At 62.6% G+C, this 46565-nt stretch carries 36 protein-coding genes; 11 read left to right on the plus strand and 25 right to left on the minus strand.

All coding sequences use genetic code 11. The annotated features are described in order from the left end of the window. On the minus strand, window positions 1-185 hold a 185-nt coding region (locus ACOVRJ_RS08400; protein ID WP_422043423.1), incomplete at its 3' end, for a hypothetical protein. 27 nt (window positions 186-212) lie between these two features. Between ACOVRJ_RS08400 and hemE the strand changes: the two genes are divergently transcribed. Together hemE and ACOVRJ_RS08410 are read left to right on the plus strand one after the other, a co-directional pair. Further along, window positions 213-1304 carry a uroporphyrinogen decarboxylase gene (gene hemE / locus ACOVRJ_RS08405; RefSeq protein ID WP_422043424.1) on the plus strand — a complete coding sequence of 364 codons (1092 nt, stop codon included), beginning with the start codon at window positions 213-215 and terminating at the stop codon, window positions 1302-1304. Window positions 1305-1663: 359 nt separating this feature from the next. Next, window positions 1664-3760: a primosomal protein N' gene (locus ACOVRJ_RS08410; protein ID WP_422043425.1), complete on the plus strand. Its 2097-nt coding sequence runs from the start codon at window positions 1664-1666 to the stop codon at window positions 3758-3760. A gap of 27 nt (window positions 3761-3787) precedes the next feature. Here the strand turns inward: ACOVRJ_RS08410 and ACOVRJ_RS08415 are convergent, their stop codons facing one another. Both ACOVRJ_RS08415 and ACOVRJ_RS08420 read right to left on the minus strand, forming a co-directional pair. After that, window positions 3788-4519: an Hpt domain-containing protein gene (locus tag ACOVRJ_RS08415; protein WP_422043426.1), complete on the minus strand. Its 732-nt coding sequence runs from the start codon at window positions 4517-4519 to the stop codon at window positions 3788-3790. Between the two features lie 10 nt (window positions 4520-4529). Next, window positions 4530-5153, minus strand: coding sequence for a response regulator (locus tag ACOVRJ_RS08420; RefSeq protein ID WP_422043427.1), 624 nt, complete (start codon window positions 5151-5153; stop codon window positions 4530-4532). 124 nt (window positions 5154-5277) lie between these two features. Here ACOVRJ_RS08420 and ACOVRJ_RS08425 point away from each other — a divergent pair, with 124 nt between their 5' ends. From ACOVRJ_RS08425 to ACOVRJ_RS08435, 3 genes are read left to right on the plus strand one after another with little or no spacing between them, the layout of a single operon-like run. Then, window positions 5278-5649, plus strand: a complete 372-nt coding sequence (locus ACOVRJ_RS08425; protein ID WP_422043428.1) for a response regulator transcription factor — start codon at window positions 5278-5280, stop codon at window positions 5647-5649. 14 nt (window positions 5650-5663) lie between these two features. Continuing rightward, window positions 5664-6428, plus strand: coding sequence for an HD-GYP domain-containing protein (locus ACOVRJ_RS08430; protein WP_422043429.1), 765 nt, complete (start codon window positions 5664-5666; stop codon window positions 6426-6428). Window positions 6429-6465: 37 nt separating this feature from the next. Next, window positions 6466-8265, plus strand: coding sequence for a PAS domain-containing sensor histidine kinase (locus ACOVRJ_RS08435; protein ID WP_422043430.1), 1800 nt, complete (start codon window positions 6466-6468; stop codon window positions 8263-8265). A 16-nt stretch (window positions 8266-8281) separates the two neighbouring features. Here the strand turns inward: ACOVRJ_RS08435 and ACOVRJ_RS08440 are convergent, their stop codons facing one another. Together ACOVRJ_RS08440 and ACOVRJ_RS08445 are read right to left on the minus strand one after the other, a co-directional pair. Then, on the minus strand, window positions 8282-10744 hold the full coding sequence (locus tag ACOVRJ_RS08440; RefSeq protein ID WP_422043431.1) for an alpha/beta hydrolase family protein: 2463 nt from the start codon (window positions 10742-10744) through the stop codon (window positions 8282-8284). A gap of 39 nt (window positions 10745-10783) precedes the next feature. Beyond that, complete coding sequence (locus tag ACOVRJ_RS08445; RefSeq protein WP_422043432.1) at window positions 10784-11764, minus strand: AEC family transporter; 981 nt, start codon at window positions 11762-11764, stop codon at window positions 10784-10786. A 177-nt stretch (window positions 11765-11941) separates the two neighbouring features. Between ACOVRJ_RS08445 and ACOVRJ_RS08450 the strand changes: the two genes are divergently transcribed. After that, window positions 11942-13264 (plus strand): hypothetical protein, encoded by a 1323-nt coding sequence (locus ACOVRJ_RS08450; RefSeq protein WP_422043433.1) that lies wholly within the window; start codon window positions 11942-11944, stop codon window positions 13262-13264. Between the two features lie 29 nt (window positions 13265-13293). Here ACOVRJ_RS08450 and ACOVRJ_RS08455 read toward each other — a convergent pair whose 3' ends face one another. From ACOVRJ_RS08455 to ACOVRJ_RS08465, 3 genes are all read right to left on the minus strand, one after another. Beyond that, window positions 13294-14847 (minus strand): alkaline phosphatase D family protein, encoded by a 1554-nt coding sequence (locus ACOVRJ_RS08455; RefSeq protein WP_422043434.1) that lies wholly within the window; start codon window positions 14845-14847, stop codon window positions 13294-13296. Beyond that, window positions 14840-18664, minus strand: coding sequence for an acyltransferase family protein (locus ACOVRJ_RS08460; protein WP_422043435.1), 3825 nt, complete (start codon window positions 18662-18664; stop codon window positions 14840-14842). Before ACOVRJ_RS08460 ends, ACOVRJ_RS08455 begins: the two co-directional genes overlap by 8 nt. A 71-nt stretch (window positions 18665-18735) precedes the next feature. Then, a complete protein-coding gene (locus tag ACOVRJ_RS08465) occupies window positions 18736-19509 on the minus strand; it encodes a substrate-binding periplasmic protein (RefSeq protein ID WP_422043436.1) in 774 nt (257 codons plus the stop codon). 76 nt (window positions 19510-19585) lie between these two features. On the opposite strand from ACOVRJ_RS08465, the gene ACOVRJ_RS08470 reads away from it, so the two are divergent. Together ACOVRJ_RS08470 and ACOVRJ_RS08475 are read left to right on the plus strand one after the other, a co-directional pair. Beyond that, window positions 19586-21664: an ATP-dependent helicase gene (locus tag ACOVRJ_RS08470; protein WP_422043437.1), complete on the plus strand. Its 2079-nt coding sequence runs from the start codon at window positions 19586-19588 to the stop codon at window positions 21662-21664. A gap of 117 nt (window positions 21665-21781) precedes the next feature. Beyond that, window positions 21782-22180 carry an FKBP-type peptidyl-prolyl cis-trans isomerase gene (locus ACOVRJ_RS08475; RefSeq protein WP_422043457.1) on the plus strand — a complete coding sequence of 133 codons (399 nt, stop codon included), beginning with the start codon at window positions 21782-21784 and terminating at the stop codon, window positions 22178-22180. Here the strand turns inward: ACOVRJ_RS08475 and ACOVRJ_RS08480 are convergent. The 4 genes from ACOVRJ_RS08480 to ACOVRJ_RS08495 form a co-directional block, all read right to left on the minus strand. After that, entirely contained in the window at window positions 22167-23681 is a 1515-nt protein-coding gene (locus ACOVRJ_RS08480; protein WP_422043438.1) for a PepSY domain-containing protein, read from the minus strand. The two genes, ACOVRJ_RS08475 and ACOVRJ_RS08480, sit on opposite strands and share 14 nt — an antisense overlap. A 2-nt stretch (window positions 23682-23683) precedes the next feature. Further along, entirely contained in the window at window positions 23684-25843 is a 2160-nt protein-coding gene (locus ACOVRJ_RS08485; RefSeq protein WP_422043439.1) for a TonB-dependent receptor, read from the minus strand. Between the two features lie 112 nt (window positions 25844-25955). Then, on the minus strand, window positions 25956-26174 hold the full coding sequence (locus ACOVRJ_RS08490) for a hypothetical protein (protein ID WP_422043440.1): 219 nt from the start codon (window positions 26172-26174) through the stop codon (window positions 25956-25958). 254 nt (window positions 26175-26428) lie between these two features. Continuing rightward, entirely contained in the window at window positions 26429-26806 is a 378-nt protein-coding gene (locus ACOVRJ_RS08495) for a DUF2946 domain-containing protein (RefSeq protein WP_422043441.1), read from the minus strand. 306 nt (window positions 26807-27112) lie between these two features. Here ACOVRJ_RS08495 and ACOVRJ_RS08500 point away from each other — a divergent pair, with 306 nt between their 5' ends. Beyond that, window positions 27113-27661, plus strand: coding sequence for a heme NO-binding domain-containing protein (locus ACOVRJ_RS08500; protein WP_422043442.1), 549 nt, complete (start codon window positions 27113-27115; stop codon window positions 27659-27661). A 5-nt stretch (window positions 27662-27666) separates the two neighbouring features. After that, entirely contained in the window at window positions 27667-29160 is a 1494-nt protein-coding gene (locus ACOVRJ_RS08505) for an ATP-binding protein (RefSeq protein WP_422043458.1), read from the plus strand. A 48-nt stretch (window positions 29161-29208) separates the two neighbouring features. On the opposite strand, the gene ACOVRJ_RS08510 is transcribed toward ACOVRJ_RS08505, so the two are convergent. The 6 genes from ACOVRJ_RS08510 to ACOVRJ_RS08535 all read right to left on the minus strand — a co-directional run bounded on the left by ACOVRJ_RS08510 (window position 29209) and on the right by ACOVRJ_RS08535 (window position 34037). Beyond that, window positions 29209-30069 (minus strand): LytR/AlgR family response regulator transcription factor, encoded by an 861-nt coding sequence (locus tag ACOVRJ_RS08510; protein WP_422043443.1) that lies wholly within the window; start codon window positions 30067-30069, stop codon window positions 29209-29211. 18 nt (window positions 30070-30087) lie between these two features. Then, window positions 30088-30534, minus strand: a complete 447-nt coding sequence (locus ACOVRJ_RS08515; RefSeq protein WP_422043444.1) for a hypothetical protein — start codon at window positions 30532-30534, stop codon at window positions 30088-30090. Next, entirely contained in the window at window positions 30531-31997 is a 1467-nt protein-coding gene (locus ACOVRJ_RS08520; RefSeq protein ID WP_422043445.1) for a sensor histidine kinase, read from the minus strand. Before ACOVRJ_RS08520 ends, ACOVRJ_RS08515 begins: the two co-directional genes overlap by 4 nt. Window positions 31998-32188: 191 nt before the next feature. Continuing rightward, window positions 32189-32767, minus strand: a complete 579-nt coding sequence (locus ACOVRJ_RS08525) for a YceI family protein (protein WP_422043446.1) — start codon at window positions 32765-32767, stop codon at window positions 32189-32191. An 83-nt stretch (window positions 32768-32850) separates the two neighbouring features. Further along, window positions 32851-33468 carry a YceI family protein gene (locus tag ACOVRJ_RS08530; RefSeq protein WP_422043447.1) on the minus strand — a complete coding sequence of 206 codons (618 nt, stop codon included), beginning with the start codon at window positions 33466-33468 and terminating at the stop codon, window positions 32851-32853. After that, window positions 33465-34037, minus strand: a complete 573-nt coding sequence (locus tag ACOVRJ_RS08535; RefSeq protein ID WP_422043448.1) for a cytochrome b — start codon at window positions 34035-34037, stop codon at window positions 33465-33467. Before ACOVRJ_RS08535 ends, ACOVRJ_RS08530 begins: the two co-directional genes overlap by 4 nt. A gap of 169 nt (window positions 34038-34206) precedes the next feature. On the opposite strand from ACOVRJ_RS08535, the gene ACOVRJ_RS08540 reads away from it, so the two are divergent. After that, window positions 34207-34854: an HD domain-containing protein gene (locus ACOVRJ_RS08540; protein WP_422043449.1), complete on the plus strand. Its 648-nt coding sequence runs from the start codon at window positions 34207-34209 to the stop codon at window positions 34852-34854. A gap of 238 nt (window positions 34855-35092) precedes the next feature. Here ACOVRJ_RS08540 and ACOVRJ_RS08545 read toward each other — a convergent pair whose 3' ends face one another. From ACOVRJ_RS08545 to ACOVRJ_RS08575, 7 genes are all read right to left on the minus strand, one after another. Then, the gene (locus ACOVRJ_RS08545) at window positions 35093-36136 is read right to left on the minus strand and encodes a TAXI family TRAP transporter solute-binding subunit (protein WP_422043450.1); all 1044 of its coding nucleotides are present in this window, start codon (window positions 36134-36136) and stop codon (window positions 35093-35095) included. Next, window positions 36137-37003, minus strand: coding sequence for a double zinc ribbon domain-containing protein (locus ACOVRJ_RS08550; RefSeq protein WP_422043451.1), 867 nt, complete (start codon window positions 37001-37003; stop codon window positions 36137-36139). A gap of 186 nt (window positions 37004-37189) precedes the next feature. Beyond that, window positions 37190-39904 carry a M16 family metallopeptidase gene (locus ACOVRJ_RS08555; RefSeq protein ID WP_422043452.1) on the minus strand — a complete coding sequence of 905 codons (2715 nt, stop codon included), beginning with the start codon at window positions 39902-39904 and terminating at the stop codon, window positions 37190-37192. A 131-nt stretch (window positions 39905-40035) separates the two neighbouring features. Continuing rightward, window positions 40036-40728, minus strand: a complete 693-nt coding sequence (locus ACOVRJ_RS08560; RefSeq protein WP_422043453.1) for a hypothetical protein — start codon at window positions 40726-40728, stop codon at window positions 40036-40038. Window positions 40729-40895: 167 nt separating this feature from the next. Continuing rightward, window positions 40896-42059: a response regulator gene (locus ACOVRJ_RS08565; protein WP_422043454.1), complete on the minus strand. Its 1164-nt coding sequence runs from the start codon at window positions 42057-42059 to the stop codon at window positions 40896-40898. Between the two features lie 12 nt (window positions 42060-42071). Further along, window positions 42072-45977: a response regulator gene (locus ACOVRJ_RS08570; protein WP_422043455.1), complete on the minus strand. Its 3906-nt coding sequence runs from the start codon at window positions 45975-45977 to the stop codon at window positions 42072-42074. Between the two features lie 209 nt (window positions 45978-46186). After that, window positions 46187-46565, minus strand: a 379-nt coding sequence (locus ACOVRJ_RS08575) for a DUF6537 domain-containing protein (protein WP_422043456.1), incomplete at its 5' end; no start/stop codon positions are given.

Genomic DNA, 46565 nt, shown 5'->3' on the forward strand with positions numbered 1-46565 from the left:
TGGTTGTAGCCGCAGCCGGAGAGCGTTAGCGTGGCCGTCAAAACAGTGGCTGCCAGGGCGCCGCGCTTCAGAATCGATGACATGTGAAAACCTCCTGAGAATTTTGGGAGCAGACGGAATATGAGGCCCGGCTGATCGGAATCAAGTCCGCGCGGAGTATCGCAGCGCCGCTCGCGGCCTGTCATGCACTTTCGGCGTCGATAATCACGTCCATGAACGCTCCACTCCAAAACGACACCTTTCTGCGCGCCTGCCTGCGCCAGCCCACTGACTACACCCCCGTCTGGCTGATGCGCCAAGCCGGCCGCTACCTGCCCGAGTACCGCGACACCCGCGCCAAGGCCGGCAGTTTCATGGGCCTGGCCACCAACCGCGACTACGCCACCGAGGTGACGCTGCAGCCGCTGGAGCGCTACAAGCTCGACGCCGCCATTTTGTTCAGCGATATCTTGACCGTGCCCGACGCCATGGGTTTGGGCTTGTCCTTCCAGATCGGCGAAGGCCCGAAGTTCGCCAAGGTCGTGCGCGACGAGGCCGCCGTCAATGAACTGGCCGTGCCAGACATGGACAAGCTGCGTTATGTTTTCGACGCCGTCAGCTCCATCCGCAAGGCCCTGAACGGCCGCGTGCCGCTGATCGGTTTTTCCGGCAGCCCCTGGACTCTGGCCTGCTATATGGTCGAGGGCGGCGGCTCGGACGACTACCGTCAGGTCAAGAGCCTGATGTATGCGCGTCCCGATCTGATGCACCGTATCTTGCAAATCAATGCAGATTCAGTGGCCCAGTACCTGAACGCCCAGATCGAAGCCGGCGCTCAGGCCGTGATGTTGTTCGACAGCTGGGGTGGCGTGCTGGCCGACGGCATGTTCCAACGCTTCAGCCTTGACTACTCGCGCCGCGTGCTGGCCCAGGTCAAGACCGAGCATGAAGGTCAGCGCATCCCGCGCATCCTGTTCACCAAGGGCGGCGCGCTCTGGCTGGATGAGATTGCCGATGCCGGTGCCGATGTGGTGGGCCTGGACTGGACGGCCAACCTCGGCCGCGCTCGCGCCCAGGTCGGCAGCCGCGTGGCCCTGCAAGGCAATCTGGACCCGAATGTGCTGTTCGCGCCGCCGGACGCCATCCGCGAGCAGGTGCGCTCGGTGTTGGACAGCTTTGGCAATCCGCAGCGCGCCGACGGCGGCTGGGACGGCCATGTGTTCAATTTGGGACATGGCATCAGCCAATTCACCCCGCCCGAGCATGTGACGGCCTTGGTGGACGAAGTGCACGCCCATTCGCGGCGACTGCGCGCCGGGCTTTGAAGTCAAGTGCTGGGCCGGGGCGCTTAGAGAAAAGCCGGCAAAACGTGAAGTAAGCACTTAGGGTAGAGACTTATCCCCAGAAACTTGGCAGCGAGACTGGGGCTATTTACATATTGCAGCGCATGTTCTCGTTTTCCCGATTGCGGGCTAAGTGCTTGATTTATATGAAGGCTCCCTCAGTGGTCAGCAAATCGTCGTGGATCAGCGTCTTGGGCGACAGCGGCACACCCGCCACACTCTTAGAACTTTCCCCACAAAGTTATCCACAGAATTTGTGAGCAAGTTTGAGAGTCCTTTCAAATCATGCACTTAAGCGTTAAAGCTCATTTGATACCTGATCTGAACAGCCGGTGGCAGGCATGAATGAGCCTACGCCGCCCAGCGCGGCGCTGCGAATTCGCGTGGCTGTGGATGCCCCGCAGCACAGCGGCATCAGCGGGCCTTTGGACTATTTGAGTGAGCAGGCGCTGCCGCCCGGCAGCTTGGTGCGGGTGCCGCTGGGGCGGCGTGAGTTGATGGGTATCGTCTGGCCGGGTGAGTCGGATCAAGACAGTGACCTTGCCGCCTTGCGCCCCATTCTGGGCAGCCTGGACGGTATTCCTCCCCTGAGCCCGGCCTGGTGCAGCTTGCTCGAATTTGCGGCCAGCTATTACCAGCGCAGCATTGGCGAGCTGGCGCTGTCGGTCTTGCCGCCGCAGCTGCGCGAGCTGGACGCCGCGCAGCTGAAGATGCGGCTGAAAAAGCTGGACAAATGGGCGGCCGAGCAAGCCAAGGCCGCAACAGCCGACGCCAGCAGCGCGCCCGTCAAACCCGAACTCAGCCCCGCCCAGGCCGAGGTCTTGGGCCAGTTGGACGCCTTGCTGGGCCGTGCCGAGGCGCCGCCGCCCTTGCTGCTGTACGGCGTGACCGGCAGCGGCAAGACCGAGGTTTATCTGCGCGCCGCTGAGCATGCGCTCAGCCAGGGCAAGCAGGTCTTGGTGCTGGTGCCCGAAATCAACCTGACCCCGCAGCTGGAAGCCCGCTTTGCCGAGCGCTTTGTCGGCCGCGCGATTGTGTCGCTGCACAGCGGCCTGACCCCGGCGCAGCGCCTGCGTCATTGGTTGGCCGCCCATGCGGGCCAAGCGGAGTTGGTGCTGGGCACGCGGCTGGCGGTGTTTGCTTCGATGCCGCGCTTGGGCCTGATCGTGGTCGATGAAGAACATGACCCCTCCTACAAACAGCAAGATGGCGCGCGTTATTCGGCCCGTGATCTGGCGGTCTACCGGGCGCATCAGCTGAAGATCCCGGTGATTCTTGGCTCGGCCACGCCATCCCTGGAAAGCTGGCAAAGAGCCAATGAGGGCCGCTACAAGCGCTTGGCTCTGCCGGAGCGCATCGGCGGCGGCGCCATGCCGCGCGTGCGCTTGTTCGACATGAAGACCTTGCCGCTCACCAAGGGCGTGACCACGGCCCTGACCATGCCGCTGCTGGAGGCCTTGCGCAAACGGCTGGAGCGCGGCGAGCAAAGCCTGATCTTCCTGAACCGGCGCGGCTATGCGCCGGTCTTGCACTGCGCTGAATGCAATTGGAAAAGCGATTGCCCGCATTGCAGTGCCTGGCGTGTTTTCCACAAGGGCGACCGCACGCTGCGCTGCCACCACTGCGGCTTTACCCAGCGGGTGCCCAGCGAATGCCCCACCTGCGGCAACCAAGACATTGCGCCGCTGGGGCGCGGCACCGAACGCCTGGAAGAGCAGTTGCAAGAACAACTGCCGGGCGCCCGCGTGCTGCGCATCGATGCCGATTCGACCAAGCTCAAGGGTGAGCTGGAAGCGCAGCTGCAAGCGGTGCACAGCGGCGAGGTGGACATCGTCGTCGGCACGCAAATGATCACCAAGGGCCACGACTTCCGCCGCATCACCCTGGTGGCGGCGGTCAACCCAGACGGCGCCTTGTTCAGCAGCGACTTCCGTGCGCCCGAGCGGCTTTTCGCGCTCTTGATGCAAGCCGGCGGCCGCGCCGGGCGCGACGCCGAACAGGCCGCCCGCAGCGAAATGTGGGTGCAGACCTGGCACCCCGAGCATGCGCTCTACAAAGCGCTGGCCCTGCATGACTTTGAGGCCTTTGCCAAAAGCCAGTTGGCCGAGCGCGAGTCGGCCGGCCTGCCACCGTTTGCGCATCTGGCCTTGCTGCGCGCGGAAGGGCGCACGGCCGAAGCGGCCAAGGGCTTTCTGGAGGCCGCCTCGCGCTGGGCGCGCAGCCTGCCCGAGGCCGATCAGGTGCTGGTCTACCCCAGCATCCCGATGAGTGTGGCTCGGGTGGCTAACGTCGAACGCATGCAGATGCTGGTCGAGGCCAGCAGCCGCGGCGCTTTGCAGCGACTTCTGTGGCATTGGCTGCCCGAGCTGCATGCGTTGAAGCGCGAGCACAAGGGTCTGCTGCGCTGGGCGGTGGATGTGGACCCGCTGGCGATTTAGCGACAGTGGCCTGCAAGTGCTGTCCAGCTAAGAGGGGGAGTTCGGCCCTTCTTGAGGCCAGGCGACGATGGCGCAGCCGAGCAAGTGGGCGCGCAGTTCGGCCCAGGCCGAGGTAGCCTCCCCGGGCCAGGGCTGACCTTGTTCCAGGCCTTGCGCCAGCAGCAGTTCCAAGTCCGCGGCCTTCTCGCCGGCGGCCCAGAAGCCCAGAATCAGCAGGACGCTTTTCAGGCTGTGTGCCAAGTGGTGCAGCGCCGGCCCGTCCTGTCGCTCGCAAGCCTGGTCCCCTGTGACCAAGTCGGCTGGAAACTGCGCCTGACAGGACTGAAGAAACGATTGGTAAAGCGCGGTGTTGCCGCCGAAATGATGGGCCAGAGCCTGTCGCTGCCCGGCATCGGTCAATACCTCCTGCACGCAAGCCTGTAACTGCGCCGGCGAACAAGACTTGCGCATGAAACGCCACGAGGCCCATCCCGCCATTGTTTGCGCCAGCATCTCTGGCTCAGCTTCGCTGCAGACCAGCAGCCCCGCGCTGGCGCCCGGTTGGGGCTGGGCTTGCAGTGCCTTCAATAACTCGTGATTGCAGCTGATGGGGGAGCCCAGGTCCGTGATCAGCAGATTCACCGGGGCTTCGGTGAGCAAAGCGAGGGCGCTGCGCACCGAGTGGCAGATCTGCAAGTCCAAAGGCCGGCTGGCCAAGGCCTGGGTCACGAACTGTTGCCAAGCCAGGTTGTCGTCCAGCAGGAGCAGTCGTGGTCTCATGATGCAGGCCTCAGCGCTTGTCGGCCAGTTCCCTGAGCAGGGGCGGCAAGTCCATCACCAGGCGTGGCTTGTGCACCACCGTGACGCCGCCCAAGGCGAAGGCGTAGGGCGCACGCTGTGCTTCGTCCAGCGAGGTCAACACGATCAAACGGCTGCGGGCGAACTGAGGCTGGGAGCGCAAGCTGGTGATCAGCGTCGGGCCATCAATGCCGGGCAACAAGATGTCGACGATCAAGAGCTCGGGTTGCAATTGACCAAACATGGCCAGGCCGACGATCCCGTCGCTGGCGATATGCAGTTCCAAGTTGGGGAATTGCTGCTCAATCAGCATGGCCACCAGTTTTTGAAAGTGCACGGAATCCTCGATCAGCAGCACGCGCTGCTTGGCTGATCTGGTTTCCGGGGTTTGCGGTTCCGGCGGGTTGGATTCGTTGAGCGGCATGGCGGCGCTGCCGGCGCGCCGCTCAAGCCAGGCTTCGACCGATTGTTTGTCGATGCGCCGATGTCCGCCCGGCGTCTTCCATGCGGAGAGCTCCCCCCGATCCACCATCAGTTGGATGGAGCGCACGGCCATGCCCAGGCGTCGCGCCACCTCCAAGGTGCTGTAGTCGTCTTGATGCTGCGGGTCTTTCATCGAATCCTGGCGGAGGTCTTGTGCGGTTTTGCCGATTATCACCGCTGTACTTCATCGAAAGCGTCACTTCAAACTGATGAAAATGATATCTTTGCTACACATTCAGTCTTTGCAGGAGATGATGATGAAAAAGATCTTGCTGGTCGACGACCATGCCGACATCCGGCGTCTCATCCGGATGACCTTGGAGTTTGAGGATTACGAGATCCACGAGGCGGCCGATGGCGAGTCGGCCTTGCGCATCGCTCGCGAGGTGAGGCCGGACTTCTTGTTGACCGATGTGATGATGCCGGGCGCGGTGGACGGGCTGGAGCTGTGCCGGCGCATCAAGGCCGACCCGGAGCTGCGCAGCATTCATGTGATGGTGGTCAGCGCGCGCGGCCAAGCGCGCGATCGTGAGGCGGGTCATCTTGCCGGCGCCGACACCTACCTGGTCAAGCCTTTCAGTCCGCTGCAATTGATCGACAGCTTGTCTCAGCTGTGGCTGGCCGAGTGAGGGTTGGAGGCATCATGTTCAGCGACACCCTTCCCGCCGCCAGCGGCAGCAAAGTTTTCGATGAAGCCGCCACCGCCCAGATGGAGTGCATCATTGCCGATCTGGGACGTCTGTATCAGGAGCGCAACCAGGCCTTGAGAGAGGTGGCTCGTGCGCACCACGATGCGCTGCTGCGCCTGTCGATGGCGGCCGAGTTTCGAGACGATGACACCGGTGTTCACATCATGCGTATCGGCTTCATGGCGGAGGCCGTGGCCTTGTTGGCCGGTCAGTCGCGCAGCTATGCGCAGATGTTGCGCCGCGCTGCGCCGATGCATGACATTGGCAAGATCGGGGTGCCCGATGCGGTGCTGAAGAAGCCCGGAGCCTACACGCCGCAGGAGCGCCAGGTGATGAACCAGCACCCCTTGATCGGGGCGCAGATTCTGGGGCGCTCGCGGGTCCCTTTGTTCAAGATGGCCGCTGAGGTGGCCATGACCCACCATGAACGCTGGGATGGCAGCGGATATCCGGTGGGTTTGGCGGGCGAGGCGATTCCCTTGTGCGGCCGCATTGTCGGCGTGGTCGACTACTTCGATGCCTTGACCATGGACCGTTGCTACCGGCCGGCGCTCGCCGACGACGTCGCGCTGCAGATGCTGAAGGACCAGCGGGGGCTGGCCTTCGATCCCATGCTGGTCGACCTGATGGTCGAGCATGTGGATGCGCTGATCGACTTGCGCGAGCGCATCAACCGCGAGCCGCCGAGCTTTGAGTCGCTGGTCGACGCCACAGATTGACCCAGTTTCGAGCATCGATTCAACAGGGCTTGATGACATGAAGACCGCCATTCCCGCTGACACCTTGTGGCCGGTTGACCCGGCTGCGCAGGGCCTTTTTCGCCCCGCGGTTTGGGCGGCGGCCTTGCTTGTGGGTGGGCTTGCCTTGCTCTTGCTGTTGGCGCCGCAAACCATCTTGACGCTGCTTCCAGACCTGAGTCTGGCGACGACCAGACCTTGGGCGCAAGGCGGTCTCTTGATGTCCTGGTTGACACTGGTGACCTTGGCCCACCGCCCGGATCAGCGCGTCCAACAAGCCTTGGATGCCGCTCACCGGCGTTTGGCCCAACGAGAGCAAGAACAGCGCGCCCTGCTGCGCAGTTTGCATGCGCTGGTTTTTCGGGTCGACGCGGCGGGCGTGCTGATCGATGTCAATGCCCGGTGGTCACGCCTTAGCTCGCAACAACTGGACCACTTCGTGGGCAAGCGTTTGGTGGATCTAGTGGCCTCAGGAGATCAGGCTCAGGTGCAGGCCTTGCTGAGCCCCGAGCCCGTTGGTGACGTTAGCGGCGCCTTGGGCTTGGAGCGAAAGATGGAGGTGTCCTTGAAAGCCGCCGACGGTCGCCTGTATCGCTACGAATTGGCGCTGCTGCCTGTCTATGAAGCTGGAACCTTGTCGGGCTTTGCGGGCAGCGCCGTCGATGTCAGCGAGCGTTTTGAAGCGCAGCGGCAGTTGCAGCAGCAGTTGGCCTTCTCGGCCTTGCTGCAGGAAATCAGTCCGCTGCCCGTCTCGATGTTCGATGCCCAGCGGCGCTACGTCACCGTCAATCACGCCTGGGAAGAATTCATGGGGCTCAGGCTCTCGCAGGTGGCAGGCTGCCGAGTCGGCCTGACCTTGCCGAAAGAGGAACAAACTTTGCATGCCGAGCAAGACGCGCATCTGCTGCGTCATGGCGGCCGCCTCAGCTATGAAACGCAGTTGCTGCGCCATGATGGGGTGCGCCGCGACATGCTGATCACCAAGGTGTTGGTACCCGATCAGGCCGGCGGCGCGGCGGGCATCTTGTGCACCTTGATGGATGTCACCGATTTCCGCGCGGCCGAGCGGGCGACGCGGCTGGCTCGCGATGAAGCCCAGGAGGCCTCACGCGCCAAGTCCGAGTTCATTGCCAATATCAGCCATGAGTTGCGCACCCCCTTGCAGGCGATTCTGGGCTTCTCCGAACTGGGCCTGGTGCGTGCGCGCGCCGACCCCAAGTTGGCCGGCATGTTTGGCGATGTTCATGCCGCCGGACAACGCATGTTGGCCTTGGTCAACGATTTGCTGGACGTGTCCAAGATCGAGAGCTCGGTCGGTACTTTCGATCTTGAGACTTGCGATCTGCGCGGCTTGGTGCAGGCGGTGCTGCAGGAGTTGGAGCCCTTGATGTCGCGCAGAAGCTTGCGCCTGTCCACGCGCATGCCGATGCAGCCGCTGTTCGCCAAGGTGGACCCCTTGCGCTTCCAGCAGGTGATCCGCAATGTGCTGGCCAATGCGATCAAGTTCTCACCAGACGCGGCGGTCATCGATGTGGTGGCAGGCGCGAACGAACCGGGCGAGATCCGCATCAGCGTCTCCGACCGGGGTCCAGGCATTCCTGCGGGCGAAACAGATCAGATCTTCGATGCCTTTGTGCAATCCAGCCAAACCAAGGATGGTTCGGGCGGCACCGGCCTGGGGCTGGCCATTTGCCGCAAGATCGTCGAGGTGCACAAGGGTCGCATCTATGCGGAGAACCGCAGCGGCGGAGGGGCGACCTTCCACCTCCTATTGCCGCAGCGCCAAGCGGGGGACACCCAGCTGAGTTCGCTGCTCTGAGTTCAGCGCAGCGAACTCAGCGGCCTGCCGCCTTGGGGTCGCCGAGGTGGTGGCGAAGCCATTGGCGCATTTCCCATTGCACATGACCGACCGATTCGCGGGCCGTGTAGCCATGAGCTTCGAGAGGCAGGGAAACATAACGCGCTGTGCCACCGGTGCCAACCAAGGCTTGGTAAAGCCGTTCGCTCTGCATGGCCGGTGTGCCGGAGCGGTTATCCGCTTCGCCATGGATCAGCAGCAGCGGCTCCTTGAGTTGATTGGCATACAAGAAGGGCGAAAGCTTGAGATACGTGTCCCGGGCATCCCAGAGGGAGCGGCGTTCGCTTTGGAAGCCGAAGGGCGTGAGCGTGCGGTTGTAAGCGCCGCTGCGGGCAATGCCAACCTTGAACAAATCGGTGTGGGCGAGCAGATTGACCGTCATGAAAGCACCGTAGCTGTGGCCGCCTATGGCCATGCGCTTGGGGTCGCTGACGCCCAGCTCTTCGGCCTTGTCGATGATGGCGCGCGCGCTCATGGTGATCTGCTCGACAAACTCGTCATTGACGGTTTTTGCATCCCCGACGATAGGCATGGTGGCGTCGTTCAGCACCACATAGCCCTCCAAGGCCAGCAGTACCGGGCTGATGCCGCTGAAATTGGCGAAGCGGTTCGGCGAGCCGCTGACCTGGCCGGCCAGGGCCGCGTCATGGAACTCCAGCGGGTAGGCCCAAACCAAGGTCGGTCGAGCCTCGCCTTCCTTGTAGTCCGGCGGCAGATACATCCAGAAGGACATCTCCACCCCGTCCCCGCGTTTGAACTGCACCAACTCGCGGCGAATCTTGCGCAGGACCGGCGGTGTTGCGGGCGGACGTGTCAGGCTCAAACCGGCACCGCCGGCGCTATTTGCAGTTGCGGCCAGCGGGTGGAGATGAAGGCTGGGCGCACTGTGGGTGCTTTCCTGCAGCGTCAGTAACTGACCATTCAGCAGGTCCACCGGCTGTTCATAGACTTTGTCACTGGACTGGAACAGGCGTTGCGCATTGCCATCCCGCAGCGAAACCCTGTCCAAGAAGGGGCGATCCCCTTTGGGGCTGGCCCCTTGCCCCAACATCAGCAGCCCGCCGCCCTGGGTTTGGGCCAGCGCTCGCCCTCGCCTTGATTCGGTCCGCATCAAAGGCGTGCCGGGGTGGCGGTAGCGCTCGCGCAGCGCATGCTCAAACAAGACACTGACATTGCCGCCGCGCAAGGTCAGCAAGTAGCTGCGGGTGATGGCGCGCAGCGGGTCTTCTTCGCTCAGCAAAGCGTGCTGGCCATCATCGAGGAAGCGCATGCCGCTGAAACGAAAGGGAATGCGCAGCAGCTCTTGCGCTTCCCCGGTGTAAGGCGGATCCAAACGCATCAGACGGTCGCGGTGCGGCGCCCGTTGGTTCGGGTTGCCACCGTCCAGGGCCTCGACCCAGAACACCGCGCCATCGCGGTTTGGGGAGGCATAGAACACGCGCGGTCCGGCCAGCACGCCGTTGATCGCCACGCCGCGCTTGAGCGGCAGGCGCGCCACCTCGCGGAGCACCGAGCCATCGGCCCGCCGCACCTCGACGACCTGGGGGAAATCGTCCCAGGTCAGGCTGTAACTGAAGGGGCGGGTGATGCGCTCGGTCAGCAATGTCTCGTCGTCACCGATGCTGGCGACGCTGAAGAACAGGGCCGGCGCGCCCAGCTTCTGTGTTCGCAGTGTTTGCAGGTTCACCCGGGTCAGTTGCGACAGGCCGTGATGGTCCAACAAATTCTCGTCGTGGGGTGAGCTGAGCAAGTCGGCGTAGGTGCGTTCCGGCGAAGCGCGGCCGCTGCTTTCTCGCACCACCGGCGAGGCCGGGACCAGCGGCTCCCGTGGCGCGCGCCCCCGCTTGTCTGGCACCGCCAGCAACACCAACTCGTGCGGACTGAGCCAGGCCATTTCCCCCTGGCTGAGCGCATTGTTCAGACGCAAGCCGCCGACGCGGCGAAGCTCCGTGCTATCGGTCGAGCCCACCCAGAGTTCATTGATCTTGTCGCCGCGCCGCTCCAGCAAGAAGCGCTGCCCATCGGGCGACCAACTGAAGCTGTGAAACCAGCCCTTGTCTTGTTGGTTGAGCCGGGCCAGGTCGAAGACGCGTTCGGGGGCTTTGGGATCCAAGAGCGGGCGCAAACGCAAGCTCTGGATCGCCGGGGTTTGGCTGGGCTGGCCGGTGGCCTCATCGAAACGAAGTCCGGCGAGCTTGCGGGTCGGGCGCGCCAGCTCGGCGAGGCTGTTGAAGCGGCGTGTTTCCACCAGCGCCAGAGTCTGCCGGTCCGGCGAGATCTGGTGTCTGGGCAAGGCTGGGGCGTCCAGCACTTCTCGCACCGTCTTGCTGGGTTCTTGGTAGACCGTGCGTTGCGGTGCCGCCTGCAGGCCAAGGCCGCAAAACGCGACAGCAAGCCCGAGCAGGGTTCGGGCGGGGCGGAGACTGAAGCGGTGAGGCACGGTGGTGGGACGAAGCAGAGGGCCGCAAAGCGTATCAGATCAGGACAGCGGGTTGGGCCCGTGTGTCGAACTCAGCCGCCAGGCCAGCAGGGAAAAACTGAGGAAGGCCAGCATGGTGGACGCAAGAATGATGCGCGCGACGCGGCCATTGTCGGCGCCATAGCGTTCCGCCAGCAGTGAGACATTGCTGGCGCTGGGCAAAGCGGCGGCCAGGGTCAGCACCGTCAACTCAAAGCTACCCAAGGGGGCGCCCAGGGCCTGCAGGGCCCAGCCGATACAGAAGACCAGTGCGGGGTGCACGATCAACTTGAGCAAAGCCACCGGCAGGTAAAGGACCACTGGCGTGCGACTGTGCGCGTGTTGCCCGGCTCGCCACAGCACGGCCCCGATGGTGAACAAGGCCACCGGCGTGGCGGCATCTCCCAGCATCTTGATCACGCTGGCCAAGGGCGCCGGCAGGCTCCACCCCAAGGCCGCCAAGCTCAATCCTGCGGCAATCGACCAAGGCAGTGGGTTGGAAAGGGCACCCCGCATGGCCTGCCACCCTGCTGCCCGAGCATTGCCGGGGCCCGCATCATGGGCGCGTGCCAAGGCGATGCACAGCGAACTGGTGAAGAACAAGTCGATCAAGATGGTGCAGATCACCGGCCCCGCCGCAGCTTCGCCCAACAAGGCGACCAATAAGGGCACGCCCATGAAGCCGGTGTTGGGGAAGGCCGCCACCAGCGCGCCAAAGGCTGCGTCTTTCAGACCCACGCGGGAAGAGCGCGTGAGGGCAATGGTCAAGGCCACCATGCCGATGGCGCCGAGCAGATAGATGCCCAGCACCAGCGGGTTCAACAGGGTCGTTAAAGGCGTGTTGAAGCCGAAGCGAAACAGCATGCAGGGCAGGGCGAAAAACAAGACAAAGCCATTCAAACCGGGGATCGCCGCCTCGGCCAACAGGCCTCGCTGGGCCGCCAGATAGCCACACAAGACCAGGGCAAAAAAGGGCAGGGTGACGGAGAAGATGGCGTGCATGACCGGCGCAGTATCTCAAGCGTCGCTTGCTGGCGCCTGAAAGCCTGCATTGCATGTGCAGGGCCGAGAATTCAAAGCCGAGCGTGAGCGATTCCGCATCACCCCTGAGTTACGGGGGCTGCCAAGAGGCGGAAAAGGCGGCGCTTCCTCTACCATCTCGGCATAAACCCTATGCGCATGCCCGAACTTGCTCTCCCCCCTCCCGCGTCCCAAGCTTTGTTGCGCGAAGGCGCAGCCCTGGGCGTCTGGCGCTTGTGCGCGGCCTTGCATGGCCGTGAAGCGACCCCCAATGGCCAGTGGTACAGCGCCAAACATGCGCTGGCCGCCGATCAGCGCTGCAATGTCTTGGTTTTGCCGCGCAGCGAGCGGGCGGCCGGCATCATGTTGCGCTTTGGCGATTTGGCGGGGGAGTTGGGCCATTTGATGCACCCGGTCATCAAGGTGCCCACCGACAGCGGCGTGACCAACGATGGTCAGCCCTACATGATTTTTGGCGCGGCGGAGGGTCAGCCCATCGTCCGCGCCTGCACTTCGCTGCCCTTGCGCGAGCGTTTGCAATTGATCGTGTCGCTTTGTGACGCCCTGCGTTATGCGCACCAGCAAGGCTGGTTGCTGGCCGAGATCGACCCCGCCCTGCTGTGGGTCAGCACCGACCGAACTCTCAGCTTGATGGGCATGGGGCTGTTGCCCATGCCAGACCCTGCCGACCCCTTTGAACGCGGCCAGGGCCTCGGCTCTGCACCTGGTTTTGCCAGCCCTGAAGCCTTGGCGGGAGACCCGCCCAGTCTGGTCAGCGAGGTCTATGGTGTCGGCGCCTTGATGTGCCTCTTGATTGATGGCCGTTTGCCCAGCCAGTTCGGCGCCGATCCGGAGGCCGCCTCTCCAGCGGCCTCCTGGCCGGGTTTGTCGGCCGTGGAGCGGTTCAGCCTGGACGCGCTCTGCGCAAAGGCGGTGGCGCCGCGTGCGGATCGTCGCCATGCCGGCGTTGAGGCCTTGGCCGAAGACCTGCGGGCTTGGCTGGCGGGAGAGAATCACTCGGCATTGGCCTTGACGCCCATGCCCAGCACCTCGACCGCAATGGCGCAGGAGTCGGAACTCCCCGTTTGGCCGCCCAAGGTGCATCCCGTTAAGCGCTTGGCGCAAACCGTGATGCTGGTGCTCGGGTTTGCCGGTCTGACTTCTGGGGCTTGGTTCGGTGTGCAGGCCTGGCAGCAGCGATCGCCAGACTCGAGCTCGGCGCAGCGCCTGGCGGGGCCAACCGAGGTCAAGGCGCCTACAGCGCCCGTCCATGAGCCTGCCAAGGTGGCAAACCGACCTAAGCTTGAGACGGCCGCCCCGATCAAACCGGCCGTAACGACATCCGCCGCCGCGGCGCCCTCCATGCCGATGCCGGCCCCGAAAGCCACAGTGGCTCAGCCAGCCAAGCCTCAGGTCACGCCCCCAGCCGCAGACCAGTCGCGCGGCCAGGAGAAGGCCGCCAGCGAGCCTGAGGTGAGGTAAGTCCCCACCACCGGGACGCGCGGCATGAACTAGGCTGCTTGCGCGCCGGGCCGACCCGCCTCGACAGCAAAACGAGCCAACACATCGACCCGGCTGGCTGCATCCCAAGGGTCGCGCACACTGTGCAAGGCGGCATCCAAGCCTTGGGGCTGCAGCTTGAAGCTCATATAGCCGCGTTGGTCGCTGCGGCCATAGCGAAAATGCGGGTTATGTCCCATCGCTCCAGCCACACGCGCTTGATCCAAGCCCTGGCTGCTGATCGATGTGCCACAGAATTCAGTAGCCAGCACCGGGCTGGCCGGATCGGCAAAGTCCAGTTTCAAGTCCGCCACGTAATGGGCATGGACATCACCCCCCAAGACCACGGCGTTTTGCACTTGCGCGGCCTGCATATCGCGCAAGAGGCGTTGGCGCGCCATGGGATAGCCGTCCCAGCCGTCCGTCCAGTAGATCGGACTCTTCTCTGAGTTGGGCTCCCAATTCATGCGAGCCATCAGCGTTTGCTGCGCCAGCAAATTCCAGGGGCGACTGCGGTCCCAACTTTGCGCGAGGCGCAGTTCTTGGGCCGCACCGAGCATGCTGCGGCGTGGATCCAAAAAGTCCGGGCATTCCTTTAACGACTGGGTGTTGGAGCCGCCGCGACCCGGCTTGGGGCAGACCTGAGGGTCGCGCCATTGACGATCATCCACGGTGATGATGCGTGCCAAGTCACCCCAATCAAAGCGATTGAAGAGCCGGAGATCGGCCCCGCGCGGGCGCATCGCCTGGGTGAAGGGCATGTGCTCCCAATAGGCCTTGGCCGCCGCGATGCGGCGTTGAGGGAAGTCCGCCTCCAGGCCTTGTGACTGATCGCCGGCCCAGTCGTTGTCGACCTCATGGTCATCCCAAATGATGATCCAGGGTGCGCGCGCATGCATCGCTTGCAGGGCGGGGTCGCTTTTGTACTGGGCATAACGCTGGCGATAGTCGGACAGGCTGCGGCACAGTCCGCCCTGGTGCACGCGCGGCGACGGCCCGCTGGCCGAGGCATTGGAGACGGCGGCGTTCTCGTAGATGTAGTCGCCCATGAAGAGCACCAGATCCAGGTCTTGCTTCGCCATATCGGCCCAGGCGGCATAACGGCCATGGTCCCAGCGTTGGCAGGAGGCGATGGCAAAGCGCAGTTGCTGCACCTTGGCGTCGCCGGCCGGCGCTGTACGGGTGCGGCCCAGCTGGCTGCGCGCACCCAAAGCAGTGAAGCGGTACCAGTACCAACGATCCGGCTTCAGGCCGCTGGGCTCGGCATGCACGCTATGGGCATCTTCAAGTAGGGCTTGCTCAGTACCGCGGGCCGCGATGCGCGTGAAGGCCTCGTCCTCGGCCATCTCCCAGTGCACCTCGGTTTGGGTAGGCAAATCAGGGCCGGTCAGGCGCGTCCACAGCACCAAGCCGTCCGCCCGCGGGCAGCCCGAGGCCAAGCCCAAGGCGAAGCGCTCGGCCGGGTCTGCCGCAAAAGCGTGGCGGATGAAAAGAGGGGCACTGCCGGCGGCCAAAACGGCTTTCAGCAGATGGCGACGCTGCGAGGTTCGCAAGTGACTAGGCATAAGAGTTGGGGGATTGGCGAAGGTGCGGAGATCGCTTTTGCAACTTGTTCTTCCATCGCAAGAATGGGCTCTCCACAAAAACTAGTGATGCGAGAGAGATCACGATGGTGAGGCTGATACTTGCGAGGAAAAAAAGTGCGGCGTGGCTGCCCGGAAGGTAATCCATTTTTTTGAAAATTTTGGCCGTGAAGCTAAGTATGGGAAGGTGGTAGATGTATATGCCATAGGAGAGCAGCCCAAGGATTCTCAGAGGCGCGGACTCAAGTATTGATTTCAGCGATTTTGCGAACGGCGCTGTGCAGATCAATAGGCTGAGCAATATGGGGATGTAAGGCAGATTGTAGTGTCCGTAGGGTATCTTTAGCCATTCATCGATAGGGGTCGACATCACTAGGAGTGTGGCGATGAGGCAAAACCAAGAAATGAGAGCTGAAAAACGCCTTACTGCAGAATTGTTTTCGGTGATCGCCAGAAAAAATCTTGCGGCCAGAATACCCAGAATAAAGTGAGGTAGATGTGCCAATAAGGAGTATTGAAGGATCGGGCTGATCGCTGCTTGCTCAGGAACAGCGTTTTGGCTTGTTGCCAGGAAATAGGTCAGCATATAGCCGAGCAGCCCAATACCAATAAACAGAGCCACGCTGATTTGGGGGCTTAGTCTTCTAAACGCAAAGAAAACCAGCGGTAGCAGCAGATAGAACTGCATTTCTACCGCGATGGTCCAAAATGGCGGGTTGATGGCAAAGATTGACCATTCGGTAAAGTTGAGTGCCATCAGTAAATGCAGGCCGAGAATGGCAATCCCTTGCTCCTTCGTCCAAAGCTGATTCAGGAGCGCAAGCGATAGCAGGCAAACATAGTAGGCAGGAAGAATTCTGGCAATTCGGTTGATGAAATAGTTCGAGACATCCGGGTGGTTTGCCCCTGTTAGCTTGGCGCGCCAGAAGGGCAGGCTGAGAAGCATGCCGCTGAGTGAAAAGAAAAGGGCAACGCCGATATTGCCGTTTTCCAAGAATCGGCTCAGATCGAAATAGCCAAACTCCGCCTTGACTTGTGCAATTTGGTTAAAGTGAACACCAAATACAAGCAAACAGGCAAGACCACGAAGCCCGTCCAAGCTCGGAATTTTTTCACTGAGTGGGACAGGCGCGTACGCTTGGGCAGGTGTGGCCGGCATGTTTGCTGGCGTGGCGGGTGATTCTGGGCTTTCAGCGGTTTTGAGGTGGCGTTTGAAACTGCTGGCGTAGAGGGCCAAAGAACTGCCCGCCAGCATGTAAGCCAAGACCAAGTCGTTTCGATTGTTGAACAAGCCCAGGGCCAGATAGGCAATCGTCGACAGTTGAAGCATCCAGGCGGCATGCGCCTGCCATTGGCCGGCCAATTTGGACTGAGTCAAACTCTGCAAGCGCAGCACACTGGCAAACAGCAGCAGGTAAAGGCCCAGGCCAATAAACCCTGCCTCGGCCACCATTTGCAAATAGCTGTTTCTTGCGCCTCCTGACTCTGCTTCGGCGCTGTAAACCTGAGACCAGTAGGGGAAGTTACCCGGCCCGACGCCGAAGAGCGGTTTGTCCTTGGCGATTTCCCATGCCGCATGCCAAAGCGCCAGGCGTCCTTGGATGGTGGACTGGTCAAGTCCAGCGGTGGCGTGGCTCGCTTGGTCATTCCACAGAACGCTGAAACGGTCCACGAAGTCATCCGCACTCGACAGGAAAAGTGCCAACACGGCCAGTAGACCAGCCAAGAAAGTGAGACGCCATTTGTGATTCTTGAGGCGCAAGACGGCTTGGATGGTGAACACGGCGATCATCACCGCTGCGGCCACGCCCGCGTTGCGATTCTGGGTCAAGCCAAAGTAGACGAGTAAGGCAAAGCCCGTGGCAGCAAAAGCGAGTTTGGCCATTGAATTGCGGGCCAACAAGGCCCCCAGCCCAGCGAGCGGAATCGCCATGACCAACAGACTGGCGGTGTAGCTCTCAAGATGAACCCCGTCCCTGCCGAGCAAAATGGCGCGGCCAAGGATGGCCAGGCAAGCCACCGCTGCCATGACAAGGACTTGACGTCTTTCTTGCATCCAATGGGCCGCCAAGGTGAAGAATACGGCGGCCTGAAAATAAGTGGATGGATCCAGGCGTGGGAAGGGCCCCCAGGGCGTGCCTTGTGAAAGTGCAATCAAGAGGCAGAGCAAGAGCCACAAGAACAGGGCCGCGGCGAGAAACTTGACGGCCAAGAGCCTGTCATAAGCTGCATCGAACGCCTGTTTGGGCGAGAGCAACCAAGCGCCAAGGCTCAGCAGAGCAATGCCGTCGCTCAGGCGAAGCTTCAGGGCAATGTCGTACTGGGTGCCGTTTGTAGAGGTGGAGTAGGTCAGCAGCAAGAATACCCAGAGCCCAAGACCTGCCTGGCGAGGTGCAGCCAAAAGCGCAAGACAGCCCAGGCACCAGTAGGCAAGCCAGGCTGGATGCGTTTGCAGTTGGTGCCCAGTCCAGGCAATGTAGGCAGTGAAGCCGACAACGCACGCGCTGAAAGCCAGTTCCAGGATTCTGTTTCCGTCATTGACTTGCGCGGGGCTGTGTTGGGCGGTGGATGCAGCGGATCCGCTTCTGCGGCCCGCCGTTGGGGCCGCTGAGCGCTCGGCCTTGCTGTACGCCAGCGCAAAGGGAAACAAGACCAGAACGATCGCCAGCGAGTTGGTATCGCCCTGTGCATGCATGACAAACACCCGCAGCAACTCCAGCAGCACCATCAGCAGCAAGACCGAGAAGAGCCAGGCTTTCGGGCTTCTCTGCACGACCTTGGAAGAAAACCCGGCCCAGATCAAAGAGCCCAAGGCAAGTGCTTGGTAGGCGGATGGCGGAATCTCTCGGGTCACCGAGTGCCACAGCAAGGCCGAGAAGGGGGTGAACGTGAACCCAGCAGCGCCGGCTTGACCGCGTGAAATGGTCAGTATCGTCAAGGTGTACATGAGCAAAGCCAGCACCAACAGCGGCCACTCTTGCTGCTTGCGACTCCAGGGCGCCACCTTGAGGCTGAGTGCCAGCCCCAGGCAAATGCCGACCATGGTTTCGCGTCGCAGTGCGCCATAGGGCACGAGGACTTCGAGAAGCAACACGACACATCCCGCAGCCAACAAGGTGAGTCCATTGCGCGGGTGCAGGCGCAAGCGCATCAGGGCCATGCCTCCGAGCAAGGCCGCCATGCAATGCTCAACCAGCCTTTGTAATTCGAAGGGGGGGGCATAGACCGCCGACTTGATGTGTTCGCGCAAAAGTCCGATGTCCAGTGTCGGCACAAAGGGAAACGACTCGTAGGTCAACCACAGCAAGAGCAGCACGATGGCAAACTTGTCTTGCCCCCCCTCTGAAGCAAGCGCAAGGCGCTGAATTTGAGGCCCGGCGAATCGATGCACCAGCATGCCGCCGAGCAGGCCCACGGTGTTCCAAATCACATCGGCCAAGGAAGCGGTGCGCTCCGGGATATCGAGTTGCAGGTATTGGAGACCGACCCCCAGGGTCATTACAGACAAAAGGCCGGACCAGGCACGCCCTTGCGCCGAGGCAAAACGTGCGCACAGACCCAGGCCCAGTGGTACGAAGAGCAAGAAGTTATCAACGGCGTCAGCCTGATTGGTAAAGGGGTTCCATTCCAGCAGCAGGTCTTGCCAGGGGCGAGCCGAGCTTTGGAAATTGAAAGGGAACAAGGACCCGTAGATGATGAACAGCGCATTGGCCCAGATGAAGATCGACCAGCCCCCTAAGTGCTTGGCGTTCATCTCGAAGTGGGCGGAGCTTGCTGTAGGAGCGGAGGCTTGATGCATATCGAGCTTTTGTGGGCAGGCCGAGGCAGGATGGTTGGCAAGAGCCGCATCACGCCGATTGGGCGGACGCTTCAGTCCGGAATCCTAACCCCCCATTGCCGCGCCAGTTCGCGCAGCACGCCGCTGCTTTGCAAGGTCCCCAAACTCCGGTCCAGTTTTTGTCGCAGTTCCTCGCCTTGCGGATTGCGGGCATAGGCGAAATAGCAGGATTGGATGGCAATGGGCGGCTGCAGGGCCTGAAACTGCTGTGCGAGGCCCATGGTTTGCAGCACCGGCGCGGTATTGCGTTCATTGCTGGCCAGCAGTTCGATGCGGCCGCGCTGCAGCATGCGCAGCCCGGTGGCGACGTCGCCCGGGTTGCTGACGAGCAGGGTGCTGCGGGCCTGCTCCATGGCGCCGCCGTAGGCCCAGCCCAGCACCAAGCCAACCGAGCGTCCGCTCAAGCGGCTCCAGTCGCCGTTCCATAGCGCAGCCTTGGCCGGGCTGGCGTAAAACACCAAGGCGTCTTCGTAAAAAGCCCGCTGCGAAAACAAGAAGCGAGCCTGTCTTTCTGGACTTCGGTAGGGACCGATCAAGATATCCGCTTGGCCCAGTTCCACCATCAGTTGCGCGCGAGCCCAGGGCAGGGCTTCAAAACGTACCGTGTGCCCTTCTTCAGCGGCAGCCCGGGTGAGCAAATCAACGGCCAGACCGTTCGCCTGGCCCTTCGCATCCCATTCAATGATGCGAGGGAACTGCGTACCGACGGCTAGCAGTTCTCTGGCCTGCGTAGCCCCGCTCAGCAGGGCGTAGAACAGGGCACAAAGCAGAAAAAGCCATTCTCTGGGCAGAGCTTTGATTCGCATGCTGAGCAGATTATGAGGCGGCAGGCTGCCAAGTTGCGTGATTGGCTATCATCGCCCGTCCTCCTGTCTCGCTGCCATGTCTGCCAAGCCCGCTACCACCCTCAATCCCGCCCAAATGCAGGCCGTTCATCATCTGGACGGCCCTTGTCTGGTGATCGCCGGGGCGGGCTCGGGCAAGACCAGCGTGATCACGCAAAAGATTGCGCGCCTGTTGCAGGCCGGCTATGCGGCCAAGAATATCGGCGCCATCACCTTCACCAACAAGGCCTCGCAGGAAATGCGCGAGCGCGCCAAGAGCCTGATCGGCCCGCGCGCGGCTAAGGACTTGGTGATTTCGACCTTTCACTCGCTGGGTGTGCGCATCCTGCGGCAAGAAGGCCCGCTGGTCGGCTTGAAAGAACAGTTCTCGATTCTCGACAGCGACGATGTGATGGGCGTGCTGCGCGATGCCGGCGGCACCGTCGATGCCAACCAGGCCAAGGCCTATCAGTGGACCATCTCGCTCTGGAAGAACCAGGGCTTGACGGCCAAGCAAGCACTGGTGATGGCCAAGGACGACCATGAGCGCGCGGCAGCCATCGTGATGGAGCGTTATCAAGAGCGCCTGGCGGCCTACCAGGCGGTGGACTTTGACGACCTCATCAGCCTGCCGCTGCGTTTGTTGACCGAAAACGCCGAGGCGCGCGGGCGCTGGCAGGACCAATTGCGTTATGTGCTGGTGGACGAGTACCAGGACACCAATGCGGTGCAGTACGACCTGCTCAAGCAACTGGTCGGCAAACGCGGCATGTTCACCGCCGTGGGTGACGATGACCAGAGCATTTACGGCTGGCGCGGCGCCACCATCGAGAACCTCAAGCGCCTGCCGGTGGACTATCCGCAGCTCAAGGTGATTCCGCTGGAGCAGAACTACCGCTCCACCGGCGCCATCTTGCGCGCCGCCAACCATGTGATCGCGGTCAACCCAAAGATTTTCGAGAAGAAGCTGTGGAGTGAGTACGGCGATGGCGACCCGGTCGCCCTGGTCGAGTCGGACGGCGAAGAGCATGAGGCGGAACGCGCGGTGGCGCGCATCCAGGCCCTGCGCGCCGAGGGCAAGGCGCAGAAGTTCGCCGACTTTGCCATCCTCTACCGCGCCAACCACCAGGCTCGTACTTTTGAAAAAGCGCTTCGTCGCGCCGAGATCCCTTACAAGGTCTCGGGCGGCCAGAGCTTCTTCGATAAGAGCGAAATCAAGGACTTGTGCGCCTGGCTGCGCCTGCTGGTCAACCAAGACGACGACCCGGCCTTCTTGCGCGCCATCACCACGCCCAAGCGCGGCATTGGTCACACCACGCTGGGCGCCTTGAGTCAGTTCGCAGGCAAGTGGAAGTGCAGCATGTTCGAGGCGCTGTTCTCCGACTCGCTGGCCACCGTGCTGAGCGCCAAGGCCATCGGCTCGCTGCATGAGTTTGGGCGTTATGTCACTGATTTGGAGTTCCGCGCCAAGCACACCGAGGGCAGCGAGCCGGCCAAGGCCTTGCTGCTGGAGTGGCTCAAAGACATCGGCTACGAAGAGCATCTGCTCGGCAGCGAAGACAACGAGAACGTGGCGATTGCGCGCTGGAACAATGTGCTGGACTTTGTCGACTGGGTCGCCAAGCGCTGCGGCGGTCAGGTCACGCAAGACGGCGGCAGCACCTTTGAGGCCGAGAAGCAAAGCGTCTTGCAGGTGGCGCAAACCATCAGCGTCATCATCTCGCTGAACGAGCGCGAAGAAGAGCAGGACCAGGTCACCCTGACCACCTTGCATGCCTCCAAGGGCCTGGAGTGGCCGCATGTGTTTCTGGCCAGCGTCAACGAGGGGCTTTTGCCCTTCAAGGCCGATGATGAAGAGATGACGGCCCAGCGCCTGGAGGAGGAGCGTCGCCTCATGTATGTGGGCATCACCCGCGCCCGCACCACGCTGGCGGTGGGCACGCTGCGCCGCCGCAAGAAGTCGCGCGAGTTGGTGATGGGCATTCCGAGTCGCTTCATCACCGAGATGCGTTTGAATGAAGGCGGAACCAAAGAAGACCCGCGCGAAAAACTCAAGCGCCTGCGCGAGTCACTGGCCGCCAAAGGGGCCGCTTCCACGGCAGCCCAGGCGGCGGATGGCAGCAAGCCCCGGCAGTGAGGAGGCCCTGCGGTTTTGCTGAGTTCTTGCGCCTGCGATGATGGCGGCTTTTCGGGAACTCACATGATGACCAAGTCTCTTCTGGCCGTTATGGCCTTGATGGTTTGCAGTGCTGCTATGGCCACGACGCCGCCCAAGCCGGCCAGCCCGCTTGCAGCCAGCGCCCCCCCGCAGCCCTTGACCACCGCCTCAGGCCTGCGCTTCGAGCCTCTGACGGTGGGCAGCGGCCCGCACCCCACGGCGACCGACAAGGTGCGTGTGCATTACGTCGGGCGATTCTTGGATGGGCGTGAGTTCGACAGCTCCATCAAGCGCGGCCAGCCGGCCGAGTTTCCCTTGAATCGCGTCATCAAATGTTGGACCGAGGGCGTGCAACTGATGAAGGTCGGCGGCAAGGCGCGCCTGCATTGCCCTTCGGCGCTGGCCTATGGTGAGCGCGGCGCGGGCGGTGGTGAGATTCCGCCGAACAGCCCCTTGGTGTTTGAGGTGGAGCTGTTGGGCATCACATCGCCTTGACGCCGGGGGCTTGTTGAGGCTTCACGGAGCGAAGGCTCTTAACGCGCAGCCGCCGCCAGCCCATCACCACACCGCTCAAACTCAGGCCTAGGCCCATCAGGCTGAAGCTCAGCATCCAGCTGTCCCAGAGCGGGCGCAGGGCCAGTAGTTGCGGCAGATCGAAGCTGTGTAAGAAGGCAAACAGCCAGCGCTCGATGCGCTGCAGCCTGTTGCTGGTTTGCAGCACAGCGCCACTGGCCGGATCCAGCACGACCCAATGCGCCTGCGGGTCATCGAAGACCAAGCGAAGGGCCGGCAAGGGGCGCTCGCGCTGGCCGGTCATGGTGTGGGCTTCACGGGCGTAGTAGTGGGCGTCGTAGGCGTGCAGCCATTGCTGTGCTTGGATGTTGGCACTGGGCAGCATGCGCGCGGCGGCCTCCACCAGCTTGGCAGGCTCTATGCCTGCAGGCAAGACTTGACCGCGCTCATCCAAAAGGCGTGTGCCGCTGGCGTTCTGAGCCCAGACATAGTTGGCGCCCGCGATTCGCCGCCATTCCAGTTGGCGCGGCGCAAAGCCCTCGGCCGCCAATTGCCGCAGCACTTGCTCGGCGGGCACCGCTGTTTGCGCCTGCAAAGGCCCGCCGGCATAGGCCAGGCGGTCAGGTTTGGGGCCTTCGGCATCAAAGACCTTCCAAGGGTTGACCGACAGCAAGCCGCTGATCATCCAAGTCAGCGCCAAGGTGCCGCCCAGCAAGCCGAGCACATGGTGCCAGCGCACCATCCACCCGCGATAAGGTGAGCGCGAGCCGCTTTTGTAGCGCCCATTGAAGCGCCAGCGCCAAATGCCGACCACCATGCCGCTCGCCCCCAGCAGCGTGCCTGCCAGCGACAGTCCGATCACGATATCGGTCCACCAGCTATTGAGTGCGCCGCCGCGGAACATATAGAGCCAGTGCAGCCAAGCGCCCAGCCAGCCCCAGCTGCGTTCGGTGAAGCTGGCGTCGCGCACCACTTCGCCGGTAGCGCTGCTGAGGTAGAGCCAGCGCTGTTCGGCGTCGTCAACTGCGACGCGGTGAAGGGGGCGGTGTGCATCCAGCGCGCGCGAGTGCGTCCAGGCGTCTTCATGGACGGGGCCGAGGCTTACGGCGTTTGCGCCAGCGGCAAAGTGGCGAGCCGCCACCACCGCATCGGCTTCGCTGAGCGCCTCCACAGGTAGGCCGCTGAGTGCGTCCACCGTCACCACGCGCTTGCGGCCATCACTGAAGAAGTAGCGCGGCTGGCCGGCCACGCTGGCCAGCCGCCATTGGCTGGCTTCCTTCAGCCCGGCGGCCTGCAGTGCCGCCTCGATCGGCACGCAGCAGCCTGCGGCGGGCAAGGGCGCCAGCCCTTGCATCTGCTCAGCCTGGGTCAGCTTGGGGTAGCCGACATACATCATCACCATGCCCGAGAGGAACCACGCCGCGATCACCAGACACAGCAGAATGCCGGCCCAGCGGTGCAGCAAAAAGAGCCAGCGCTTCATGCTCAGAACCGGTAATCCAGCGCCACGCTATAGCTGCGAGGTGCGCCCAGATAGGGCAGGCTGGTGTTGAGGTCGGCGACGTAACGCTCATCCGTGACGTTATCCACCCGCGCCTGCAAGCTGGCTTGGCGGGTGATGGCCCAGTTGGCGCTCAGGCCCAGCACTTGGTAGGCGCCGTCCCAGACCGTGTTGGCGGTATTGCCAAAACGCTTGCCCACATGGCGCAAATCCAGCCCCAGGTTCAGCGCCTGCATGGCCTGCCAATCGACGGCCGCGCCGGCCACCCAGTCGGGCACATTGGTCGGCGTCATGCCAGCACGCGAAACCGTGGCGCTGCCGGCGGCCTCGACAAAGTTGTCGTAGCGTGCCCGTGTGTGGCTCAGGTGGCCGCTGAAGGCCCAGGCACTGCTCGGGCGCCAGCGGGCGCTGGCCTCGATGCCCTGGCTGCTCTGCTGCCCCACTGGGATGCGCTTGTTACGGTCGTTGGGGTCGGTAATGGAGAGGTTTTTTCGGGTGATGTCATAGACGGCGAGCGTCGCCGTGCCACGCCCGCCGTCAAAGCCGAGCTTGCTGCCCAACTCAAACTGACGCCCCCGAGTCAGGTCGAAGTCACGCAGCGCGCTGAAGCCGGCGGTGGCCAAGAGGCCGGACGGCGGATCGGCGGCGGTGCTGGTCTGGGCGTAAATCTGCCAATTGGCGCTTAAGTCCTTGACCAAGCCTAGTCGGCCCGTGAGCGGCTTGAACTCGGTATTGAACACGGCCGGATTGGTGGCCGACACGGTGCGGTGATTGCGCGACTCCAGCGTGATGAGGTCCATGCGCAAGGCCGTGACTAGGGCGAAGCCGCCGCCAAGCACGGTGCGGTTTTCGGCAAAGGCGGCAAAGCCGTGCAGCAGATTGGTCGCGCCCGGCTTGAAGCCCGGGGTCACACCGGGCAGTTGGAAGAAGTAAAGATCGTTCGGCGCATAAGGATTGGTCAGTCCGAAGGGACCGGCCACCGAGAGCGGGAAGCGGGTTTGGCGGTTGTAGCTCCAGTCAAAACCGGCTGCAAAGTCAGATTGCAAGCCACCGATTTGCGCGGCGTGGCTGAGTTCCATGCGGTTGCCCCAGACCTGCTGGTCATGTCGCTGCAGCAATACATTGGACCGCGCGACTTGGCTGTTATTGTTCTTGAAGGTGTAGGTTTCAAGATTCTCGTAGTCGCGCAGGGCGTCGTAGTGGTAGACGGTGTTGCTGAGCCGGGTTTGGGCAGTGATTTGCCAGGCCAGGATGGAGCGCAGCCAGGTCACATCTTGCTGATAGCGGCCGTCCACGACGTTGTAGTTGACCCCGAAAGTGCCCTTGTCGAACTGCACTTGCCCGGCCACCGTGTCGCCGGCGCCACGTAGCATGGGCGTGCCCCAATACGGCTGCGTGACTTTCTCGTGCTGGCGCTCGACAGCCAAGGTGTGACTCAAACCGGCGGTGATAGGTGCCAGCCAAGAGGCGGCAATCTGCCAGGCCGCGCGGTCGCTGCCCTGTGTCCAAAGCGCATCCTGGCTGCGGTTGAGCTCCAAGCGCAAGACTTGACCCTTGTCCGCCCCAAGCCCGCGCTGCAGGCTGGCCGAGAGCTGCTGGCGGTCACCCAGTGCCAGGCGCACGCGGCTGAGGTCGCCGCTGTTGTCGGCCGCTTTGGTGATGACATTCAGTGTGCCTCCAACTGCCCCCGAGCCATTCAGAAAGCTCGATGCCCCGCCGATTGCCTCGATTCGATCGACGATCCAACTGTCCACCGGTCGCGCAGCTATTGCGTCGTACTGCACGCTAATGCCGTTGTAGAGCTGGGACAGCGAACCCGAGCCGAAGCCTCGATATGACACTGAGCCCGCCGAGCCTGGTGGATCGGAAAATGTCACGCCGGGTACGCCCTTAAGTGCTTCTTGCGTGTTGATGGCGCCTCGCGCTTCGATTTCGGACCGTTCGATGACGGTCACGCTGGCGGGGGTTTCGCGCAGCGTCAAGCCCAGTCGCGAGCTGCTGCCGGCGGCTTGGTTCAGTCCGGTCGCGGTGGCATTACCGCTGACCTGCACGGGCTGCAATTGGGTGGTTTGGCTTTGCGCTCGCGCATTCAAGGAAAAAAGGGCCAGAGCGGCCAAGGCCAAGGGTGTGGGGCTGAGTTTCATGGTTCTCTATTGCAGGGAAAAGTCGGCGTCAGTCGCCGGCGTGTGGACCCCGGACAAGTTTGGACTTGTTCGGACTCTGGAAGATGGAGTCGAGCGCTTCTGGATGCAGCGGCTAAAGCCCGATGCAACGGGCGCAGAGGGGGCTGGTGACGCTAGCCAGCGGCAGCAGTGCCGCGAAAGTCGCCGCCATCAGCGTGGCGGGCCCAACCATGGCGCGCAAGACGGTATCGAGCTCGCTGAAATACAGTGCGCTGATGTCCAGCTCTGCCGGCGGCAAGTTTGTGGTTTGGTCGGCAGGCGGCTTGCGCACTGGACGAAAGGATGGAGTCATGATCGCGTGCCACTGAGCCCGATGTCGGTTTTGGCGCGACAAGGGGCAAGTACAAACAAGGCGGCTGAGTGCGCGTAAACGCCTCTAGCAGCGGTCTTGAATGCATCGAGGCGCAGAACTCGCTAGCGAGCGCGAGTCAGGCGAGGTGAACGAAGCGCTGAGACCGAACGTACCTAAGTACATGGGGAAAGCGCGCATTCGTTCGACCAAGGGCGGATCAGCGTCGAGCAGTGACGAGTTCCATGCCTCTTGGCTCAGTAGGGAGGGGCTCGTGCTTGTGCGCTGGCCCAGGCGAACAGCGTTCGCGGCGCGAACAAGAACAGCTTGGGCGTTTCAAACTGCAGATCCAGCAAGGCGGGAATCGCTGGTGGCGCGGGTGGCAGCCCAAGCTGTGTGCTGTGCAAAGAGCAGTAAGGGCAGTGCTTGAGCAGGTGGGGGTTGGGTAGATCGGACGGACCGTTATCGACCTCAAGCGCTACCAGCTTCGTGCCGGTCACACTGCAGATCTCCATCCAAGTGGCGCCAGATTGGCTGAGCACCGCATGCGAAATCGCTGGCCCGAGCGCACTCAGCAAGATGGCGAAGGACGCTATCCAGGCAAGTAAATGGGGAGCTCGGCGGCTTCTTGGCATGGCGCGCATTCTATGGTCAGACTGTTGAGTTTTTCCCAGCCTGACATCACGAGTGGGTCGGCTTCTGGCGCCCGGGGTGTAAGTTTGGCCGATCCTGGAAGTCCAGAGTACGACTCTATTTCCCGTTCAGCAGGCCGCTGGCGTTTGAGGTGGAGCTGTTGGCGATCGTTGGATCCTGACCGGGCCCTGGTTTGCGCGGCTGATTTCACGCAAGCGCTGAGGATTCGTGCGCTCTGCAGTGCCTTGCCCTTAAACTGAGTTGGAGTTCAGACAAAGAGTCCCTTCAACGGCAGATGAGGAGCACTTATGTACGGTCTGGTCAATCGCGCCATCGAGCAGCTGGTGGTCTCTCTCAAGGGCGAAGACGGGTGGGAACGGGTCTGTCAACGAGCGGGCTGGGAGGACCAGGGCTTCATCGCCATGCAGACCTATGACGACGCGGTCACCTACCTGCTGGTCGGTGCGGTCAGTCAGGAGTTAGGTCTTCCCGCCAACGAGGTCTTGAAGGCCTTTGGCGAGTATTGGATTCTCTATACCGCCGAAGAAGGCTACGGCGAGATGTTGGCCATGTGCGGCAACGATCTGCTCAGTTTTCTGCGTCATATGAACCATATGCACGCGCGCATCGAAGTCACCATGCCGCACATCCGCCCGCCCGACTTCAAGGTCAACGAACTCAGCGATCGCGAGTTCGAGTTGGTCTATCAATCGGACCGAGAAGGCCTGGCGCCGATGGTGGAAGGCCTCATCACCGGTTTGGCCAAGCGCTTCAATCAGCAAATCGACATCACGCAAACACGCTGGCGAGATGCGCAGACGCCACAGGATTGTTTTCACATCCGGATCAAATCTTGAACACCGTGGGGCCAAGCCTGCAAGGGGCGGCCTTTGAAGGGGCCTTCCCTTTCTATCTCCTGCTGGATGGGGCGGGGATTGTGCGGGCCTGTGGGCCCGCCCTGCAGAGGGCTTTTCCAGCCCTCTCGGTGGGCGCGGCTTTGAGTGATCATCTGAGGCCAAGTCGGCCCAAGACCTTGCTGAGCACCACCGACTGGTCGGCGCATGAGGGCGAGGCGCTTGTTCTACATGGCATCGCAGCCGACGGTCTCACTTTGCGCGGTCAGATCTGCCGTCAAGAGCCGGACCTGGCCTTGCTTTTGCTCACCCCGGTGGTGAGGTCGTTCGATGACTTGCGCCAGCATGGCCTGCATATGGCCGATCTGGCCTTGCACGATGCCACCGGCGATCTGCTGATGTTGCAGCAGTCGGCGCAGACCTCCCGAGATGATGCGCAGCGCTTGACCGACCGACTGCGTCAGCGCAACCGGCAATTGCAGTTGATGAACGAGCTGTCAATGCATGGGATCGCCTATTTCTCGCAAGCCGGGGATCTGAAGCACTCGAATCCCTTGTTTCAGGAACTGCTGGGCTGGGATCAAGGCCTGCCCATCCCCTGCAAGGTGCAGGATGTGGAAACCCGTTTGCAAGATATTGCGCAGGCGGAGGCGGGTCAGCAATTGCAGCTGGAACAGCTGGCGGATGTCTCGAATGAGAAGCGTGACCCTTTCATCTTGCGAACCCGGGATGGTCGCCATTTGTCCTTGGTCTACCGCTGCGGCGACGTTGGCGAGCGCGTCTTGTTCATCCGCGATCGCACCCGCGAAACCCAGCTTGACCGCATGAAGAGCGAGTTCATGAGCACCGCAGCCCATGAACTGCGGACGCCAATGACCAGCATCTATGGCTTCAGTGAGATTTTGATCAGCCGCGATATGCCGCCCGAAAAGGTGCGAGCGATCGCGGACACCATTCACAAGCACGCGGCGTGGATGGTCAGCCTGATCGACGAGGTGCTGGATCTGGCGCGCATCGAGGCGCGGCAAGGCGAGGACATCCACCTGAGCGAAGTCAGCCCGGAGGAGCTCTTGTCTGAAGCCTTGGCGGCCTACTGTGACGCCGGTCAACAAGCCCGTCTGGACTGGACCGCGCCGGTGGGCCTGCCGCCCATCACCGCAGACCGTGTCAAGGCCAAGCAGGCCGTGGGTAATGTCATCAGCAATGCCCTCAAGTATTCACCCGATGGCGGCCCGGTCCATGTGCGCTGTGGGGTGGAGCGCAAGGGCAATCGGGATGGGCTGTACGTCGAGGTCGAGGATCACGGCCTGGGCATGACGGAAGAGCAGCTGGCGCGCGTGTTCGAGCGCTTTTATCGGGCCGATCCGTCTTGCAATATCCCGGGCTCGGGCCTGGGCATGTCCCTGGTGCAGCAGATCATGAAGCTCCACCAGGGAACGATCACGCTCAGCAGTGAACTGGGTCGAGGCACTTGCGCCAGGCTTTGGTTTCCCTTCGCCTGAATCTGCCCAAGCCAGCCTGAGCTGGCCTTCTGACGTGCGCGCCTCGGCCTACATGCCCTTGAATAGATGCGTGTAGCTGCGGCTGACTTCGAGCTTTTCGCTCAGGCCCTTCACGCCCACCATCTGACGGCCGCGGAAGTCGCGGGTGATGCCATCGATGGCGCGGGCGTTCACCAGCGTGGAGCGGTGAATCTGCCAGAACAGCGCCGGATCCAACTCGTCCACCAACTCCTTAATGGGCTTGCGGATCAGCGCTTCGACGCGGGCGGTCTGCACGCGGGTGTACTTCTCGTCGCTGATGAAGAACAAGACGTCTTCTACCGGAATCATCTGAATGGCCTGGCCCACGGTGGCTTGAATCCATTGCAGATACTTGGGCGCTGCACCCGGGTTCAACTGGGCCGAGAGCTTGTGCAGCAGCTGTTGCAGTGGTGCGCCCGGCGGGCTTGATGAGTCCGAGGCGTCGGCGCTATCTCCGCTGCCATCGCCTTCCAAGCGCTGCGCCAGCCGCTTCTTGATGCGCTGCACCGTGACCTGCAGGCGCTCGCGCTCCGCCGGTTTGAGCACATAGTCGGCCACGCCCTGCTCGAAAGCCTCCACCGCATACTGGTCATAGGCGGTGATGAAGACGATCTCGGGCGCCAGCCAGTCGTCGTCTTCGGGCAGTTGGGCGATCTGGCGGGCCGCGTCCACGCCGGTCAGGCCGGGCATGCGGATGTCCAGAAACACCAGATCGGGCCGGTGCTGACGCACCAGCTCCACGGCTTCCAGCCCGTTCTTGGCCTCGGCCACGATCTCCAGATCGGGCCAGACCTCGGTCAGGCGGCTGCGCAATTGCTCGCGCATCAAACGTTCGTCATCGGCCAGAACGGCGCGGACCTTCGAGGGCAATGGGTGTGTTTCGCTCATGGCGTGAATGCTAGCGGCTTAAGTGCGGGATGCGTTTGAGGGCGAGCCCTGGGTTGCGCCTGGGCTGGCGCGGCGTTTGTTTCGGAACACCAGCCACAGCAGCAGCGCCACCACGATCAAGGGCGAGAACAAGAGGCCGCCCAGGCTCAAGAGGCCCACGGCCAGGCCACCCAAGATCAGCACGGTCAGCAGGATGGGCAGGCCAATGCTGAACACCAGCACCAAGGGCAGAACCAAGCAGACCACCAGACCCGCCACCAGCATGCCGAACAGCACCTCGTACCAAGGCGCCGCGCCCCACTCACGCAGGCCTTCGATATCGATGCTTTCGCCGTTGATGCTGAAGCTGACGCCGGGCTCCATCAAAAACTCTTGGACCCCGTGCCACAAGGCGAAGCCGCTCCACAGGGCCAGCATGGCCATCACGGCGCCGGCGATCAACAGCCATTTGAAAGCGTTCTTCATGCTTGAGCTCCTGTTTCATCGTTGCTGCGGCTGCGGTAAGGCACGGTGATGCACACCTTGGTGCCGCAGGGAAGGTTTTCGCTGACGGTGACGCTGGCCTTGGGGCCGTAGAGCAACATCAGTCGTTCGCGGATATTGGCCAGGCCCACGCCGGTGCCGCTGGTCGCGGCGCGGCCAAAGCCCAGCCCGGTGTCGGCCACGGTGACGGCCAGCTTGCCGTGGGTCACCTCGGCCTTGACGCGCAGGCTGCCGCCTTCGGCCTTGGGTTCCAGGCCATGCTTGATGGCGTTTTCCACCAGGCTTTGGATCATCATGGGCGGGAACTCGGCCGACAGCAGGCCTTCGGGCACATCGATCTCGGTCTGCAAACGCTCTTCCATGCGCATCTTGAGGATTTCAAGATAGGGCTTGATGACCGCCAGCTCGCGGCCCAGGTCGCGCACGCCGCTGGCATTCGCCTCGCGCATGGTGGGCATGGAGGCGCGCAGCAGCGAGATCAGGTTCTTCTGCATCTGCGAGGCGCGCGGCGGGTCGGTTTCGATCAAGTGGTCGATCGAGGCCAGGGTGTTGAAGAGGAAGTGCGGCTCCACCTGGGCCTGCATGGCGGCCATGCGGGCCTCCACCACCTGGCGCTTGAGTGATTCGGCTTCGGCGGTTTCGGTCGCCTGGGCGGCCTTCACCTCGGCCTGCAGCCGGCCTTTGTAGGTCACCTTGATCAGGGCCGAGCCCAAAATCCACAAGACCGCCAGCTTGACCAGGAAGTCGCCCAGATGCACGTGGGTGGTTCGGCGGATGGGCTGGCGCAGCGACTCCCGGATCTCACGTGGGGCGCGGGCGGCGCGGCGGGCTTCGGCGGCGGCCTCTTGTGCTGCTTCTTGCGCGGCGGCTCGGGTGGCCTCGGTGGCGGCTTGCACGGCTTGCTCGATGCCGCTGCGCGCCTCTTCGATGGCTTTTCTGACTTCGGCCGAATTGGCCTCCTTGGGGAGCTTGATCTCGATCGAGGGCAGATCGGACGCGACTTCTTCGCCCCCGCTGGCCTCGCCTTCAGCGGCCGAGGCCGCGTCGCCGGGGGCGCTGGATTTGGCCTTGCGCGGCTTCACCTTCACGCCGCTTTCGTCGATGGTGATTTCGTAATGAATCGGCTGTTCAGACTTGAGCGGCGGTTTGGCGGCGCGACGCGCTTCTGCCGGAGGTTGGGGTGTTGCAGGCGCCTCGGGCTCAGCGGCAGGCTCGGCAATTTCGTCCTGCGTGATGGTGGAACTGATGTGCCATGTGAAGGGCGGCAGGTCCTGCACGATGTTGACGCCAATCAGCAGGGCAATGGCGTAAATGATGAAGCGTTTCCAGCTGATGCTGACCAACCAGCCACCATAAACATGAAAAGCGCGCATGACGGCTGCACTGAAGTTCACCCACCGTTGATACGGCGTGATGCCGGGCTTGGCTCGGGGGGCAGCGTTCACAGAAGAGGGACCTTGTTCCATGCCCCGCACTGTACGCAAGCAGGCGGGGCCTGGTGATGCGCAGGCGATACAGCGTCAAGTCCGAGGGGCGAAATGCAGAGAAGCGCGACAGTCCGTGCCCCCAGAAAGTGAAAACCCACCGGCCTGTTGCGCAGGCGGGTGGGACGGGCCTTGGCCGAGGTGGCTGCGGCTTATTGCTTGATGGCTTCGACCTGGATGATCAGCTTGACGTTCTTGGGAAAGCCCCAGGCCAGGCCGTAGTCGATGCCCCACTGGGTGCGGTCGATGGTGGCCTCAAAGTCGCCGCCGCAGACTTCGCGCTTGAAGATCGGGTTGTCGTAGCAATTGAACTGCGTGGCCTTCAAGCTGACCGGGTTGGTCTTGCCGCGCAGCGTCAACTGGCCCTGGACTTCGCTGACCTTGTCGCCGTTGAAGACGAATTTGTCACCGATGAAAGTGGCCGTTGGGAATTTCTCGGTCAAGAAGAAGTCTTCGCCTTGCAAGTGCTTGTCCATCGCTGCCACGCCGGTGCTCACCGAAGCGAGCGGGAAGCTGATTTCGACGCGGCCGGTCTTGGCGGCGCGGTCGAACTTCACCGAGCCTTCTTTCTTGTCGAAACGTCCTCGGTTGGTCGAGGTGCCGAAGTGGCTGATCTCGTAGGTCACGAAGGTGTGGGTCGGGTCGACGGCATAAGTGGCCGCTTGCGCGTGTGCCAGGCTTGCGGTGGTGCTCAGGGCCGCCAGAGCGGCCAGGGTCAGGATGTTTTTCATGAGGGGTCTACGCTGGGTTGAGAAAACAAGGGTGATAGATAGAACAAAAATCTAGGCCGAAGCGGTGATGTGGCGTGGGCTCATCAAAGCGGCGCCACGCCTTGGAAGGCCAACTTGAACTTGACCTGAACCTCGTTGGCCACCATGGACGTGTCGGCCCATTCGCCATCGCCGATCTTGAACTCAAGACGTTTGAGCACGAAAGCGCCCGTCGCGGTGGTGATGCCGCCGGCTTGGCTGAGGCTGATGGGGACGCTGATGTCACGGGTCTGGCCCTTGATCGTCAGCTTGCCGCCGACTTCAAACCTGGCCGGGCCCGTGGCCTTGACGGCGCTGCTGATGAAGCTGGCTTGAGCCAGTTTCTTGCTGTCAAACCATGCGGCCTTGGCCAACTCGGCTTCCAGTTCCGGGGCGCCCAGCGCGACGCTGTTCAGATCAATGGCAAAGGCGACTTGTGCTGCTTCAGGTTTTTTGGGGTCGAAATTGAGTTTGGCGTCGAAGCGCTTGAAGCGTCCGTCGACGGGAACCCCCATTTGACGGCTGGTGAAGCTCAGCTCGCTTTGGGCGCTCAGCAGTTGGGCGCTGCTGGCTGAAAGGCTGTTGCCATTGGGCTTGGCTTGCGCCATGGCGGGCGTGGCCAGCATCAGGCTGGCGCTGCAGGCCAGGCCCAGCAGGGCGTGCCTCAGTGCGGGGGTGATCATCGGGTCTTTCCTTTCTTGGACAGAGGCAAGATGCGAGACAGCAAGTCGTCGCGGTCGATCCAGTGGTGCTTCAAGGCGGCGCCGATATGCATCAGCACCAGCGCTGCCAAGCCATAGGCCAAGAGCTTGTGAACCAGCTTGAAGTTTTCGGCCAGCGCTTTGTCGACAGGCACCCAGTCGGGCAGCGGCAGAACGCCGAACCAGACGATAGGGAATCCTGCGGCCGAGCTGTAAGCCCAACCGGCCAGCGGCAGCGCGAAGAACAAGAGGTACATCAGCCCGTGGGTCAGATGAGCCAATCGTGACTGCCAGACCGGCATCGGCAAGTCCGCTGGCGGGCGATGGCTCAGCCGCCACAGCAGCCGCAGCGCGGCCAGCAGCAAGATCGTCACGCCGGCCCATTTGTGCCAGTTGTACAGCTTCAGCCGTGTAGGCGAGAAGGGCAGCTCGGTCATGTAGATGCCTACGCCGAGGGCGCCAATGATGGCCAGGGCCATCAGCCAGTGCAGGGCGATGGCGATGCCGCTGTAGCGTGCAAGGGTGGCGGTGACGGGACGGCTGCTTGGCATCGGAGGGCTTCACTCAACAGAAGAGGGCGCGACGCGCGCCTCAAGAATTGCGCTCAGTGTGCCCTTGCATCGGCGGGCGACGGTTCAGCCCTCTTGTTGCCTCTGTTCATTGAATTTGAATGCTGCCTGGGGGTCTTCTTCACGTTCACGCTTGCATCACTGGCCTGTCATGCTGCGGTCACTGCGCGAGCGGCAAGATGCGGGGGTGAGTGAAACCGGGGAAGCTGCAATGGATGTGGTGTGCAAAGTCGAAGCCTTGTTCGAGCGACGGGGCGCGTCCATCTACATCGGGCAAAGCCTGGCCAGGCGCGAGAACGTCAGTGCCCTGGAGCATGCCTTGCAGTGCGCGCAGCTGGCCGAGTGGGCGCATGCGGACAATGCCCTCGTGGCGGCGGCTTTGCTGCACGACCTCGGGCAACTGCTCGACGGAGCCCCCGATGACGCGCTCAACGATGACCATCATGAGGAGCGCGCGCTGGGCGTGCTTGCCGCGGGGGGCTTTGGTCCTGCGGTGCTGGAGCCGATTCGCCTGCATGTGCAGGCCAAACGGTATCTCGTGTCGACCGATGAGGCTTATGCCGAAGGCTTGTCGCTGGCTTCGCGGCACTCATTGGTGCTGCAAGGCGGCCGCATGACGGCCGAGGAGCGTTTGCTCTTCCTTGCCGAGCCGCAAGCCAGCCGGGCGCTGCAATTGCGCCGCTGGGATGATCTGGCCAAGCACCCGGGCAAGCGCACACCGCCCTTGGCGTATTACTTGAATCTCTTGGACGACGTGCTGCGCGAGAACCGCCAGCCGGCCCGTATTGCGCTGGTCTGAGTGGCGGCCAAGCCCCTCCCCATAAAGAGGGATGGTCAAGACGCTATCCGATCAGGATACTTGTTACCTGATTGACGCGTTGCCTGGACCTCAGCGCGTTGGTCAAAGGGGAGAGGAGCTACGCCGGCAAGCAAAACTCATCAGAGTGGCGCTTGTCGGCTTAGTTTTTTCTGGCGGCCTCACTTGCTGGGGCGATCGGTCTGGATCGCCGTGAGGTGTTCGGGCGAGGGCTCGGGGTTCAAGCGCCGCACAAGCCCAGGATGCGCTCCTCTGCCGAGCATTTCTTTTGCTTTTTGACGCTGCAGTTGCGCAGCTCCCGGTAGGTGGGGGCGTAGTAGCTCCAGCCCGGCGGCAACTTGGGCATGGAGAGGTCCACTTCCTTCCACTTCGGGTGGCCTTCCGCTTGCAGGCGCGAGAAGTTCTGGCACAGCGATTTGCCCAACTGTGAGAAGCGGTACAGAGTGTCCTTCAGGTTGTAGTCGTAGGTCACCAAAAAAGCCCCTACCGAAATGGTGCTGAAGTCCTCGGTCAGCAGATTCGGATAACTCGCTGCCTGCACGGTAGCGGGAGCATAGACATTCAAGGCCGCTTGTGCGGAGGCATGCTTGGGATCGAACTTCAGCAGCTTGATGAACTTTTGAGCTTCGGGCTTCATATTGGCGATCAGCGGCGCGGGTTGGCCGGCGGCCACCACCACCACATCGACCGACTTGTCGCCGATCAGCTTGACCAGGGCTTCTTCATTGGACAGAAAGCTGGCCTGTTCCTCGGGCATGGCCCCGCCGAACATCATCTTGTAAAGCGTATGGGTGATCAGGGCGGCGCCGCTGCCGACCAGACCGCCATTGATCTTGGCGCCGCGAATGTCGTGCAGATAGTTCATCTCCGAATCGGAGCGCACGATGTAGTGGATTTCGGTGTTGTAGAGCGGCAGCACCACGCGCAGCGGCTTGATGATCTGGGCGGCCTCGGCGTTGCCGGCGGCGGCGCGGTCCAGGAAGGCCTGATACACATCGGCCTGCACCACGGCCAGCTTGACGCCGGGCTCATACCGCATCAGCTTCACATTGGCGGCCGAGCCTGAAGTGGGCAGGACTTCCAGCTGAATGTCTGCATCCGGGGCGACGTACTTGGCCAGATCTTTGCCGATGGCGAAGTAGGTGCCTTTCTCCGAGGCGGTGACGATCTTGTACTCCGCCGCAGCCTGGGCCAAGCCGCCGACCAGCGTCAAGCCGGACAAGATCAAGGTGCGCAACAGTGAGGGGCGTGAGAAGACGATCATCTAAGGGCTCCTGGGCTTGGTGTCTTGGACGCAAAGGCCGAGTGCGGCCGTGGCCTCGGTGCAGTTGCTGATTTGAGGCGGTTTCAAGTCCAGGCCCTGCTGGGCCTCGCTGCGTTGGCGGCTGCTGACCGGCGGGGACGCGGGCGCGCTGCTCTCGCCGGAGGCTTGAGCGGCCGGTGCGAGCTTGGCTTGCGGCCTCGGGCTGACTTTGCTCAAGGGCGCTGCTGGGTTTGCAACTGGCCCGGAGTTGCTTGCTGCATCGGCCGCGTTGCCGGTCGCTTCGGTGTTGTCCGCTGGCGGCGTCAGTGGCTTTGTATCGGGCGCGATATCCGCAGCGGGCGGTCCGGCCGATGGCGCTTGCGTTGGCAGTGCCATCGGAGGGGGAGGCGCACTTGCGGGAGAGGGTGCGGGCGCTTGCGTGTCCGGTGCCGGCGCTGCCGAGCTTGAAGCTGGGTTCGCGGCAGGCGATTGCCAGGCCTGATAGCCGAAGTAGGCCGCTGCGCCGACGGCCAGGGTCAGCAATCCGACGGTCAGCACCGGCGAGCGCCGCTCTGCGCCAAGCTCATAGGGGCTGGGATTGAACGATGGCGTGGAGGCGGCCGGGACAAGGGGTGAGCCTGAAGCCGTCGGCAGCGCCAACTCGTCTTTCAAGATGGGCGGTTCGGAGGCGGGTTGGGTGTCGGGTGAGCCATGCAGATCGCCTTGGCAGCGTCCACAGACGTTGCTCTTGGTGATGTCATTGACCGCGCCGCAATGCGGGCAGGGTTGCAGATGCAAGGCCGCCCCGCATTCATTGCAGAACTTCGAGTCAGGCGGGCTGACGTGATCGCAGTAAGGGCAGGGCCGGGGTGCGTTGGCGGGGGACATGAAGGGTGTGAATCCGATGCGCTACCGTCAAGGTCAATGGGGCCTGCCGGTTCGACACCGCACAGGGGCGCTGCGAGTGTAGACCGGCAATGGGGCAGTTTGCATCAGCCAAAACCTTGAGATTAGGGGCTAGGCCGGCGCTGCTATTTACAGCGCCTCTTGAAACCCCCGCGCGCCCCGCTGCTTTCACTTGAAATCGCCAGCGAAGATCAGCTGGAAATCAGCCAGGCGGAAGTACTTGCGCAAAGCGGTGTTCACCTGCTCTAGGCTCAAGGCATCGAGTGCTTGGTCGAAGCGCTGCTCATGCGCCATCGTGCGTGCCAACTCGGTTTGCTTGACCATCATGGCGCTGAGCGCATCGTCCTGGGCGCGGGCCAGGCGGCGGTCGTTCAGCAGGGCCTGCTTGGCCTCGCGCAGTTCACGCGGGCTGAAGCCTTCTTTCAAGGCGCGAGCAAATTCCTCGCGCAAAGCGGTCTCCACCTTGTCGCGGTTTTGCGGCGCGAAGATGCCGTAAACCCAAAGCGGCGACACCGCATCACGGTCCGAGAAGCGGATGCCGGCGCCGACACCGTATGACAGACCTTCCTTCTCGCGAATGCGCAACCACAGGCGCGAGCTGCTGGAGCCTCCCACCAGATAGCTGGCCATGGCCAGGGCAGCGCGGTCGGCATGTTCGTCGTTCAGCGGCAGATGCAAAGTGCCCAGCATCATTGCGTTTTGCTTGTCGGGCGTGGCGATCAGCTGCAGGCGGCCGGGCGCCTGGGAGGCTTGGCGGGGCAGATGCTGTGGCTGGGTCGGCGCCGCCCAGTCTCCGAACAACTGATGGGCGGCGCTTTCGATGGCAGCGGCGTCAAAGTCACCCACCATGCTGAGCTGAGCCTGTTGGCCGGCATACAGCGCCTTGTGGAAGGCCTGCACTTGCACCACGGTCACTGCTTTGTGATCTTTGACTTCTTCATCAAAGCTGCGGGCATGACGCGCATCACCGACGGGATACAGATCCAGCGCCGCGGCCAGGGCCTTGCCGGCCACGCCCTCGGGGTCGTCACGCTGCGCTTGCACGGCGGCCAGGCTTTGGCTGCGCACTTCTTCCAAGGCCGCAGCGTCCAAGCGGGGCTGACGCAGCATCTGGCTGATCAAGGCCAGCGCTTGTGGCGCTTGCTCGCGCTGGGTGCTCCAAGTCAGGGTGAGGCGCTCGCCGCTGTCGGAGCTGTTGATGGCCAGCTCGACCTTGGCCGCATCCAGCGCGTCGCGCAGCTGCTCGCGGTCCAGCGACTGTGTTCCCTTGTTGAGCAAGGCGGCGGTCATCTGGGCGACGCTTTGTTGGCCGAACAGGCTTTGTGCATCGCCCAGGCTCAGGCTGATGACGCCTTGCACCGCCTGGCCACGGCTCGGTTTGGGCAACAAGCTCAGCTGCATGCCATTGGGCAGTCGGCTGCGGCGGGTCTTGGCGTCGATGGCGGCGGGCGAGGCATCAAAAGCGGGCACCGGCGCTGCGGCCGGCTGAGGCTTGAAGCTTTGCATTTGCTCGGCCAGGTTCACCATCGCCGGGGACGGGGCGCGCTGCGGCTTTTCGGTCGGGATGTATTGCGCTTGGGTGCGGTTGGCGGGCAAGAAGCGTTCGGTGGCTACGCGTTGCACATCATTCAGGCTGATGGCCTTGATGCGGTCTCGCAGCAAAAAGAACAAGCGCCAGTCGCCTTGGGCAATCGACTCCGAAAGTGTCACGCCCACTTCCTCGGGGCTGGTGAAACTGCGCTCCCAACGGTTCAGCCAGCGGGTCTTGGCGCGGCTGAGTTCTTGGGCCGTGACCGGTCGCTGCACAAAGCCCTCGATCACCGCCACCAGCTCGCGATTGAGCGCGTCTTGTGAGGCGCCGGGCGCGCTCTCGGCAATCAGCATGCTGAAGCCCGGTTCGGCCAGGGCCACGCCGAAGTTGCGTACCGAGGCGGCCAGCTTTGCTTCTTCGACCAAGCGCTTGTGCAGGCGCCCGCTCGGTGCTTCGGCCAAGATCAGGTTCAGCAACTCGATGGCGGCGTAGTCCGGGTGCGCACCGGGCGGCACATGGTAGGCGGCGATGGACAGCGGATTGCCGCCCACGCGCCGCACCGTCAGAAAGCGTTCGCCGTCTTGCACCGGGTCCACGGTGTAGAGCGGCGCCGGCTTTTGCTTGGATTTGGGCAGCTTGCCAAAGGACTGCTCGACCCAGTCCAAGACTTGGTCGGGCTTGAACTTGCCCGTGATCGTCAGCGTGGCGTTGTCGGGCTGGTAATAGGCGCGATAGAAAGCCTGCAGGCGCTGGATGTTGACGTTCTCGACATCGCTGCGCGCGCCAATCGTGTCCTTGCCGTAGTTGTGCCACTGGTACATGGCGGCGAGGATGCGCTGGGTGGTCACGCCCTCGGCATTGTTCTCGCCCATCTCCATCTCATTGCGCACCACCGTCATCTCGGTGTCGAGGTGGCGGCGTGCAATGAAGCTGTTGACCATGGCATCGGCCTGCCATTGCAAGTACCACTTCAGGTTCGCGTCATTGGCCGCAAAGGCGGCGAAGTAATTGGTGCGATCAAACCAGGTCGTGCCATTGGCGTTCAAACCCCGGCGCGAGAACTCGGCCCAGGGGTCGGGGGTCTTGGGGCTTCCCTTGAAGATCAGGTGTTCCAGCAAATGGGCCATGCCGGTTTCGCCGTAGTTCTCATGCTTGGAGCCGACCCGGTAGGTCACGTTCACCGTGGTGCTGGGCTTGGCATCGTCGGGGGCCAAGAGGATCTGCAGACCATTGGGCAAGCGGTACTCGGTGATGCCTTCCACCGAAGTGATGGGCTTGAGCGAATGCGCCATGCTTGAGCCCGCGAGCAGACTCAAGGCGAGGGCGGTGGCGAGGAGATGATGCCGGATCATGGGGTCTCCGAATGAGAAGTGTTTTGACGGATGCGTCAGCGTAGCAGGGCGCGGAGCTTCAATGCAGGGCCGCCCGTGGTTTGCCAAGCCAAGGTGGCCAGCCCTGGCGATCACCCGAACCCGGCTGCGGCCTATCCGCCGGAGATCACCGCCTCAGGAATTTGGTAGTGTTCATACTCGTTGATTTCGACTGACCATATATCGCCCGTCTTGCTGGCCTTGACTCTGCCGTCGCCAGTCACGGTGTTGCCACTGAAGTTCAATACCTGCTTCATGGCACCAGGGTAGGTCACATGCACCTCAGCGTTGCCGGCTGCACCTCGGATCACGCCGAACTCGCACTGCTTGGCTGCTGCGGGCTCCTGGCCCGCCGAGCAGGGCAGCTTGCCTGTTGCGTGATACACCGTGCCTTTCACCTTGGCATCGCTGCTTGGTGCGGTGCCCAAGCCTGCAACGCTCGCGGCATGGCCGGCGATACCAACAGTCAAGGTGAAGTTGCTCGTTTCGTTGCGGCGAGCCGCATTGCGCATCAGGTAGGTGCGTACCTTGTACTCGCCATCTGCCGGCAGCGTGCCGGTCCACTCATTGCCTTGGCTGGAACCGATGAAGATCGCCTCGCCCGTCGAGCCGGGTGGCAACACATTGAAATAGGCGCTGGCGTTGCTGGGCTTGAAGCTCACCGTCATGACTTGCCCGGCCTTGGCGCGCAGGCTGTAGTCGATGGTCTGATCCCCCTTGAGCTTGCCCTTGATGGTGGCGGCGCTTTCGCCTTTCTTGAACTGCACTGGGGTGGTTTGGACATCCGCCCAAGTGGGTGTCGTCATCGAGGCAAGTGCCATTGATGCAGCCAAAGTCGCGCAAAAAAATGTCGCCGTTCTCATCGAAGGCATCCTGCTGTTACTGCTGTTGAAGTTCAATGGCCGTTGCGGCCGGTCTTTCGTGTTGACAAGAGACATCACGATCCAATTTGGATCGCGGCAGCCTCAGCGCATCAAGCGGCGCCGATGTCCCCGCTGGCAATCTCGATTTGCCGCTCCTTCTCGGCCATGTCGGCATCGCTGTCCCGATAGCGGTCGGCAATCTCGATGAAGCGCGCTTCAATGGCCAGGAAGGCATCGACCAACAAGGGGTCGAAATGAGTGTCCCGTCCCTCGCGGATGATGTCGACCGCCTTGTCGTGTGACATTGGCGCCTTGTAGACGCGGCGGCTGATCAGGGCGTCATAAACGTCGGCCAGCGCCATCAGCCGGGCCGACAAGGGAATGGCCTCGCCGCTCAGGCCCTCGGGGTAGCCGCTGCCATCCCATTTTTCCTGGTGGGCGTAGGCGATGTCTTTGGCATGGGCCAAAAAGGGCACGCTCATGCCCAGCTCCTGTTCGGCGCGGATGATGGCATCGCGGCCCAGTCGGGGGTGGGACTTCATGATTTCGAACTCATGCGGCTCGTAGCGACCGGGCTTGAGCAGGATGCGATCGGGGATGCCGACCTTGCCGATGTCATGCAGCGGTGCGGACTTGAACAGCATGTCGATGGTGTGATCGTCCAGCTGCGCCGCATAGGGCGAGTCTTTTTGCAGCTGCAGGGCCAGGGCTTTGATGTAGTGCTGGGTGCGGCGGATGTGGTTGCCGGTTTCGTTGTCGCGGGTTTCGGCCAGCGAAGCCATGGCCATGATGGTGACGTCTTGAATCGCCGCCACCTCGCGGGTGCGTCGCTGTACCTCGCTTTCCAGATAGGCGTTTTGATCGCGCAAAAAATCGGCGCTGGCCTTCAAGGCCAGCTGGGTCTTCACCCGCGCCAGCACGATGGGCGGGCTGATGGGCTTGGTGATGTAGTCCACCGCGCCCAGGTCCAGGCCGCGCTTTTCGTCTTCGATCTCGTCCTTGGCCGTCAAGAAGATCACCGGGATGTGGCGCGTGCCCGCGTCGGCCTTCAACTGGGCGCAGACCTGATAGCCGTCCAGCCCCGGCATCATGATGTCCAGCAGGATCAGGTCGGGCGGGGTAGCGCTGCCCGCGATCTTCAGCGCCTTCTCGCCGCTGTTGGTGACCTTGACCCGGTACTCGTCCTTCAGCAGATCGCTCATCAGGCTGAGGTTGTCGGGGGTGTCGTCCACGACCAAGACGGTCGCCTTGGTTTCGGCTTGCAAGGGTTCCATGGGGTTCTCCGTTCAATCCAGGGCCAGGCCGGCTTGCTCGGCATGCGCCTTCAGCACCGACAGGGCTACTTCAAAGTCAAAGCTGAGGATGGCGGCTTCCAGCGGCTGAAAGCGCTGAGCCAGGGCCGCCTGCAAGGCAGGTTTGTGCTCGGCAAAAAGGCTGCCGGCCTCCGCGTCGTCTTCGGCCAGCAACTGGCCCAGGCGACGCAGTGTTGGCAAGGCCACAGTCCCATCGCTTGCGTCGGGCGGTGCGGCCGGGGCCGCCTCGGGCTCGGCCGGCAAGCCTTGGCGCAGCGCCGCCAGCAAGCTCGCCAGGCCGGCTTCAAAGTCTGCCAGCAAGGGCTGCCATTGGCTTTCGGGCGCTTGCTGCGCCAGTGCATGCTCCAGCGCAGCGGCTTGGGCTTGCACCGCATCGGCGCCGATATTGCCGGCCAGGCCTTTGCTGGTGTGGGCCAGGCGTTCGGCCGTGGCCCAGTCGGCGTCTTGCAATGCTTGCAGGATTTGCGAGGCGGCCGAGGCTTGGTTCGTCACATAGCGCTGCAGCGAGGCCAGGTAGCGCTCGGGCTTGCCGAGCACCCGGCGCAGGCCGGTGGCCATGTCCAGGCCTGCGATCTCGGGCAGCGCTGGGGCAGACGAGGGCGCAGGCGCTGGCGCGGCCGCAGCCGCGCTCTGCATCGGCTGCGCCTGGGTCTGCGGCGCAATCCATTGCAGCAAGGCGGCCCACAAGGCCTCGGGTTCAATCGGCTTGCTCAGGTGGTCATTCATGCCCGCCTGCAAGCAGCGCTCGCGGTCAGCCGCCATCGCATTGGCCGTCATCGCCAAGACCGGCAGCGAGGCCAGCGCCGGCCGCTCCCGCAGCAAGCGGGTGGCGGTGAGGCCGTCCATAACAGGCATTTGCATGTCCATCAGCACCAGGGCGTAGGGCGCATGGGTGTCCAGATAGTCCAGCGCGGCGGCGCCGTGTTCGGCCACTTCCACCACCAAGCCTGCGTCGGTCAGCAGGTCTCGAATGACCTGCTGGTTGAGCTCATTGTCTTCAACCACCAGGATGCGGGCGCCACGGCGAGTCTCCAGTTGCTCCAGCAAAGAACTTGGCGCCGGCGCGCTGGCGCCACCGGGTTTGCCTTGCGGGTCGCTGAGCAACTGAATGGCAGTGTCGAACAGGAGCGAGGCGCTGACCGGCTTGATCAACACGTCTTCGATGCCGGTCTCTCGGGCCTGGGCGATCACTTCTTCGCGCCCGTAAGCGGTCACCATCACCAGACGCGGCGCGCCCTCAGCGGGGCCGGCCTGGATGCGGCGGGCGGTTTCAATGCCGTCCATGCCGGGCATCTGCCAGTCGAGCAAGACCAGTTCGAAGCGATCGCCCGCCTGGCGCGCTTTGTCGATTTCTTCCAGCGCCTCGGGGCCGCTGGCGGCCTGGGCCACGCGGAAGGTCATGGACTCCAGCAAGTCATGCAGCACGCTGCGCGCATGGGCGTTGTCGTCCACCACCAAAACGCGCCGGTTGCGCAAATCGGGCTGCGGGGTGTAGCTCGGTGGCGAGGCGCTGCTCTTTTTGAATTCGGCGGTGAACCAAAAGCTGCTGCCTTTGCCGAGTTGGCTGATCACCCCGGTTTGCCCGCCCATCAGTTCGGCAATCTGCTTGCAAATGGCCAAACCCAATCCGGTGCCGCCATATTTGCGGGTGGTGGAGCTGTCGGCCTGTTGAAAAGCCTGGAAGAGCTGGGCCTGCTGCGCTTCGCTCAAGCCGATGCCGGTGTCTTTGACGGTGAAGCGCAGGCGCAGGCGATCGCCCAGGTCTTCTTCCAGCCGCGCCATCACGCTGACCTCGCCTTCGTCGGTGAACTTGATCGCGTTGTTGGCAAAGTTCACCAGCACCTGGCCCAGCCGCAGTGGGTCGCCCCGCAACATGGCCGGTACATCTTTGGCCACATCAAACAGCAGCTCCAGGCCTTTGCCGGGGGCCTTTTCACCGACCAGATTGCTGAGGTTGTCGAGCACCTTGTCGAGCTCGAAATCGACCTCTTCCAGACTCAGCTTGCCCGCTTCAATTTTGGAGAAGTCCAGGATGTCATTGATGATGCCCAGCAGATGGCGGCCCGCTTGCTGGATCTTGCTGACGTAGTCGTGCTGGCGCGGGTTGAGCCCGGTCTTCATGGCCAGATGCGACATGCCGATGATGGCGTTCATCGGCGTGCGGATCTCGTGGCTCATATTGGCCAGGAAGTCGGCCTTCATCTTGACGGCTTCTTCCGCCAAGTCATGCGCCTGCTTCAGCGCCAGCATGGCGGCGTGGCGCTCGGTGCTGTCATAGAACCAGGAGATGTGGCAGGGCTGATTTTGGAACTCCAGATTGAGCGCATTCAGCAGCACCCAGACCTTGCGACCATCCAGGCCTTGGAACTGCACCTCTTGGTCCAACACATCTTGCCCGCTGCTGAGCGTTTGCAAAAAGACATCGCGGGCGCCCGGCTCACACCAGAAGTCTGCGAAGCTGTGCTGCTTGACCTGAGCGGCTTCCAGGCCCAGCAAGCGTGCCAGCTGCCGATTGCAGAAATGCACCTGGCCGTCTTTGCCGATGATGCCCACGCCGATGGGGCTGTCTTGCAAAATGGCCAGCAAGCGCGCTTCGTTGGCCGCCAATTGCGCGGTGCGTTGCGCGACCTTGGCCTCCAAGGAGTGATTCGCCTCGGCCAGTTCGGTGGTGGATTGCAAAAGCCTTTGGCGCATCGTCTCCTGTGCTTCGACCAAGCGCTGCATTTCAGCGAAGCGCGCGTCAATGCGCACCGGTTCCTTCAAGTCCATGCGGCCGATACGCTGCGACTCTTTCGCCAGCGCCGCCATCGAGCGGCTGAGCTTGGTGGCCAATCGTCGGGCCAGGCCATAGCCCACCAAGCTGAGCGCGGCCAGCATCAGCAGCGCCTGGGCCAGGAACTCGCCGCCCAGGCTGACAAAGTCAGACTCAGGTGCCACCGTCAAGACCAGGTACTCGAAACTGCCGTGCAGGCTGGTTTTTTGGACCCGTGCAAACCAAACGCGATCGTTCTCGGCGGCGACGGCAAAGCGCAGCAGTCCGATGTCTTGCTGCCCGCCTTGCTGCCAATTTCTGTGGGCGGCCTGAAGCACTTGAAAAGGCGTTTGATGAATCGGCTTGAGCACCATGCTTTTCACCGCCGCTGGCGAATCTGTGCTCGGGTGCTTGGGCACGCCAATCACCCGGCCGTCGGGCAGGAGCACGGCGGCACGCCCGGAGTCTCTGATGCTGAGTTGGCTGGTGAAATCCGAAAAATCTTGCAGGGACAGGTCAAAGGCCAAAATTTGAATCTGGCCGTTCGGCTTGCTCCAACGCATCGCGGCGGACACGACGGTCTCTCCGCTGAAGGCATTCAGATAGGGGGCGGTCCAGACCACTTGCTGCTCGTCTTGGGCTGCCATGGCTGCTTTGAACCATGGCTGTTCTTCCACTTGGTAGCCCGAGTCATCGCTGCGAGTTTGTGTCTGCGTCAATTCTGAGTTATGGCTCAGCCAAAGACTTCGCGGCTGTTGATCTGGTCTCACTTGCCGATTCAACCAGCCGCGATTGCCTTCCTTTTGGTGGAGGCTGAGCTCTTCGCCTTGGGGTGTTGCCAGGTGAACCGTATCGACCAAGGGGTGTTGCAAGAGCAGCTGTCGCAGGAGCTGATTGAAGGCCAGGGGTTTGTCGATGTCGAGCAAACCGCTGCGGCCCCAGCCCCCAGCTATGGCGGCCAGCTTGCTGAGGCTGCCCGTGGCTTCGTTGATGTGAGTTTCAACTTGGGTGGCGGCACGCTCCGCGTCGGTCGCTGCCAAGCTGATCAGCAGCGGCCGCGCCTGCAGGAAATAGAACAACAAGCCGAAGGCGGCAACCGCAACAAAGAGCAAGCCCAAAATCTGCATGGACAAACGCTGTCGCAGCGTAGGCAGATGTGGGGAAGGCGTTGGGGTTTCTGACGCTTGCATCGCGGTTTGAAGGGGCCGTTTCGGCGCAGTATTTCATAGCTTCAAGACCGCTGATTGACGCGCCTCATTGCTAGGCAGTTGATGGCAGAAAAACAAAGCCCGCAGGGCTTGCGCGCTGCGGGCTTGGGCTCAGGGTTTGGCCGGTATCAAACCAGCGCCTTCCACTGCGCCATCAAACCATCCCACTTGCTGCGGGCGGCATGCACATGGCGCTCCTTCACATGGCCATAACCGCGAATCTCTTCGGGGATGCGGGCGATGTCCACGGCCAGATTCAGGCGCTCGGCGTTCAAGCCCTTGACCAGGATGGCTTCGATGCTGGCGCGGTACTCGGTAATCAGCGCGCGTTCCATCTTTCGCTCTGCCGTGTAGCCGAAGATGTCCAAGCTACCGCCACGCAAGCCCTTCAGGCCGGCCAGCAGACGGAAGGCCGGGCGAATCCAGGCACCCATTTGCTGCTTGACCAGCTCGCCCTTGACGTTCTTCTTGGCCAGCAGCGGCGGGGCCAGGTGGTGCACCAGCTTG

This window comes from Roseateles sp., from assembly GCF_049240545.1.
GTDB lineage: Bacteria > Pseudomonadota > Gammaproteobacteria > Burkholderiales > Burkholderiaceae_C > Paucibacter_A.

Coding starts and splice junctions, on each gene's coding strand:
- hemE (WP_422043424.1), top strand. CDS start 213: ATGAACGCTCCACTCCAAAACGACACCTTTCTGCGCGCCTGCCTGCGC.
- ACOVRJ_RS08410 (WP_422043425.1), top strand. CDS start 1,664: ATGAATGAGCCTACGCCGCCCAGCGCGGCGCTGCGAATTCGCGTGGCT.
- ACOVRJ_RS08415 (WP_422043426.1), bottom strand. CDS start 4,519: ATGAGACCACGACTGCTCCTGCTGGACGACAACCTGGCTTGGCAACAG.
- ACOVRJ_RS08420 (WP_422043427.1), bottom strand. CDS start 5,153: ATGAAAGACCCGCAGCATCAAGACGACTACAGCACCTTGGAGGTGGCG.
- ACOVRJ_RS08425 (WP_422043428.1), top strand. CDS start 5,278: ATGAAAAAGATCTTGCTGGTCGACGACCATGCCGACATCCGGCGTCTC.
- ACOVRJ_RS08430 (WP_422043429.1), top strand. CDS start 5,664: ATGTTCAGCGACACCCTTCCCGCCGCCAGCGGCAGCAAAGTTTTCGAT.
- ACOVRJ_RS08435 (WP_422043430.1), top strand. CDS start 6,466: ATGAAGACCGCCATTCCCGCTGACACCTTGTGGCCGGTTGACCCGGCT.
- ACOVRJ_RS08445 (WP_422043432.1), bottom strand. CDS start 11,764: ATGCACGCCATCTTCTCCGTCACCCTGCCCTTTTTTGCCCTGGTCTTG.
- ACOVRJ_RS08450 (WP_422043433.1), top strand. CDS start 11,942: ATGCCCGAACTTGCTCTCCCCCCTCCCGCGTCCCAAGCTTTGTTGCGC.
- ACOVRJ_RS08455 (WP_422043434.1), bottom strand. CDS start 14,847: ATGCCTAGTCACTTGCGAACCTCGCAGCGTCGCCATCTGCTGAAAGCC.
- ACOVRJ_RS08460 (WP_422043435.1), bottom strand. CDS start 18,664: ATGCATCAAGCCTCCGCTCCTACAGCAAGCTCCGCCCACTTCGAGATG.
- ACOVRJ_RS08465 (WP_422043436.1), bottom strand. CDS start 19,509: ATGCGAATCAAAGCTCTGCCCAGAGAATGGCTTTTTCTGCTTTGTGCC.
- ACOVRJ_RS08470 (WP_422043437.1), top strand. CDS start 19,586: ATGTCTGCCAAGCCCGCTACCACCCTCAATCCCGCCCAAATGCAGGCC.
- ACOVRJ_RS08475 (WP_422043457.1), top strand. CDS start 21,782: ATGGCCACGACGCCGCCCAAGCCGGCCAGCCCGCTTGCAGCCAGCGCC.
- ACOVRJ_RS08480 (WP_422043438.1), bottom strand. CDS start 23,681: ATGAAGCGCTGGCTCTTTTTGCTGCACCGCTGGGCCGGCATTCTGCTG.
- ACOVRJ_RS08485 (WP_422043439.1), bottom strand. CDS start 25,843: ATGAAACTCAGCCCCACACCCTTGGCCTTGGCCGCTCTGGCCCTTTTT.
- ACOVRJ_RS08490 (WP_422043440.1), bottom strand. CDS start 26,174: ATGACTCCATCCTTTCGTCCAGTGCGCAAGCCGCCTGCCGACCAAACC.
- ACOVRJ_RS08495 (WP_422043441.1), bottom strand. CDS start 26,806: ATGCCAAGAAGCCGCCGAGCTCCCCATTTACTTGCCTGGATAGCGTCC.
- ACOVRJ_RS08500 (WP_422043442.1), top strand. CDS start 27,113: ATGTACGGTCTGGTCAATCGCGCCATCGAGCAGCTGGTGGTCTCTCTC.
- ACOVRJ_RS08510 (WP_422043443.1), bottom strand. CDS start 30,069: ATGAGCGAAACACACCCATTGCCCTCGAAGGTCCGCGCCGTTCTGGCC.
- ACOVRJ_RS08515 (WP_422043444.1), bottom strand. CDS start 30,534: ATGAAGAACGCTTTCAAATGGCTGTTGATCGCCGGCGCCGTGATGGCC.
- ACOVRJ_RS08525 (WP_422043446.1), bottom strand. CDS start 32,767: ATGAAAAACATCCTGACCCTGGCCGCTCTGGCGGCCCTGAGCACCACC.
- ACOVRJ_RS08530 (WP_422043447.1), bottom strand. CDS start 33,468: ATGATCACCCCCGCACTGAGGCACGCCCTGCTGGGCCTGGCCTGCAGC.
- ACOVRJ_RS08535 (WP_422043448.1), bottom strand. CDS start 34,037: ATGCCAAGCAGCCGTCCCGTCACCGCCACCCTTGCACGCTACAGCGGC.
- ACOVRJ_RS08540 (WP_422043449.1), top strand. CDS start 34,207: ATGCTGCGGTCACTGCGCGAGCGGCAAGATGCGGGGGTGAGTGAAACC.
- ACOVRJ_RS08545 (WP_422043450.1), bottom strand. CDS start 36,136: ATGATCGTCTTCTCACGCCCCTCACTGTTGCGCACCTTGATCTTGTCC.
- ACOVRJ_RS08550 (WP_422043451.1), bottom strand. CDS start 37,003: ATGTCCCCCGCCAACGCACCCCGGCCCTGCCCTTACTGCGATCACGTC.
- ACOVRJ_RS08555 (WP_422043452.1), bottom strand. CDS start 39,904: ATGATCCGGCATCATCTCCTCGCCACCGCCCTCGCCTTGAGTCTGCTC.
- ACOVRJ_RS08560 (WP_422043453.1), bottom strand. CDS start 40,728: ATGACGACACCCACTTGGGCGGATGTCCAAACCACCCCAGTGCAGTTC.
- ACOVRJ_RS08565 (WP_422043454.1), bottom strand. CDS start 42,059: ATGGAACCCTTGCAAGCCGAAACCAAGGCGACCGTCTTGGTCGTGGAC.
- ACOVRJ_RS08570 (WP_422043455.1), bottom strand. CDS start 45,977: ATGCAGATTTTGGGCTTGCTCTTTGTTGCGGTTGCCGCCTTCGGCTTG.